This is a genomic window from Bradyrhizobium sp. HKCCYLS2038 (assembly GCF_051167655.1).
Lineage (GTDB): Bacteria > Pseudomonadota > Alphaproteobacteria > Rhizobiales > Xanthobacteraceae > Bradyrhizobium.
The window spans coordinates 227,276-284,946 of sequence record NZ_JBNPTM010000005.1 but is presented as its reverse complement, the minus strand read 5'-3'; the positions used below and the strand labels follow the sequence as shown (position 1 = coordinate 284,946).

Annotated in this window: 47 protein-coding genes (1 of these 47 cut by a window edge); 23 read left to right on the top strand and 24 right to left on the bottom strand. The window is 65.3% G+C overall.

What is annotated here, in order from left to right; genetic code table 11:
* A protein-coding gene (locus tag ACQR1I_RS23195; protein WP_434868294.1) for an amidase crosses the window boundary here: on the top strand, positions 1-937 show its 3' portion. 416 nt of this gene lie to the left of the window's left edge; the window shows 937 of its 1,353 coding nt (coding positions 417-1,353); its start codon lies beyond the left edge, outside the window; its stop codon occupies positions 935-937.
* 15 nt (positions 938-952) lie between these two features.
* Here ACQR1I_RS23195 and ACQR1I_RS23190 read toward each other — a convergent pair whose 3' ends face one another.
* A complete protein-coding gene (locus ACQR1I_RS23190; RefSeq protein ID WP_434868295.1) occupies positions 953-1,642 on the bottom strand; it encodes a transglycosylase domain-containing protein in 690 nt (229 codons plus the stop codon).
* A 303-nt stretch (positions 1,643-1,945) separates the two neighbouring features.
* On the opposite strand from ACQR1I_RS23190, the gene ACQR1I_RS23185 reads away from it, so the two are divergent.
* The 3 genes from ACQR1I_RS23185 to ACQR1I_RS23175 all read left to right on the top strand — a co-directional run bounded on the left by ACQR1I_RS23185 (position 1,946) and on the right by ACQR1I_RS23175 (position 4,652).
* On the top strand, positions 1,946-2,689 hold the full coding sequence (locus ACQR1I_RS23185) for a 2OG-Fe(II) oxygenase (RefSeq protein WP_434868296.1): 744 nt from the start codon (positions 1,946-1,948) through the stop codon (positions 2,687-2,689).
* A 5-nt stretch (positions 2,690-2,694) separates the two neighbouring features.
* Positions 2,695-3,348, top strand: coding sequence for a DNA oxidative demethylase AlkB (gene alkB, locus ACQR1I_RS23180; RefSeq protein ID WP_434868297.1), 654 nt, complete (start codon positions 2,695-2,697; stop codon positions 3,346-3,348).
* Positions 3,349-3,422: 74 nt separating this feature from the next.
* Positions 3,423-4,652, top strand: coding sequence for an MFS transporter (locus tag ACQR1I_RS23175; protein WP_434868298.1), 1,230 nt, complete (start codon positions 3,423-3,425; stop codon positions 4,650-4,652).
* A 24-nt stretch (positions 4,653-4,676) separates the two neighbouring features.
* On the opposite strand, the gene ACQR1I_RS23170 is transcribed toward ACQR1I_RS23175, so the two are convergent.
* The 5 genes from ACQR1I_RS23170 to hpaH are packed head-to-tail and all read right to left on the bottom strand — an operon-like array spanning position 4,677 to position 9,976.
* A complete protein-coding gene (locus tag ACQR1I_RS23170; RefSeq protein ID WP_434868299.1) occupies positions 4,677-6,302 on the bottom strand; it encodes a thiamine pyrophosphate-dependent enzyme in 1,626 nt (541 codons plus the stop codon).
* A 17-nt stretch (positions 6,303-6,319) separates the two neighbouring features.
* Positions 6,320-7,189, bottom strand: coding sequence for a fumarylacetoacetate hydrolase family protein (locus ACQR1I_RS23165; protein WP_434868300.1), 870 nt, complete (start codon positions 7,187-7,189; stop codon positions 6,320-6,322).
* Positions 7,190-7,201: 12 nt separating this feature from the next.
* Positions 7,202-8,740 (bottom strand): 5-carboxymethyl-2-hydroxymuconate semialdehyde dehydrogenase, encoded by a 1,539-nt coding sequence (hpaE, locus tag ACQR1I_RS23160; protein WP_434868301.1) that lies wholly within the window; start codon positions 8,738-8,740, stop codon positions 7,202-7,204.
* A gap of 15 nt (positions 8,741-8,755) precedes the next feature.
* On the bottom strand, positions 8,756-9,148 hold the full coding sequence (locus ACQR1I_RS23155) for a 5-carboxymethyl-2-hydroxymuconate Delta-isomerase (protein ID WP_434868302.1): 393 nt from the start codon (positions 9,146-9,148) through the stop codon (positions 8,756-8,758).
* 21 nt (positions 9,149-9,169) lie between these two features.
* Complete coding sequence (gene hpaH, locus ACQR1I_RS23150) at positions 9,170-9,976, bottom strand: 2-oxo-hept-4-ene-1,7-dioate hydratase (RefSeq protein ID WP_434868303.1); 807 nt, start codon at positions 9,974-9,976, stop codon at positions 9,170-9,172.
* A gap of 120 nt (positions 9,977-10,096) precedes the next feature.
* On the opposite strand from hpaH, the gene hpaR reads away from it, so the two are divergent.
* The 4 genes from hpaR to ACQR1I_RS23130 all read left to right on the top strand — a co-directional run bounded on the left by hpaR (position 10,097) and on the right by ACQR1I_RS23130 (position 14,416).
* Positions 10,097-10,612 (top strand): homoprotocatechuate degradation operon regulator HpaR, encoded by a 516-nt coding sequence (gene hpaR, locus ACQR1I_RS23145; RefSeq protein ID WP_434868304.1) that lies wholly within the window; start codon positions 10,097-10,099, stop codon positions 10,610-10,612.
* A gap of 168 nt (positions 10,613-10,780) precedes the next feature.
* Complete coding sequence (locus tag ACQR1I_RS23140; protein ID WP_434868305.1) at positions 10,781-11,866, top strand: malate/lactate/ureidoglycolate dehydrogenase; 1,086 nt, start codon at positions 10,781-10,783, stop codon at positions 11,864-11,866.
* 133 nt (positions 11,867-11,999) lie between these two features.
* On the top strand, positions 12,000-12,779 hold the full coding sequence (locus tag ACQR1I_RS23135) for an HpcH/HpaI aldolase family protein (protein ID WP_434868306.1): 780 nt from the start codon (positions 12,000-12,002) through the stop codon (positions 12,777-12,779).
* Between the two features lie 113 nt (positions 12,780-12,892).
* Complete coding sequence (locus ACQR1I_RS23130) at positions 12,893-14,416, top strand: UxaA family hydrolase (protein WP_434868307.1); 1,524 nt, start codon at positions 12,893-12,895, stop codon at positions 14,414-14,416.
* A 181-nt stretch (positions 14,417-14,597) separates the two neighbouring features.
* Here ACQR1I_RS23130 and ACQR1I_RS23125 read toward each other — a convergent pair whose 3' ends face one another.
* Positions 14,598-14,795, bottom strand: coding sequence for a hypothetical protein (locus ACQR1I_RS23125; RefSeq protein ID WP_008964013.1), 198 nt, complete (start codon positions 14,793-14,795; stop codon positions 14,598-14,600).
* 433 nt (positions 14,796-15,228) lie between these two features.
* Between ACQR1I_RS23125 and ACQR1I_RS23120 the strand changes: the two genes are divergently transcribed.
* The 5 genes from ACQR1I_RS23120 to ACQR1I_RS23100 all read left to right on the top strand — a co-directional run bounded on the left by ACQR1I_RS23120 (position 15,229) and on the right by ACQR1I_RS23100 (position 24,056).
* Entirely contained in the window at positions 15,229-18,543 is a 3,315-nt protein-coding gene (locus ACQR1I_RS23120) for a DUF2126 domain-containing protein (protein WP_434868308.1), read from the top strand.
* A 30-nt stretch (positions 18,544-18,573) separates the two neighbouring features.
* Positions 18,574-21,108: a circularly permuted type 2 ATP-grasp protein gene (locus tag ACQR1I_RS23115; protein WP_434868309.1), complete on the top strand. Its 2,535-nt coding sequence runs from the start codon at positions 18,574-18,576 to the stop codon at positions 21,106-21,108.
* On the top strand, positions 21,105-21,983 hold the full coding sequence (locus tag ACQR1I_RS23110; RefSeq protein ID WP_434868310.1) for a transglutaminase family protein: 879 nt from the start codon (positions 21,105-21,107) through the stop codon (positions 21,981-21,983). Before ACQR1I_RS23115 ends, ACQR1I_RS23110 begins: the two co-directional genes overlap by 4 nt.
* Before the next feature lie 102 nt (positions 21,984-22,085).
* Entirely contained in the window at positions 22,086-22,466 is a 381-nt protein-coding gene (locus tag ACQR1I_RS23105) for a hypothetical protein (protein ID WP_434868311.1), read from the top strand.
* Between the two features lie 1,047 nt (positions 22,467-23,513).
* On the top strand, positions 23,514-24,056 hold the full coding sequence (locus tag ACQR1I_RS23100; RefSeq protein ID WP_434868312.1) for a DUF2867 domain-containing protein: 543 nt from the start codon (positions 23,514-23,516) through the stop codon (positions 24,054-24,056).
* 31 nt (positions 24,057-24,087) lie between these two features.
* Here the strand turns inward: ACQR1I_RS23100 and ACQR1I_RS23095 are convergent, their stop codons facing one another.
* From ACQR1I_RS23095 to ACQR1I_RS23055, 9 genes are all read right to left on the bottom strand, one after another.
* Complete coding sequence (locus ACQR1I_RS23095) at positions 24,088-25,017, bottom strand: SMP-30/gluconolactonase/LRE family protein (protein WP_434868313.1); 930 nt, start codon at positions 25,015-25,017, stop codon at positions 24,088-24,090.
* 142 nt (positions 25,018-25,159) lie between these two features.
* Positions 25,160-27,208, bottom strand: a complete 2,049-nt coding sequence (locus ACQR1I_RS23090) for a PQQ-dependent sugar dehydrogenase (RefSeq protein WP_434868314.1) — start codon at positions 27,206-27,208, stop codon at positions 25,160-25,162.
* A 13-nt stretch (positions 27,209-27,221) separates the two neighbouring features.
* Positions 27,222-28,505, bottom strand: a complete 1,284-nt coding sequence (gene nhaD, locus ACQR1I_RS23085; RefSeq protein WP_434868315.1) for a sodium:proton antiporter NhaD — start codon at positions 28,503-28,505, stop codon at positions 27,222-27,224.
* A gap of 109 nt (positions 28,506-28,614) precedes the next feature.
* The gene (locus ACQR1I_RS23080) at positions 28,615-30,141 is read right to left on the bottom strand and encodes a cryptochrome/photolyase family protein (RefSeq protein ID WP_434868316.1); all 1,527 of its coding nucleotides are present in this window, start codon (positions 30,139-30,141) and stop codon (positions 28,615-28,617) included.
* Positions 30,142-30,163: 22 nt separating this feature from the next.
* On the bottom strand, positions 30,164-30,757 hold the full coding sequence (locus ACQR1I_RS23075; protein ID WP_434868317.1) for an RNA polymerase sigma factor: 594 nt from the start codon (positions 30,755-30,757) through the stop codon (positions 30,164-30,166).
* Between the two features lie 141 nt (positions 30,758-30,898).
* Positions 30,899-31,549 carry a ChrR family anti-sigma-E factor gene (locus ACQR1I_RS23070; protein WP_434868318.1) on the bottom strand — a complete coding sequence of 217 codons (651 nt, stop codon included), beginning with the start codon at positions 31,547-31,549 and terminating at the stop codon, positions 30,899-30,901.
* Entirely contained in the window at positions 31,546-32,091 is a 546-nt protein-coding gene (locus ACQR1I_RS23065; protein ID WP_434868454.1) for a sigma-70 family RNA polymerase sigma factor, read from the bottom strand. The genes ACQR1I_RS23070 and ACQR1I_RS23065 overlap by 4 nt, the downstream gene beginning before the upstream one ends.
* Positions 32,092-32,354: 263 nt before the next feature.
* Entirely contained in the window at positions 32,355-32,972 is a 618-nt protein-coding gene (gene folE, locus ACQR1I_RS23060) for a GTP cyclohydrolase I FolE (protein ID WP_434868319.1), read from the bottom strand.
* 115 nt (positions 32,973-33,087) lie between these two features.
* Complete coding sequence (locus ACQR1I_RS23055) at positions 33,088-34,824, bottom strand: methyl-accepting chemotaxis protein (protein WP_434868320.1); 1,737 nt, start codon at positions 34,822-34,824, stop codon at positions 33,088-33,090.
* A gap of 598 nt (positions 34,825-35,422) precedes the next feature.
* On the opposite strand from ACQR1I_RS23055, the gene ACQR1I_RS23050 reads away from it, so the two are divergent.
* Positions 35,423-37,009, top strand: a complete 1,587-nt coding sequence (locus ACQR1I_RS23050; protein WP_434868321.1) for a B12-binding domain-containing radical SAM protein — start codon at positions 35,423-35,425, stop codon at positions 37,007-37,009.
* A 406-nt stretch (positions 37,010-37,415) separates the two neighbouring features.
* Positions 37,416-39,773 carry an efflux RND transporter permease subunit gene (locus ACQR1I_RS23045; RefSeq protein WP_434868322.1) on the top strand — a complete coding sequence of 786 codons (2,358 nt, stop codon included), beginning with the start codon at positions 37,416-37,418 and terminating at the stop codon, positions 39,771-39,773.
* 242 nt (positions 39,774-40,015) lie between these two features.
* On the opposite strand, the gene ACQR1I_RS23040 is transcribed toward ACQR1I_RS23045, so the two are convergent.
* A complete protein-coding gene (locus ACQR1I_RS23040) occupies positions 40,016-40,510 on the bottom strand; it encodes a hypothetical protein (RefSeq protein ID WP_434868323.1) in 495 nt (164 codons plus the stop codon).
* A gap of 499 nt (positions 40,511-41,009) precedes the next feature.
* Here ACQR1I_RS23040 and ACQR1I_RS23035 point away from each other — a divergent pair, with 499 nt between their 5' ends.
* The 5 genes from ACQR1I_RS23035 (at position 41,010) to ACQR1I_RS23015 (ending at position 45,499) form a co-directional block, all read left to right on the top strand.
* Positions 41,010-41,243: a hypothetical protein gene (locus ACQR1I_RS23035; protein WP_015668062.1), complete on the top strand. Its 234-nt coding sequence runs from the start codon at positions 41,010-41,012 to the stop codon at positions 41,241-41,243.
* Between the two features lie 221 nt (positions 41,244-41,464).
* Positions 41,465-42,343, top strand: a complete 879-nt coding sequence (gene hpnC, locus ACQR1I_RS23030; protein WP_434868324.1) for a squalene synthase HpnC — start codon at positions 41,465-41,467, stop codon at positions 42,341-42,343.
* Complete coding sequence (gene hpnD, locus ACQR1I_RS23025; protein ID WP_434868325.1) at positions 42,340-43,179, top strand: presqualene diphosphate synthase HpnD; 840 nt, start codon at positions 42,340-42,342, stop codon at positions 43,177-43,179. The genes hpnC and hpnD overlap by 4 nt, the downstream gene beginning before the upstream one ends.
* Positions 43,179-44,426: a hydroxysqualene dehydroxylase HpnE gene (hpnE, locus tag ACQR1I_RS23020; RefSeq protein WP_434868326.1), complete on the top strand. Its 1,248-nt coding sequence runs from the start codon at positions 43,179-43,181 to the stop codon at positions 44,424-44,426. The genes hpnD and hpnE overlap by 1 nt, the downstream gene beginning before the upstream one ends.
* A 308-nt stretch (positions 44,427-44,734) precedes the next feature.
* Positions 44,735-45,499 (top strand): phosphorylase, encoded by a 765-nt coding sequence (locus tag ACQR1I_RS23015; protein ID WP_434868327.1) that lies wholly within the window; start codon positions 44,735-44,737, stop codon positions 45,497-45,499.
* 244 nt (positions 45,500-45,743) lie between these two features.
* Here ACQR1I_RS23015 and hpnH read toward each other — a convergent pair whose 3' ends face one another.
* Together hpnH and ispH are read right to left on the bottom strand one after the other, a co-directional pair.
* Positions 45,744-46,892 carry an adenosyl-hopene transferase HpnH gene (gene hpnH, locus ACQR1I_RS23010; RefSeq protein WP_434868328.1) on the bottom strand — a complete coding sequence of 383 codons (1,149 nt, stop codon included), beginning with the start codon at positions 46,890-46,892 and terminating at the stop codon, positions 45,744-45,746.
* Between the two features lie 34 nt (positions 46,893-46,926).
* A complete protein-coding gene (ispH, locus tag ACQR1I_RS23005) occupies positions 46,927-47,853 on the bottom strand; it encodes a 4-hydroxy-3-methylbut-2-enyl diphosphate reductase (RefSeq protein ID WP_434868329.1) in 927 nt (308 codons plus the stop codon).
* 493 nt (positions 47,854-48,346) lie between these two features.
* Here ispH and ACQR1I_RS23000 point away from each other — a divergent pair, with 493 nt between their 5' ends.
* Complete coding sequence (locus tag ACQR1I_RS23000; RefSeq protein ID WP_434868330.1) at positions 48,347-50,935, top strand: MMPL family transporter; 2,589 nt, start codon at positions 48,347-48,349, stop codon at positions 50,933-50,935.
* 73 nt (positions 50,936-51,008) lie between these two features.
* Here the strand turns inward: ACQR1I_RS23000 and ACQR1I_RS22995 are convergent, their stop codons facing one another.
* Positions 51,009-51,650, bottom strand: a complete 642-nt coding sequence (locus ACQR1I_RS22995; RefSeq protein WP_434868331.1) for a DUF2147 domain-containing protein — start codon at positions 51,648-51,650, stop codon at positions 51,009-51,011.
* A 101-nt stretch (positions 51,651-51,751) separates the two neighbouring features.
* Between ACQR1I_RS22995 and hpnO the strand changes: the two genes are divergently transcribed.
* Positions 51,752-53,143, top strand: coding sequence for an aminobacteriohopanetriol synthase HpnO (gene hpnO, locus ACQR1I_RS22990; RefSeq protein WP_434868332.1), 1,392 nt, complete (start codon positions 51,752-51,754; stop codon positions 53,141-53,143).
* A gap of 398 nt (positions 53,144-53,541) precedes the next feature.
* Here hpnO and ACQR1I_RS22985 read toward each other — a convergent pair whose 3' ends face one another.
* The 4 genes from ACQR1I_RS22985 to ACQR1I_RS22970 all read right to left on the bottom strand — a co-directional run bounded on the left by ACQR1I_RS22985 (position 53,542) and on the right by ACQR1I_RS22970 (position 56,270).
* A complete protein-coding gene (locus ACQR1I_RS22985; protein ID WP_434868333.1) occupies positions 53,542-54,330 on the bottom strand; it encodes an anti-sigma factor family protein in 789 nt (262 codons plus the stop codon).
* A complete protein-coding gene (locus ACQR1I_RS22980) occupies positions 54,327-54,881 on the bottom strand; it encodes a sigma-70 family RNA polymerase sigma factor (RefSeq protein ID WP_434868455.1) in 555 nt (184 codons plus the stop codon). The genes ACQR1I_RS22985 and ACQR1I_RS22980 overlap by 4 nt, the downstream gene beginning before the upstream one ends.
* Before the next feature lie 97 nt (positions 54,882-54,978).
* On the bottom strand, positions 54,979-55,314 hold the full coding sequence (locus ACQR1I_RS22975) for a cupredoxin domain-containing protein (protein WP_434868334.1): 336 nt from the start codon (positions 55,312-55,314) through the stop codon (positions 54,979-54,981).
* A gap of 11 nt (positions 55,315-55,325) precedes the next feature.
* Positions 55,326-56,270 (bottom strand): metallophosphoesterase family protein, encoded by a 945-nt coding sequence (locus ACQR1I_RS22970; RefSeq protein WP_434868335.1) that lies wholly within the window; start codon positions 56,268-56,270, stop codon positions 55,326-55,328.
* 219 nt (positions 56,271-56,489) lie between these two features.
* On the opposite strand from ACQR1I_RS22970, the gene ACQR1I_RS22965 reads away from it, so the two are divergent.
* Positions 56,490-57,662 carry an acyltransferase family protein gene (locus tag ACQR1I_RS22965; protein WP_434868336.1) on the top strand — a complete coding sequence of 391 codons (1,173 nt, stop codon included), beginning with the start codon at positions 56,490-56,492 and terminating at the stop codon, positions 57,660-57,662.
* Positions 57,663-57,671 lie beyond the last annotated feature (9 nt).

The window sequence follows — 57,671 nt, the reverse complement described above, 5'->3', positions numbered from 1 at the left end:
TTACGGCACGCCGAAGAGCGCGTGGAAGCGCGACGTCGGACATGTGCCCGGCGGCTCGTCGTCGGGCGCCGCGGTGTCCGTCGTCGATCGCATGGCCTATGGTGCGCTCGGCACCGACACCGGCGGCTCCTGCCGCATCCCCGCGGCGTTCAACGGCATCACGGGCTACAAGCCGACGCAGGCGCGCGTGCCGCTCGACGGCGGCGTGCCGCTGTCGTCGACGCTCGACAGTTTTGGCCCGCTCGCCAACACGGTGGCGTGCTGCGCGGTGCTGGATTCCGTGCTCGCTGATGAGCCGATCCGGCCGCTGGCAGCGCGCCCGGTGAAGGGCCTGCGGCTCGCGGTGCCGACGACGATCGTGCTCGACGAGCTCGATGCCGAGGTCGCCGCAACGTTTGAGCGTGCGCTGGAGACGTTGGCGAAGCAGGGCGCGCTGATCGAGCGCATCGAATTTCCGGAATTTCTCGACGTCGGCGTCATCGGCATGAAAGGCGGTTTCGCCGCCGCCGAGAGCTACGCCTGGCACCGCTTCCTGCTGACGGCCAAGGGCGACGTCTACGATCCGCGCGTCTCCGTCCGCATCCTGCGCGGCGAGGCGATCACGGTGCCCGACTACATCGAGATGCTCAATGCCCGCCGCTCGCTGGTGACGCGCGCCGCCGCGCGGATCGCGCCCTACGACGCGCTGGTGATGCCGACCACGGCGAACACGCCGCCTGTCATTGCCGATCTCGCCGATGACGCAGCCTTCGCGCGCGAAAACATCCGGGCGCTGCGCAACTGCACCTTCATCAACATGATCGACGGCTGCGCGATCTCGCTGCCGGCGCACCGCCACGGCGAAGTCCCGGTCGGCCTGATGCTGGCGCAGTCCGGCGGCCACGACCGCAAGCTGCTGGAGATCGCGGCGGGCGTCGAGGGCGTCGTGCGGGGGTGAGGTGCGGCCGGGCGGTCAGGGATTGCGGGGCTGGCCGGCGAGGGCGGGCACGGGCGTGGCCTTGGCGGCGGTCGCCTGGGCCTCGTCGATGAGACCGGCGGACAGCATCTTGTCGATGATGCGATTGCGCCACTCGCTGTCGCGCTCAGAGGGCCTCGGCAATTGGAAACGCGCGATCAGCAGGGCGATTTCGTTGACGTCGAGGCTTGCGAGGGATTTGCCGAAATAGGCATTGGCCGCGTCTGCAATGCCGTAGCTTTTGCGGCCGAGATAGGCGTTGTTCAGATAAGCCTCCAGGATGCGATCGCGCGTGAACATGCGCTCGATACGGCCCATGAACACCTCAGTGCCGAACTGCCATTCGAGCTGCGGCCCGCAGCAGTTCGGAACCAGTGTAAGGAGACAACCGCGGCTGACCGCGAGGATGATGCTCGAATCGCCCGGCCTGCGACCGGCCACAATGTTGGATGCGAGCCGCGCCAGCGGGCCGGTCGACGTTCTCTCGTAGAAATCGCGATCTTCGGACGCCACGACGGCCTTGCGGACCAAGGGCGGAATCTCGGAGAGCGGTACGTAGGAACTTCCCCGGTTCGCCGCACAGAGCGGGCCCGTGGTCGGGAGAGCCGCAAGCTGGCTCTCGGTGGGCAGGCCGAGGCCGTATTCGAAGTACCAGATCACATAACCTTCGGCGTAGAGCAGCAGCATGACGGCGAGCGAGAGCACGGCCAGGATCGACTTGCCGAGGAGAATGAAGACGCGTCTGGTGCTGGGACGTTGCATCGTCAGAACATTGGTTCCTTGGGATGCGTCCTGGTTCATCGGGTCTTTTCTGCTTTATGACGCCAATACATTCAGGAAACGGGTGGCTGCTGCGCCCATTCTGTCGCACCATCGTCATTCCGGGATGCGCCGTCAGGCGCAGGCCCGGAATCCATCACCACCATCGTGAGTATGGATTCCGGGCTCGCCGCTGCGCGCCGCCCCGGAATGACAGCTGGGATGAATTGCATGGCCAGACTCAAGCGCGCAGTGTCCGAAATCGACTTTTCCGCCGGAACGGGGATCGACGCGACCGACTGGGCGATGGTTGAACGCGACCTCGACTCCAGCGGCTGCGCCGTGTTGTCGCAGCTTGTCGCGCCGGATGCCTGCGGCGCGCTGGCGTCGCTCTATCCGGATGACAGCCACTTCCGCAGCCGCGTGACCATGGCGCGGCACGGGTTTGGGCGCGGCGAATACAAGTATTTCAGCTATCCGCTGCCGGAGCCGATTGCGCAGCTGCGGCCGCAATTGTATGCGCGCCTCGTTCCGGTCGCCAATCGCTGGAATGCGACCATGGGCATCGACGTGCAATATCCCGGCGATCACGCCGCATTCCTCGCCCGCTGCCACGACGCCGGCCAGGTCAGGCCGACGCCGCTGCTGCTGCAATATGTCGAGGGCGACTACAATTGTCTGCACCAGGATCTCTATGGCGAGCACGTGTTTCCGCTGCAGGTCGCGATCCTCTTGTCTGAGCCGGGACGCGATTTCGACGGCGGCGAGTTCGTGCTGACCGAGCAGCGGCCGCGGATGCAGTCGCGCGCCGAGGTGGTGCCGCTGCGGCAGGGCGATGCCGTGGTGTTCGCGGTCCACCATCGTCCGGTGCAGGGCACCCGCGGCAGCTACCGCGTCACCATGCGCCATGGCGTCAGCCGGCTGCGCTCCGGGCGGCGGCATACGCTCGGTGTGATCTTCCACGATGCGAAGTAGGGCGCATGACGGCTGATCTGTTCGATAGTCTCGAGACGACCGGACCTGCGCGTGAGTCGCTCGCGCCTGGCGCCGTGCTGCTGCGCGGCTTCGCGCGGCCGCACGAGGCGGAGCTGTTGGCCGCGATCGAGGCGATCATCGCGCAGGCGCCGTTCCGCCGCATGTTCACGCCGGGCGGCCATCAGATGTCGGTGGCGATGACCAATTGCGGTGCGGTCGGCTGGGTGACGGACCGCAGCGGCTATCGCTATGATCCGATCGATCCCGAGAGCGGGAAGCCATGGCCGGCGATGCCGTGCCTGTTCCGTCAACTCGCCGAACAGGCCGCAAGCGCGGCCGGTTTTGCCGGCTTCGCGCCTGACGCCTGCCTGATCAACTGCTACGAGCCGGGCGCAAAAATGTCGCTGCATCAGGATCGCGACGAGCGCGACTTGGGCGAGCCGATCGTCTCGGCGTCGCTCGGCCTGCCCGCGACTTTCCTGTTCGGCGGCCTGAAGCGCACCGACAAGACGCAACGCCATCGGCTCGTCCATGGCGACGTCGTCGTGTGGGGCGGCCCGGCGCGTCTCGCCTTCCACGGTGTCGCGCCGTTGGCCGACGGCGAGCACGCGCGGCTCGGTCGCCGGCGCATCAACCTGACGTTCCGCCGCGCGCGCTAGCCCTGGCCGCTGTGTGACCTTCCGCATTTTGCAATGGCGATCCCGCGCTCTATGCTGCGCCCGGGAGAGGGGCCATGACGACTGTCGAACTCACTGAGGAGCGCGCCCCGGCGGCGACGCGGCTCGGACTATACCTTGCGTTGCTGCAGTTGGTGTTCAGCCTACTGTGGACGACCTACGTGATCTATCTGCCGAAGCTCGCCGCTCAAGCCGGCATCGCGCCATCGGCGGTGATCCTGATCCTGATGTTGGATCAGGCGATCTTCACGCTGTCCGATACGGCGATGGGACTGGCCGCCGACCGCATCGGGCGCGTGGCGGCGCGATTCGGTGTCTTCATCGCGCTCGTGACCGCGGTATCCTGCTGCGCGTTCGTGGCGCTGCCATTCGTCGCGGCATCGGCCGGGCCGGCCGTGTTCGTCGGGCTGATCGTGGTGTGGGCGCTGACGTCCTCGGTGCTGCGCGCGCCGCCTCTCACGCTGCTCGGGCGCCACGCGGCGCGGCCGACCGTCCCGTTCCTGATGGCCCTGGTGATGCTCGGCTACGGCGTCGCCGGCGCGGTGTCGCCGTATCTCGGCGTGGTCTTGCGCGACTACGATCCGCGGCTGCCGTTCATCATCTCCTCGGCCGTGCTGCTGCTGACCGCGCTGGGACTCTCGCGCGCCGGGCAAGGCGGCACTGCGCCGGCCGCACCGGTGGCGGCGAAGCCGGAGCCCAAACCCATGTCCTTGCGCGGCTGGCCGCTGCTGTTCATCGGTGCGATGGTGATCCTCGCGCTCGGCTATCAGCTGCATTTCAGCATCAACAGCTCGGCTTTCTACCTCCGTTTCGCCAAGCAGGAAGATCTGCAATGGCTGATGCCGGTGTTCTGGATCGGCTTCAATCTCGTGCTGTTTCCGGCGAGCGTGGTGGTCAAGCACCGCGGCGGCCTGATCGTCATGGGCGTCGCGGGATTGCTCGGTGCGCTCGCGATCGTGATGGCCGAGCTGGCGGGCGCGCTCACGGTGCTGATCGTGGCGCAGTTCATCGCCGGTGCGGCCTGGGGCTGCATGATGATGAGCGCGATGTCGGCGGCGCTGGCGATCGGCACGACCGGCGCCGAGGGCAAGGTGACCGGGCTGGTGTTCTCGGCGCTGGCGCTGGCCACCTTTGCGCGCATCGCCGCCGTTGCCGGCGGCCTGCAGAAGCTGCCCGACTACGCGCCGCTGGTGCAATGGGCGCCGGTCGCCTGCTGGTTCGTGGCCGGCGCAGGTCTCCTGGTGATGGCTGCGGCGGCGCTGCAAGGACGGCAGGCGTCTGCCTGACGTCCCTCTGTCGACGCGATCGGCCTACGGCTTGGCCGGATGGATGAAGGCCCAGGGCGACACCTCGCTGTCGCGCGGCACCTCGATGTCGATCAGATACGGCCCGCCATGGGCGAGCGCCTTCTCCAGCGCCGCCTTGAACTGATCCGGCGCGGTGACGCGGCTCGCTGCCACGCCGAAGGATTCGGCCAGCTTGACGAAATCCGGATTGACGAGATCCGAGGCGACGACGCGGCCGTCGAAGCGCTCGCGCTGGTCGCGCCGGACGTTGCCATACGAATTGTTGTTGAACACCATGGTGACGACACCAATGTTGTACTGCACGGCCGTCGCCAGCTCCTGCACGGCGAACATGAAGCCGCCATCGCCGGTGATCGCGACCACGGGCTTGTCGGGATGTGCGACCTTGGCGCCGAGCGCGGTCGGGAAGCCGGCGCCGAGCGTGCCCTGATAGCCCGAGGTGATGAAGGTGCGCGGCTCGTAGACCGGGAAACCGTACCAGGAGGCGAAGCCGACCTGCGACAGTTCATCGGTGACGATGGCCTCTGGCGGCAGCACCTCGCGCAGCACGTTCAGATAGGCCATCTGCGGCTGCACCTTCTGGATCTCCTGCAAGGTCGCCGCGGTGGCCTCGCGGATCGCGGCCCGGCGTCCGGAGGTCTTGCGATAGCCCGCCTTGCTGACGGCCGCCGCCAAGGCCGCGGTGCCGGCTTTGGCATCGGCGACGATCCCGGCATCGACGATCAGGCGCCGCATCTCGACCGGGTCGATGTCGATGCGGATCGACTTCAGCCCCTCCGGCTTGAACGGCCAGCGGAACGTCGCCGGCAACTCCATGCGGGTGCCGATGCCGATCATCAGGTCCGTCGTCGGCCACAGCTTGTAGGCCGCCGCCATGGTCAGCCCGAGCTCGTGCGCATTGGAGACGATGCCGCGTCCGGAGCGGAAGGCGACGACCGGCGCGTCGAGCATCTCGGCCAGCTCGAGGATTTCCTCGCGCGCATCGATCGCGCCTGAGCCGACGAAGATCATCGGCGTCTTGGCGCCGGCGATCAGTGCAGCCGCCTTGGCGACGCGGTCGGGATCAGGCTGTGGCGGCGTGAACTGAGCCAGCGGCGTCGCGGCCGCCGTGGCCGCCTTCTGCGTGAATACGTCCCACGGCATTTCCAGCGCGGCAGGTCCGCGCCGCCCCGATAGCATCTCTTGGAAGGCGCGGGATACGAGCGTCGGCGCGCTGTCGGGATATTCGATGCGCTCGGCCCATTTGACGAAGCTGCGCAAGGTGGCGAGCTGATCCGGCATCTCGTGCAGATGGCCGCGGCCGCGGCCGAGATAGTCGGTCGGCACCTGGCCCGTGAGGCACAGCACCGGCTCGTTGCAGCCGAAGGCGGTCAGCAGCGCAGCACCCGCATTGAGCACGCCGGGGCCGGGCACGACACTGAACACGCCGGGCTTGCCGCTGGCGCGGGCATAGCCGAACGCCATGTAGCCGCAGGCCTGCTCGTGGCGGGCGCCGACGACCTTGAGCTGCGCCTGGTGGAAGGCATCGAACAGGCCGTAGACCTGCGCGCCGGGTAGGCCGAACACGGTCTCGACGCCGTGGGCGACGAGCCCGCTGACGATGGCTTCGCCGCCGGTCATGGTGGTCATGCTGATCTTCCGTTCTACTAGGCTTCGTCGACGACGCCGTTGCGCAAGATGCCGACGCCTTCGGCCTCGATCTCGATGACGTCGCCGGGCTTGAGATAGCGCGGCGGATCGAACCGCGCACCGGCGCCGGTCGGCGTGCCCGTCACGATCACGTCACCGGGGACGAGCGTCGTGAACGTCGAGATGTAGTTGATGAGGTAGCGGAAGCCGAAGATCAGCCGCGACGTGCGGTCGTCCTGGCGCAGCTCGCCATTGACGCGCGTCGTCAGGCGGATGTCGGCGATCTGGCTCTCGTCGGTGTAGGGCACGATCCACGGCCCGAGGCTGCCGGTGGAATCGAAGTTCTTGCCTTGCGTGACGTTGAACTTGGCGTGCCGCACCCAGTCGCGGATGGTGCCTTCGTTGCACAGCGTCAGCGCCGCGACGTGATCCAGCGCGGTGGCTTCCGGAATGTGCCGGCCGGCCTTGCCGATGATCAGCACCAGCTCGCCTTCATAGTCGAGCTGCGGCGAGGCGTGCGGGCGGACCAGCGGCGTGTCGTGGCCGACGAAGGAGCGCGGCGTGCGCATGAACATCGACGGATATTTCGGCGCGTCCTGACCATCCTTGTACTCGGCATTGCGGTCGGGATAGTTGACGCCGATGCAGATGATCTTTTCCGGCGAGGGGATCGGCGGCTGCCAGGTGATCGTGTCCAGGGCGTGATCAGGCGACAGCGCCGCGCCGGCATCGATCAGCCGCGACAGCGCACCGGCTGCGATGACCTCGCGCAGAGTTGGATACTCCTTGGCGTAGCGCGCCGAGAGATCGACGAGACCCTTGTCGGTCACGAGCCCGTAGCGGACCGAGCCGTTGACAGAGTAGGTCGCGAGGCGAGGGGAGGTCATGGGCTGTTTCTCCTAGGCGCCGAGCCGCTGGATCTTGTGGGTGCCGCGCGCGAGCGAGACGTGCTTGGTCTCCATGTAGAAGTCGAACGAATAGTCGCCGCCGTCGCGGCCGATGCCCGACGCCTTCATGCCGCCGAACGGCGTCGGCAGGTGCCGCACGTTCTCCGAGTTCAACCAGATCATGCCGGCCTCCAGCGCGTCCGCGACGCGCAGCGCGCGGCCCATGTCGCCCGTCCAGACATAGCCGGTCAGGCCATATTGCACGTCGTTGGCGATCGCGACCGCGTCGGCCTCGTCGCGGAACGGGATTACCGTAAGGAACGGCCCGAACACCTCTTCCTGTGCGACGCGCATGGTCTGGGACGCGCCGGTGACCAGTGTTGGCTCCACATAATGGCCACCGCCAGGGCCATCGAACCGCTTGCCGCCAACGGCGACGATCGCGCCGTCCTGGCGTGCGATGTCGGCATAGGAGCAGACCTTGGCGAGATGCCGTTCGTGGATCAGCGGTCCGATCTCGGTCGCCGGATCCAGTGGATGGCCGACCTTCAGCGCGCGCACGCGCGCGGCGAGCTTGGCCGTGAACGTCTCGGCGATGCTCTGCTGCACCAGCAGCCGGCTGGATGACGTGCAGCGCTCGCCGTTGAGCGAGTAGATCATGAACACGACCGCATCGAGCGCACGGTCGAGATCGGCATCGTCGAACACGATCACCGGGTTCTTGCCGCCGAGCTCGAAATGCACGCGTTTCAACGTTGGCGCGCCCTGCGCCATGATCGCAGATCCCGTGGAGCTCTCGCCGACGAAGCCGATCGCCTTGATCGCGGGATGCTCGGTCAGCGCCTTGCCGGCGTCTTCGCCGAACCCATGCACGGTGTTGAGCACGCCGTCGGGAATGCCGGCGTCCTTGGCGAGCTTCGCCAGCCATAGCGCCGTGATCGGCGACCATTCCGCGGGCTTGTGCACGACCGTGCAGCCGGCCGCGAGCGCGGGGGCGATCTTCCAGGTCGACAACATGAACGGCGTGTTCCATGGCGTGATCACGCCGACCGGGCCAATCGGCACGCGGGTCGAGATGTTCCAGTGCTCGTCGCTCGGCGTGCTCTGGCCGTCGCGGGCCTCGGTGCATTTGTCGGCGAAGAAGCGGAAATTCTCGGCGGCGCGGATCGCAGCCTTCGCCATGAAACGATAGGCCTGGCCGGTGTCGATGCATTCGAGCACGGCGATGTCGTCGGCATGAGCCTCGATCGCGTCGGCGACACGATGCAAGAGCTTGCGCCGCATCGTCGGCGCCATGTCGCGCCATGACTTGAACGCGAGGGCCGCCGAGGTCGCGGCGCGATCGATATCCTCGGCATTCCCGCGGGCAACATTGGCGAGCACGGCGCCGTCGACCGGCGATCTGGTCTCGAACGTGGCGCCCGAGATCGCCTGCACCACCTTGCCGTCGATGAAATGGCCGATGCCCTCGTCCTTCAGCTTGGCGAGCAAGGGGGCGGCGCGGTCGAGATTGGCCTCGTAGACGTCGGTCTTGGGAGTGGCCTTATCCATGGGATGCCTCCGCTTTCAGGGCGTTGTGGCTTTCAGGGCGTCGTGGATGTTGTTGCGTTTCCAACTGGTCGCGGCGTCGTTGATCTGCATGTCGAACGACAGCGCGAATTTGCTGCCGGCGAACACCGGCTCAAGATAGGCGGAGAGCGCCTTGAACACGTGCTCGCCGGCCTTCTGGCGGGCCGGGAGATCGCGGCCTTCGCCGAGCCGCAGCAGCATCGCGAGAAAGCCGTAGTCGGTCTTGCCGTCGGCGATCGCATAGTGCTCGCAGCGGATGGCGCGGACGCGGATGCCGCCGATCGGAAAGATTCCGGTCTCGCTGGCGGCCTTGCGTACGACCTCGCAGAGCGCGGCCATGTCGACGCTGCTGTCGAGATTGGCCGAGTATTCGATGCTGAAATGCGGCATGTCGTTCGCTCCAATCCGTCGTCAGGCGAAGTAGCAGCTGACCGTCCCATAGGGACCGTAGTCGGCCTGAATGGTGTCGCCCGAACGGGCCTCGATCGGCCGGATGAAGGAGCCTGCGAGAACCACCTGGCCGGGCTCCAGGGCAAGCCCCTGCGCCGCGATCTTGTTGGCGAGCCAAGCGACCGCCACGGCGGGGTTGTTCAACACGCCGGCCGCCAGTCCCGTCTCCTCCAATTGGCCGTTCTTATAACAGAGAGCGCCGATCCAGCGCAGGTCGGCATCAACAGGCCGCAGCGGCCGGCCGCCGAGGACGATGCCGGCGTTGGCCGCATTGTCGGCAATCGTGTCGAAGATCTTGCGGGTGGCCTTGGTCTCGGGATCGACGCGCTCGATCCTGGTATCCAGGATCTCCAGCGCCGGCACGACGAAGTCGGTCGCGTTGAGCACGTCGAACAATGTGCAATCCGGTCCGGAGAGCCGGTGCTTCATCACGAACGCCAGCTCAGCCTCGATCCGTGTCGCGATGAAGCGGCCGGGCGGGACGATGCCGCCATCGTTGAAGAACATGTCGTCGAGCAGCACGCCCGAATCCGGCTCGTCGATGTTGAGCGCGCTCTGCATCGCCTTCGACGTCAGCCCGATCTTGTGGCCTTTGATGCTCCGCCCCGCGGCGACCTTGATGTCGATCCATGCCTTCTGGATCGCATAGGCGTCGGCTATCGTGATCTCCGGATAGTCCTGGGAGAGCTGCCGAATCTGACGGCGGGTCTTCTCGGCCTGATCCAGGCGCAGGGCACAGCTGTGAATCTGCTCGGTCGACAGGGGCATGGGCAAACCCTCGGGAAAAACCAGATGGCGGCCGATAATTAACATGTTAAGTTTTCGCGGGCAAACCGAAATGCGACTTGTTGCAGTGCAAATATTCGATGCCGGCCGGGGAGTGACGAAATGAGCGAGACCAGGGCCAGGAGCGCCAGATCGATCGCCAAGGATACGCGCAAGCTGCCGATGCGCGACTTTTCGCAGTCGCTGCCGATGGCGCTGTTGCGGGCGCGCGAGGCGGTCATGCGGCAGTTCCGCCCGAGTTTGCGCCAGCACGGATTGACCGAGCAGCAATGGCGTATCCTGCGCGCGCTCTCTGCGGTCGAAATGATCGAGGTGACGGAGCTGGCGCGGGTCGCGTTCCTGCTCGGTCCAAGCCTGTCCCGTATCCTGCGCGATCTCGAGGCGCGCGGCCTGATCCAGCGCGAGGTGGACGCGCGCGACATGCGCCGCGGCGTGTTGTCGATCTCCCCCCGCGGCCTGAGGCTGATCGCGCAGGTCGCGCCGAGCTCGGAGGCGATCTACGCATCCATCGCCACACGTTATGGTGCACGTAAGCTTGCCGCGCTGCACAAAATGTTAGGGGAGCTCGAGGACAGCATGGGTGACGATTTCGAGCCGGGCGAGGGCGGCGATGACTGACAACGTGCAAACTGTGCGCAAATTCAGCCCGGCGGCGGCGCTCGTGCTTGGCAGCGTCTTCAACAGTTTGATATGAAGCGATGCGTTGGAGCGGAGATGGCGTGCGTCGCAGGCATGGCAATCCATGCTAACTCTGTTTTCGCATGCTGATCGAACCCGCGAGTTGTCATGGTCACTATCAAGGTTGCGCGCCTCATCGATTTCGTTGCCGACGTCTTCGAGCATGCCCAGTCGTCTCCGGAAGAGGCGCGCCGGATTGCCACCTACCTGACGACCGCTAACCTGACCGGGCACGACAGCCACGGTGTGATCCGGGTGCCGGTCTACATCCGCTGGCAGAAGATGGGCTCGGTCGTACCCAACCAGACGGCGGAGATCGTCGTCGATACGCCGTCGCTCGTGGTGGTTGATGGCAAGTTCGGGTATGGACAGACCGTCACGCCGCAGGCTGTGAAGATCGGCATCGAGCGGTGCAAGGCCAGCGGTCTGGCCGCGCTGGCACTGCGCAATTCCGGTCATCTCGGGCGCGTGGGCGACTGGGCCGAGATGGCCGCCGCCGAGGGGCTCGTTTCGGTTCATTTCGTCAACGCCGCAGGCTCATTGCTGGTGGCGCCGTTTGGTGGTGTGGAAAAGCGGTTCTCCACGGCGCCTTATTGTGTCGGTATTCCGCGCCAGGGGCAGGATCCGATCGTGCTCGATTTCGCGACCTCGATCGTCGCCGAAGGCAAGGTGCTGGTAGCGAGCCGAGGCGGCAAGAAGCTGCCCAAGGGCGCTCTTGTCGACGCCGACGGCACGCTCAGCGAGGATCCCGCGGTGCTTTATGGGCCTTACGAGACAGAAGGACCGCGTGATCATACCAAGGGAACGGGAGCGATCCGCGCGTTCGGCGAGCACAAGGGCTCAGGTCTCGCCTTCATTTGCGAGCTGCTCGGCGGTGCTTTGACCGGCACCGGCGCGACATCAGCCAATCGCCGCTTCGCCAACGGCATGCTGGCGATCTACATCGACCCCAAGGTTGTCGACCCTGCCGATGTGTTCGATGGCGAGATCACCCGCTACACCGATTTCATCCGGGCGACGAAACCAGGGGCCGGCGTCGAGCAGGTGCTGGTGCCCGGCGACCCCGAACGCAAGATGCGGGCCGAGCGCACCGCCAACGGCGTTCCCTTGCCCGACGACACCTGGGCAGCCATCGTGAACACGGCACGTGAAGTCGGCGTGAGCGAAGCGAGCATCCAGCGGGCGACATCGTGATCACAGTGTGATGGCCGGCGGCGTGGAGCCTTCCGGACATCAGTCGAGAAGGATTGCATGGCGTCACGCCATCGGTCACAACGAACTCCAACAAGTCAGATCGATCTGAACAACCAGGGAAGGAAACGAAGTCGTGGCGAACAACAAGGTCAAGCAGCTCTGGGCCGAAGGCAAGACGGTGGTCAATGCCTGGCTCGCGATCCCCTCGGGCTTCTCCGCGGAGGTCGTCGCACAGTGCGGCTTCGACAGCGTCACCGTCGACATGCAGCACGGTGTGCAGGACTATCTGTCCATGGTGCAATGTTTCCAGGCGATGCACGGCCATCCGGTGACCCCGATGGTGCGCGTGCCGTGGAACGAGCCGGGGATCATCGGCAAGGTGCTCGATGGCGGCGCCTATGGCGTCATCTGCCCGATGGTCAACACGCCGCAGGAAGCGCGCAACCTCGTTTCCTACTCCAAATATCCGCCGAAGGGCGTCCGCTCGAACGGCCCGATCCGCTCTGGCATGTATGGCAGCGCGGGCGAGTACCAGAAGACGGCCAATGACGAGATCGTGCTGCTGCCGATGATGGAGACCAGGACGGCGGTCGAGAACATGGAAGCCATCCTCGACGTCGAGGGCATCGACGGCGTCTATATCGGCCCGTCCGATCTCGGCTTCTCCTATGGTCTGGTGCCGAAGCTCGACCGTGACGAGCCGGAGATCCTCAAGATCTACGAGAAGATCGTGAAGGAATGCGGCAAGCGCGGCCTCAATCCGGGCATCCATTGCAGTGGCGCCGAGGGCGCGGCTCGTGCCATCAACATGGGCTTCAAGCTGGTGACGCTGTCGAACGAGGTCGGCCTGATGCAGGTCTACCTCCGTCAGCAGGTTGCCCAGACCCGGAAGGATTCCGGCGGCAAGGCGTAAGAGAAAGTCGCGAATGGCGAATAGGGAGTAGCGAATAGGGTTCTGCTCTATTGGCTACTCCCATTCGCTGTTCGCCCAATTTCGACCGATTGATCCCAACGAAAGAGACTGCCATGGCTCCCGCTCCCGTCATCCGGCTTCATCCCGAGGACAGCGTGCTGATCGCGCGGGCGAGCCTGCCGCCCGGGCTCGCGGTCGCCGATGGCGTCACCACGGTCGACCGTATTCCCGCGGGGCATAAGGTCGCAGTGCGCCCGATCGCGCAGGGCGAGCCGATCCGTCGCTACGGTCAGATCATCGGCTTCGCCACCGTGCCGATCGCGCCGGGCCAGCATGTTCATACGCAGAACTGCGAGATGGGCGATTTCACCAAGGACTACGCCTATGGCGCCGACGTCAAGCCGACCCCCAATTTTGATCTCCCCGCAACTTTCGAGGGCATTCGCCGCCCCGACGGTCGCGTTGCGACCCGCAACTACATCGGTATTCTGACCTCGGTGAACTGCAGCGCTCATGTCGCGAGCGTGGTTGCCGACGTCTTCAAGAAGAATCCGTTTACCGGCGACAACCCGCTCGCCGACTATGCCAATGTCGACGGCGTCGTCGCGCTCACGCACAAGACCGGCTGCGGCATGACGATGGACGAGCCGCTCAAGCTGCTGCGGCGAACTCTCGGCGGCTACGCGCGGCACGCGAACTTCTCTGCGGTGATCGTCCTCGGACTCGGCTGCGAGGTCAATCAGATCGGCGGGCTGATGGAGGAGCAGAAGCTCGCCGGCCGGTTGCGTGCGTTGGACATCCAGGAGGCCGGCGGCAGCCGCAAGACGGTCGAAGCCGGAATTGCGTTCGTCAAGGAGGCGCTCGCCGACGCCAACAAGGTGAAGCGCGAGACGGTGCCGGCCAGCGAACTGACTGTGGCTCTGCAATGCGGCGGTTCCGACGGTTATTCCGGCATTTCGGCCAATCCGGCGCTCGGTGCCGCCAGCGATCTCCTGGTGCGGCATGGTGGCACGGTCATTCTGTCCGAAACGCCTGAGACCTATGGCGCCGAGCATCTGCTGACGCGGCGGGCGGTCAGTCGCGAGGTCGGCGAAAAGCTGGTCTCCCTGATGCGCTGGTGGGAGGAGTATACCGCGCGCGAGGGCGCGGAGATGAATGCCAATCCCAGCCCGGGCAACAAGGCCGGCGGCCTCACCACCATTCTCGAGAAGTCGCTGGGCGCGATGGCCAAGGCCGGCAGCACCAATCTGGTCGATGTGCTGCATTATGCCGAAGCGGTCACCAGGAAGGGCTTCGTGTTCATGGACACGCCTGGCTACGACCCGGTCGCGGCGACCGGGCAGGTGGCCGGCGGCGCTAATCTCGTCTGCTTCACCACGGGCCGTGGCAGCGTATTCGGCTGCAAGCCGGCGCCTTCCATCAAGCTCGCGACCAACACGCCCATGTACAAGCGGATGGAAGACGACATGGACGTCAACTGCGGCACCATCCTCGATGGCGAGGAGACGGTGCAGGAGTGCGGTCAGCGGATCTTCGAACTGATTCTGAAGACCGCCTCGGGGCAGCCGACCAAGAGCGAGAGCTTCGATTTCGGCGGGGCGGAGTTCGCGCCGTGGGTGATCGGGGCGACGATGTAGCTCGCCCAACTCGGCTGTTCGGCTGTTGAATAGTGTTGCCGGCTGTTTCTACGCCGGCATCTGATCGCAGCTGAGACCGTGATGTAGCTGAGACTGGATCGCAACTGAGATCAGATGTCAGGTGATGAGCGCCGCCGTGGCCGGCCGTGCTGACGCGCGCGCGACAGCGGCGCAGAGCAATTTACCGCTGGTGGCCCAGGCCGATGCCGAGCGCCAGAGCCTTCTGGCGGAGCGAGCCTTCGGTCCGCTTCATCGCCTTGGCGATCTTGGCAACCGGGGTCTTGGACTTCGAGTGCTGCTTCAGCAGCTTGATGTCGGCCGGGGTGTAGGGTTTCCGCGCCAACTTCTTGGTAGCTGCCTTCTTAGCTGTCTTCGCCACTTGATTCTCCTTTGGGCAATGCGGGCTCTAAATAGCACGTGTAGTCGAGCTATCAAGCGATTGCGGCAAATGCAACGCTATTAGTTCGTGTTAGTTCATTAGCAGGGGTTAATCACTGCTTTGCCAACTTGGTCAATCTTCCGTGAGCATCTGCGGCATGGCCTGTGGACAACTATCCGAAGTAGGGCGCCACGGCTTGTTTGTTCTGCTCTCGTTCTTCCTGCGAGCCCGGATTGGGGCGGGCGCCCGCCGGAAAGACGACCACTGCGTGCAGTCCGTGACACATGATCGAGGCCTGATAGACGTAAACCTGGACGGAATGCCGCGTTGCGGGCTTAGGATTGTTCAATAGGCAGCTCTGCCCTTTGTTAGTGCTTGATCCCTGAGCATGGCAATGTTCTGCTCAAAAAAGTTGCTGGAGCGCTGAACCCACGTGTCAATCTACGTCGCATTACATCACGTCACTCATTACAAGTATGATCGTCCGGTCGCCCTGGGCCCGCAGACCATCCGCCTGCGTCCTGCACCACATACCAGGACGCCCGTGCTGAGCTATTCGCTCAAGGTCACGCCGCCTAATCATTTCGTGAATTGGCAGCAGGACCCGCAGGGAAACTGGCTGGCGCGCTATGTTTTCCCTGAGACGGTGAACGAACTCAAAATCGAGGTCGATTTCACCGCCCAGATGACCGTGATCAACCCGTTCGACTTCTTTATCGAGCCGTATGCCGACAGTTTTCCGTTCGCCTATCCCGACGTTCTCAAGGTGGAACTCGCGCCCTATCTGGAAACGATCGCGCCCGGACCATTGTTCGCGGAATACTTGAAGTCGATTCCCCGCGAGGCCGACAACACGGTCAACTATCTCGTTGATCTCAATGCACAGTTGCAGAAAAAGATTCGTTATATCATTCGGATGGAGCCGGGTGTTCAGACGCCTGAGGAAACACTGTCGTCGGCCGCAGGCTCCTGTCGCGACTCGGCGTGGCTGTTGATCCAGACGCTGCGGCATCTCGGCCTCGCCGCCCGTTTCGTCTCCGGCTACTTGATTCAACTGCGTCCTGATATCGATCCGGTGGAAGGTCCGGTCGAGGTCGAGAGTGACTTCACTGATCTGCATGCCTGGGCCGAGGTCTATCTGCCCGGTGCTGGATGGATCGGCTTCGACGTCACCTCGGGCATGCTCGCGGGCGAGGGGCATATCCCGGTCGCAGCGACGCCACATTATCACTCGGCCGCGCCGATCAGCGGCAGTGCCGGATTTGCCGAGGTCGAGTTCGCCTTCGAGATGAATGTGAGGCGCATCCGCGAAGCGCCGCGGATCACGCGACCTTTTTCTGATGAGTCCTGGGACAAGCTCGACCGGCTCGGCGAGGCCGTCGATGCCGATCTCGCGGCCAATGACGTTCGCCTGACGATGGGCGGTGAGCCGACCTTCGTGTCGATCGACGACATGGAATCGGCGGAGTGGAACACCGCCGCCGTCGGCCCGGCCAAGCGCGGACTGGCGGACGAACTGATCAGACGTCTGCGGTCGCGCTTCGCGCCCGGCGGTCTGCTGCATTATGGTCAGGGCAAATGGTATCCGGGCGAGAGCCTGCCGCGCTGGGCGTTCGGACTGTACTGGCGCAAGGACGGCGAGCCGATCTGGCGCAATCCGGATCTGATCGCGAGCGTCGATGGCCCCCGTGTCGCCACGATCGTGGACGCACAGCGTTTTCTCGACACAACGGCGGAAACGCTCGGGCTCGAGCCGGACTACGTGCTACCGGCGTTCGAAGATCCCGCGCATTGGCTGCAGAAGGAAGCGGCACTCCCGGAAAACGTCGACGCGCTCGATTCCAAGCTGGACGACCCGGAAGAGCGCGCGCGGATGGCGCGGGTATTCGACGAAGGACTGCATATCCCGCGCGGCTTCGTGCTGCCGATCCAGCGTTGGAACGCAAGGCCAAGCCGCTGGCGCAGCGAGCGCTGGGGTCTCCGGCGCAAGCGATTGTTCCTGATTCCCGGCGATTCGCCGCTCGGCCTGCGGCTGCCGATCAATTCGCTGGCCTACATTCCGCCGGAAGATTTCCCGTATATTCACGAGCAGGATCCGATGGAGGCGCGCGGGCCGCTGCCGCTCTACACCCAGGGGCGTCCGGTCATCGTGCCGCAGGTGCCGCCGTTGAAGGCGCTCGAGCGCGCGCCGCAGCCGCAGCAGGACGTGCAGTATCAGTACTGGGGTGGGTTCGGCGTGCGCACCGCGCTGTCGGTCGAGATCCGCGACGGCATTCTCTGCGTGTTCATGCCGCCGGTGGAAAACATCGAGGATTACCTGGAGTTGGTCGCAACGGTTGAAGCGACCGCCGAGGCGATGCAGCTCAAGGTGCATGTCGAAGGTTATGCGCCGCCGTTCGATCCGCGCATCGAGGTCATCAAGGTGACGCCGGATCCGGGCGTGATCGAAGTCAACATCCAGCCTGCCCAGAGCTGGCGGCAGGCTGTCGACATCACCTTCGGCCTTTATGAGGATGCCGCGAAGGTGCGGCTCGGCGCCAATCGCTTCCTGATCGACGGCCGCCACACCGGCACCGGCGGCGGCAATCACGTCGTCGTCGGCGGCTCGTCGCCACCGGACTCGCCCTTCCTGCGCCGCCCGGATCTCCTGAAGAGCCTGGTGCTGTACTGGCAGCGGCATCCGGCGCTGTCTTATTTGTTCTCCGGCATGTTCATCGGGCCGACCAGCCAGGCGCCGCGCATCGACGAGGCCCGGCACGACAGCCTGTATGAGCTCGAAATCGCGCTCGCCAACGTGCCGTTCCCAGGACAAAGCGTGCCGCTGTGGCTGGTCGATCGTCTCTTCAGGCATCTCCTGGTCGACATCACCGGCAACACCCATCGCTCGGAGATCTGCATCGACAAGCTGTATTCGCCGGAGGGGCCGACCGGTCGTCTCGGCCTGGTCGAATTCCGCGCGCTCGAAATGCCGCCCGATCCGCGCATGTCGCTGGCGCAGCAGCTGCTGATCCGCGCGCTGATCGCCAAGCTGTGGCGCGAGCCGCAGGACGGCAAGTTCGTACGCTGGGGCACGGCGCTGCATGACCGCTTCATGCTGCCGCACTTCATCTGGGAAGACTTTCTTGATGTGCTGGATGAGCTCCGCTCGTCCGGCTACGACTTCTCGCCGGAATGGTACCAGGCCCAGCTCGAGTTCCGTTTTCCGACCTTCGGCCGGGTGCAGCATGGCGGCGTGACGCTGGAGCTGCGCCAAGCGCTGGAGCCCTGGCACGTGCTGGGCGAGGAGGGTGCGGCGGGCGGCACCGTGCGCTATGTCGACAGCTCGGTCGAGCGGCTGCAAGTGAAGGCTGAAGGCTTCGTCGAGGGCCGTCATCTCATCACCTGCAATGGTAGGAGAATGCCGATGACCTTGACGGGGCGCTCGGCAGAGGCGGTGGCGGCGGTGCGCTTCAAGGCCTGGCAGCCTGCGTCCGGCCTGCACCCGACCATTCCCGTGCATTCGCCGCTGACGTTCGACCTGATCGACACCTGGAACGGCCGCTCGCTCGGCGGCTGCGTCTATCACGTGGCGCATCCCGGCGGACGCAACTACGACACCAAGCCGATCAACTCCTACGAGGCGGAGGCGCGCCGGCTGGCCCGCTTCCAGGATCACGGCCACACTCCCGGACGAATCGCGCTGCCGCCGGAGGAACGCACAAATGAATTCCCGATGACGCTCGACTTGCGCAGGCCGCTCCTGCATTGATGGGGACGCGTTGGTGCGGAGGATGAGGGAATGGACGGCCCGAGCGGCAAGGACCAGGGAGCAAGACCCGCCGGTCAGCCCGTGACGGCCCGCCCAGCGTTGCGCCGTGTCGCGCAATGGGCGCGTGACTATGCCCGGCTGCCGGGAATCCCCGACGAGTTCATCGCCGCGGATGGCGAGCCGCGCCCGGTCTGGACCCGGTTTGCCGACACCTTTGCCGCGCTGGCGCCGACCGACATCGACCGTCGTTTCGCCTCGGCCGATCGTCATCTGCGCGAGGCCGGCGTCACCTATCGCTCGCCCGGCGACAATGCCGAGCGTTCCTGGCCGCTCAGCCACCTGCCGCTGCTGATCGACGAGGCCGAGTGGGCGCAGCTGTCGCAAGGCATCGCTCAACGCGCCGAGTTGCTCGAACACGTCCTTCAGGACATTTACGGCGATGGGCGTCTGATCGCGAGCGGCGCGCTGCCGGCGGCCGCGGTGGCCGGATCCAGCGAATATCTGCGCCCGGTCTGCGGCGTCAAACCGCCGGGCGGACGCTTTCTCAGCCTCTACGCCGCCGACATCGGCCGCGGTCCCGACGGCCGCTGGTGGGTGCTCAGCGATCGAACGCAGGCACCCTCGGGCATGGGCTACGCGCTGGAAAACCGGCTGGTGCTGTCGCGCGCGTTCTCGTCGATCTACAAGTCGATGAATGTCGAGCGTCTCGCGCCGTTCTTCGAATCGTTTCGCGACGCGCTGCGCGCCAGCGCCGATCGCGACGAGCCGCGCATCGGCGTGCTCACTCCGGGCACCTTCAGCGAGACCTATTTCGAGCACGCGACCTTGGCGCGCTATCTCGGCTTCCTGCTGGTCGAGGGCGACGACCTCGCGGTCAGCGGCGACCGCGTGCACATCCGCACCGTCGCCGGCCTCAAGCGCCTCGACGTGCTCCTGCGCCGGCTCGATTCCAACTCGCTCGATCCGCTCGAGCTCGATGCCGCCTCGCGGCTCGGCGTCGCCGGGCTGATGGACGTCGTTCGCAAGGGCGGCGTCGTGCTCGCCAACATGCCAGGCTCCGGCGTGCTCGAAGCGCGCGCGCTGCTCGGCTTCCTGCCGAGCCTGTGCCGCCGCGTGCTCGGCGAGGATCTCAAGATCCCGCATATCGCGACCTGGTGGTGCGGACAGAAATCGGCGCGCGACGAGGTGCTGTCGCGGTTCGACGAGTTCGCCATCGAAGGCGCCTATGGTCGCGCCGTGCCGGGCTTTGCCGAGACCGGTCCGGTGCTGACGAGCGAGCTTTCGGCCGCCGAGCGCGAGCGGCTGCGCAATGCGGTCGCCCAGCGCGGCATCGACTATGTCGGGCAGGAGGTGGTGCGGCTGTCGACCACGCCGGTGTGGCAGGACGGACGGATCAAGCCGCGACCGTTCGTGCTGCGGGTGTTCGCGGCGGCCACGCCGGACGGCTGGACCGTGATGCCCGGCGGCTTCTGTCGCATCGCCGACGAGCCCGACGCGCGTGCGGTGTCGATGGGCGACGGCGTGCGGGCGGCGGATGTCTGGGTCGTCGCCGACAAGGCGGTGGCGGCCCGCAGCCTGCTGCCGGGCTCCGACAACGTCCGCATCCGCCGCATCGCCGGCGTGCTGCCGAGCCGCGCGGCCGACAATCTGTTCTGGCTCGGCCGCTACCTGGAGCGCGCCGAGGCGACCGTTCGGCTGATCCGCGCGCTCGCGGCTCAGCATCGTGATCCCGGCAAGGGCTCGCCGGCGCAGCTCAACACCGCCGAGCGCATCCAGCGGCTGCTGCTGGCGTGGGGCGCGATCGAACAGACCTCGCGGACCAAGGGGCCGCAGGTCGCGGCCGAGGCCTTGCAGTCCGAGGAGCAGTTCGGCTCCGCCGTGTCGTTGCTGCGATCGGCCCAGCGCACCGCAACCTCGCTGCGCGAGCGGCTGTCGCCGGACGCCTGGCAGGTCATCACCGAGATGCCGGGCCGGCTCGCGCAGGAGGCCGAGGACGAGGATGCCATTCTCAGCATCGCCGAGCTGACGCTCGAGAAGCTCGCGACCTTCGCGGGCCTCGCCCAGGAGAACATGAATCGCGCCGCCGGCTGGCGCTTCCTCGACATGGGACGCCGTGCCGAGCGCGCCATCAACACCGCGCGCTTCGCCCGCCAGTTCGGCTATGACGAGGCGACGCCCGAGGATCTCGACGTCCTGCTCACGCTGGTCGACTGCCAGATCACCTATCGCTCGCGCTATCTGATCGGGCCGTCGCTGGCGCCGATCCGCGATCTCGTGGTGCTCGACCTGTATAATCCGCGCTCGATCGCGTTCCAGATCGAAACGCTGAACGAGCACATCGCCGGTCTGCCGGTGCTGAAGGAGAACGGATTGATCGAGCGGCCGCAGCGGCTGTCGGTGTCGCTCGGGGCGCGGCTGACCGCAGCGGAGGCGGCGCATCTCGACGGCCGTACGCTGTTTGCGCTGGAGCAGGATCTGCTCAATCTGTCGGAGGCGATCGGCCAGCATTACTTCCCGCATGGTCCGAACGCGACGCGGCCGGAAAAGCTGACGGGCCTCGCGTGATCTACGACATCCGCCATGTCACGACCTACGAGTATGAGAGCGCGGTCAGCTTCGCGCGCTGCTCGCTGCGGCTGGAGCCGCTGAGCGGCGACGGCCAGGAGCTGATCTCCCACAGCGTCGACATCCGGCCGCGCCCGTCGGAGCGCACCGCGCGGCGCGACTTCTTCGGCACCCTGACCGAGAGCGTCGTCATCGACACGCAGCATCGGCATCTGCGCATCGACTCGCGCTCGCGCGTGAAGCTGTCGCGCAAGCCGCCGGAGCGCACCGCCGCGAGCGCCGCCTGGGAGAGCGTGCGCGATGCGGCGTTCGAGGCGACCAGCCTCGGCCCGTCGTCGCCGATCGGCTATGTCTTTGCCAGCGCGCTGGTGCCGGTGCTGCAGCCGCTGACCGACTACGCAGCCGCCAGCTTCCCACCCGACACGGGCGTCCTGGCGGGCGCGGCCGACCTGATGCAGCGCATCCGTAAGGAGTTTCGCTACGACCCGAAGGCGACGGTGATCTCGACGCCGCTGCGCGAGGTGTTCGACAATCGTCACGGCGTCTGCCAGGACTTTGCCCATGTGATGATCGCGGGCCTGCGCGGTCTCGGTCTGCCGGCGGCCTATGTCAGCGGCTATCTGCGCACCATTCCGCCCGAGGGACAGCCGCGGCTGCAGGGCGCCGACGCGACGCACGCCTGGGTGTCGCTGTGGTGCGGCGAGGCGCTCGGCTGGATCGGCTTCGATCCGACCAATGATCTCTTGGTCGGCAATGATCACATCATTCTCGGCATCGGCCGTGATTTCTCCGACGTCTCGCCGGTCGACGGCATCATCGTCGGTTCGCGCAAGCAGAAGCTCGGGGTCGCCGTCGACGTCGTGATGGTCGAGTAGCGCGGTTCCCGTGACCGGAACTGCCGGAACAATTTTCCCGCATCTCACTTGATCCGCCCGAGGGGCCCGGCTGGGGGCTTGCTGTCCCAATCGAGCAATGGAGTGATCGACATGAAGCGTGTTGCAATCGTGATTGGTCTCGTCGGTGCCTGCGTCGCCGGCGCTGCGTCGGCCCAGCCGAGTGCGAACCTCACCGGCACCTACCGCTGCATCCAGATGTGCCGCGACGGCATGATCGGCGCGCCCGCATTCGTGACCCAGAACGGCGATTCGGTGAATCTGACCACCGAGACCGGCGAGTCCCTCCAGGCCTGGCCGGACTGGAATGCGCCCAACAGCCGGCTCTGGATCGATGCCCGTGACGAAAGCGCGGTCTATTCGCCCGACGGCATGCGCATCCAGTTCGACGACGGCCGCGTCTGGCAGCGCGATCTGCCGCCGCCGATCATCGTCCGCCGCGCGCCGGTGGTGTACGGGCGGTAAAGGCACTTTGCGCGCCTTCTGCGCAACTTGCGGCCGGGCGCACACGCGATGTTGTGATGCGAGCTGTCGCCTAACAAATAGTGTCGTCCCGGCGAACGCCGGGACCCATAACCCCGATTGGTTGTTAGGCGGCACGCTGGTCGCCACAGCTCGCACATAATTCCCGCCGCAGCGTATGGGTCCCGGATCGGCGCCGCACCAACGCTGTCGCGTTGGCGCAGCTTGTCCGGGACGACAGCTGTGTTTGTTGCTGGATGTCTGCATAACCTCAGCATCTGATTTTTCTCTCACTGTCATCGTCCGCGAAGGCGGACGATCCAGTATCCACCTGCAGTGGTTATGAACGGAAAGGCCGCGGCGTACTGGATGCCCGCCTGCGCGGGCATGACGCCGAGTATGACGTGGCGGTCTCGCGACACCATGTGCCCGAGTCATGATCGATCGCTCGACCCTCCGGTGAAAGAGGGCGCAGGGAATGCCGGGTGAGGGCCTCACCCATGGCCCGCCTGCGAAAAAATGCAGGCGGCAGGAACCACAGGCAAAGCCGGTCAACCGGCATTCCCTGCGCGATGGCTTTACGACTTATACGTGGTCTCCCTGGTGCGCCGGGCTTTCTGGCCACCATCCCCAGCGCGATCGTATGCGCCAGGTTGACACCAGCGTCGGGGTGTCAGGACATCACGACTTCACCGTGCGCATGATGCTGTTCGTCGGCGCGACTGAACACGCTGCAGCACCACACGCCCACCGCTCCCCAGGCTCCACGTTCGTGACGATCGCGATCCGCCCCTCTCACGAGCCCGGGATGTGCTGATAGATCGATCTGATTTGCCCGACGGGGCAAGTGAAGAGGTGTGCGACAAACTGGCACGACGGGCAGTTTGAGCATGACGGATCTGCTGAAATAGCCGAGCCGTCATGTCGGAGGTTCGCGCCTCGCGACGTGGCGGCGCGTCAAATCGCCATGGGCGGCGGTTCGGCATGCTTGTATCAGCATGACGGGATTGCCTGTATGACTCTGCCGGCAAACGTCGGGGAACGAGACCGATGCGATATGGACGATCCTCGACCGCGATCCAGGAAACGTCGTTTCCGATCGTATCGCTGATCGATCAGGCGTTGCTGCTGCGATGTGATTATCGCGAGTCGATTGCTATCGATCTCAGTCGTCCTGATGTGTGTCCCGTCGACGCCTTCTTCGCCATTTTCGGTCACCGGCCCGGATGGTTGAAGGCGATCCTCATCGTCCGCAACGCGCTCGTGGCCCCGTTCGGGTTGGAGGTGACCAGCCGCCGCGATCTTCTCTCGGTTGCACGGAAGTCCGACTACGCGGAAGGCGAAAGCCTGGTCGGGTGGACGATCTTCGCCCACACCCCGGATGAGCTCATTGTCGGGCGCAACAACGCGCATCTCGACTTTCGGGTGTCCCTCTTGCGCGACGATCCCAAGCGGCAAGCCCGCATGGTCATCTCCACGGTATGTGATGCCCACAACGCCTTTGGCGTCGCCTATCTGAAAGCCGTGCTGCCGTTTCACAAACGCGGATTTCGGTGGCTGATATCACGCGCTCGCGCTGGCGGGCGGCTCTGATCGAGGGGAGTCTCTCGTTGGCTTGCAAGATTTAGCATGCTCGTCGCTGCAGGCAGTGCTCGCGTCCTTCGACATCGGTGCGGAACGACTCGACGAATCCGCCCTGGCGCTGCGTCACGTACACGGTCTTGCCGTCGCTGCCGCCGAAGGCGAGGTTGGTCGGCTCCTTCGCCTTGAGCGCGATCTCCCGGATGACGCGGCCGTCGGAGGCGAGCACGGCGATGCTGCCTTTCAGGATGCGCGCGACGAACAGCCGGCCGCTGGCATCGGTGCGCAGGCCGTCGATCGTGTTCGGCTCGAATTTCGCGATCTGCTTCGGCCGTGTCAGCGCGTCGCCCTCGATCGTGTAGGACCAGACCTCGCCGCTGTTGGACTCGCCGACATAGAGCGTGCGCCCATCGGGGCTGAGGTCGATGCCATTGGCGGTGCCCATGGCGCGCGGCGCGGTCATCGCCGCGCCCTGCATCGTGCCGTCCGTGCTCTTCGCGATGCGCCAGATGCGGCCGCTGCGCGCCTTCCAGTTGGGATCGCTCGCGTAAATCGCGCCGTCGCGCGCCAGCGTAATGTCGTTGGGCTGGCTCATGTCGTCGGCATGGAAGACGACGTTCGGCGCGGTCGTGCCGGGCGCAATGGCGAAGACGTTGTGCTTCTTGTAGTCGGCAACGTACATGGTGCCGCCGGCGTCGATCCGGATCGCATTGCCGATGCTGCCCTCGGGCAGCTCGGTGAATTTCTCCGACGCCGCCGCTTCAGGTGCCAGCCGGCCGATGGTGCCGGGCTTGCCGAAATTAACGACATAGAGATTGCCGTTGCGATCGACCGCGGGACCCTCGATGCCGAAGGTGTATTCGCCTGGGGGTGTGAGCTGCGTGCTTTCGAACAGCTTTGGTGCGGCGAGGGCAGGCGAGCTCGCCAGCAGGAGCGCAACTGCCGCAAGGCGCGAGATGCGTAGGGTGGGCAAAGGCGCAAGGCAATGCTGCCTGCGTCGAAATGCGGTCGCGTGCGCGCCGTGCCCACCATCACGGGCACCGGCGCTTGTGGCCGGTGGGCACGCATCGCCTTCGGCGATTGCTTTGCCTACCCTACGGGTCACGACCGCGTGGTCAGAGCGGCACCAGGAACTGCTGTTGGATGTAATAGCCATTGTCGTCCGTGCAGGCGCCGTTGAGATAGGTGTCGGCTGGCCGGAAGAAACGGCTGAAGCCGGGCTTATTGACGGCAGACCTTTCGGTCACCACGACGACCTTGCCGAACGGAATGTCGCCGCATTCGCGGCCGTCGGCGGCGAAGAACTTGCGATGTGGCGGGCCGCCCGGTTTGACGCGCATGCGGGTTCCCGGGACCATGCGCGCGACGAGGGCGTCGGCCAAGTCAAGCAGCTTGGCGTAGCCTGGTTCCGTCTTGATGAGATTGCCGCCTGGGGGCATCGGCCGTTCGGCGCCAAGGCCGCGCAAACGCTGCCGCAGTCGGCCGGAGTCGGGATCGCCCGGAGTGACCCAGCCATCCTGCGCCAGCACGAAGCGCAGCACGGCGCGGTCCTTGTCGAATTCCGACTGTCCTGCCTTGAGACCGAAATCGGAATGGCAGCCCATGCAGTGCTTCTCGATCAGGTTCTTGCGCACGGTGGTCAGCCGCGTGCGGCTCGCGCCGTCGCTCTCGACGAAAGCCGCCAGGCGCTCGATGAGCGCGTTGCTCCTGGTGTCGCAGGGCAGGGGGTCGGAGGCGGCAGTGTCGGTGCGGTCGATGCGGATGATCGTCTGGTTCTTGTCCTCGACCAGCCAGATCGCGCCATCGTCGGCGATGGTCATGCCGACCGGAGCGCCTTGCGGCCGGATGCCGTTGACACGATGCCATCCCGAAATGAGCTCGTCGAAGGCGGCGGCTGGAACCTGACCGGTCGCGGTCTGAAAGGCGCGCGTAGGTTCGGCAGCGCAGCTGACGTGATAGCGGACCGGCGCGGAGTTCAATTTCGGAAAGCCATGCTCGTCGACCTCGTAGGCGAGCAGTCGGCTGCCGGTCGGCCGATAGCCGTGCAGTCCGACCAGCAGCCGGCCCTTCAGATCCGGGAAGCGATCGCCGGTGTAGTAGAGCATGCCGAGCGGCGCGCCATGCGGCGGCAGCAGCGACCAGGGTTGCCTGTATTGCGCGGACGTGTTGCAGAAGTTCTTGTAGGCGCCCGACTGCAGCACGCGCTTGAACTCGGGACTGGGTGTCGTGAGATCGTAGCAATACGGCCAGCCATAGTGGCCGCCTTGCGCGACCGCATTGAGCTCTTCGTTGGGGGCGAAGACGTCCTGCAGGTCGCGCGCATTCTCGCCTTGCAGAAAGGCGCTGCCGGGATCGGGAAACTGCGGATGCAGCGCCAGCGCCATCGAGTTGCGCAGGCCGCGCGCGAACACCTCGTGCGGCGGATTGGCGTCGCTGGTCTTCAGCGCCGGAAAGACACCGCTCGCGGGCGGCGTGAACAGCCAGATCGCCCCGAGCGGCGAGGGGCCCTCGGCGACGGCACAGGGTTTTGTGATCGGCCCCGGCGACAGGCAGTTGTCGCTGTGCGAGCCGATGTTGACGAACAATCGCCCGGTGCGGTCGAACGCGAAGGCCTTCAGCGGATGCGCGCTCTCGGTGATACGCGTGCCATCGGGCAGGGTGAGCTTGCGTCCGGGCAGGTCGCGAATGATGGTCTCGATCGTCGCGCGTGGATTGGCGGCCAGCGGATCGAAGCGGAAGATCGACGTATCAGTCGAGGCGTAGATCCTGCCGTCGGGACCGACCGCAAGTCCGAACGGATAGGAAAGCCGGGTCACGGCTTCACGGATGCGCTGGCCCGCGGGCGCTGCTGGGTCGAGGATCAGCAGGCGGCCGTCCTCGTGGCCCCAACCGCCCATGTCGGCGACGACGAACAGCGGCTTGCCCGGAATCTGCACGATGCTGCGGGGAAATTTCAGCCCATCGTCGCGGCTCGCGACCAACCCGGCGCAGTAACCGGCCTTCATGTCGATCTGCAGCCGCGGAAAGGCGAACTGAGCATCGCCGCAGTCTGCCGGGCCTAGCGCGTAGCCGCTCCGGGTCGTGGCGTCCTCGGCGCGGCTTCCGCCGGCACCTGCCAGAATGGTCGCCGCCACAAGTGCAAGACTGCGCCACGACCATCGCATGTGATGACCCTGTTCAGTGCAGCAGATTGTACTGGATGATGTAGGCCGCCGCGCCGGCGAAATAGCCGAGCAGGGCGATGCCGCTGATGCGGCGCACGTACCAGAAGAAGTGGATGTTCTCGAGCCCCATCGCAGCGACGCCCGCGGCCGAGCCGATGATCAGGATCGAGCCGCCGGTGCCGGCGCAATAGGCGACGAACTCCCAAAGGAAGCTGTCTGGCGGATATTGGCTGAGGCTGTACATGCCCATGGATGCTGCGACCAGCGGCACATTGTCGATCACGGCGCTGGCGAGGCCGAGCACGATGACGATGAGATCGAGCCGGCCGACCGTGCGGTCGAGCCATTGGGCCAGCGCCTGCAGGATATGGGTGTGTTCGAGGGCTGCCACGGCCAGCAGGATGCCGATGAAGAACACGATGGAGGGCATGTCGATGCGGGTCAGCGCATGCACCAGAGTGAGGCGCTGCTTCTGCTCGGAGGCCTTCTCGCGATGGATGATCTCGCCGACCATCCAGAGCAGGCCGAGGCCGAACAGGATGCCCATGAACGGCGGTAAGCCTGTTGCGGCCTTGAACAGCGGCACCGCGACCAGAATGCCAAGCCCCATGAAGAACATCAGGTTGCGCTCGAACGGCAGGATCGGGCTGATGGATGCGAGTCCCGCGCTCGCCGGCGGCACGAGCTGCTTGCCGCGCAGGGTGAAGCTGACGACGGCGAGCGGCACCAGCAAATTCAACAGCGAGGGGATGAACACCGACTTCATGATCGAAAGCGGCGTGATCTGGCCGCCGATCCACAGCATCGTGGTGGTGACGTCGCCGATCGCCGACCAGGCGCCGCCGGCATTGGCCGCGATGACGATGATCGCGGCGAACACCAGCCGGTCCTCGTCGCGGCCGGACAGCTTCTTCATCAGCGACACCATCACGATCGCGGTCGTGAGGTTGTCCAGCATGGCGCTGAGGAAGAAGGTGACGAAGCCGACCAGCCAGACCAGCGTCACCTGGCTGCGGGTGCCGATCAGCGAGGTCACGACCTCGAAACCGTTATGGGCGTCGATCACCTCGACGATGGTCATGGCGCCGATCAGGAAGAAGATGATCTGCGCCGTCGACGCCACGGATTCGTTGAGCTCGCCGGCCACGGCAGCGGGTATGCCGCCCATGACAGCATAGATCGTCCACATCAGCCCGGCGCCGACCAGCGCGGTGGCAGCCTTGTTGATCCGGAACGGATTTTCCAGCGCTACCGCGGCATAGGCGAGCGCAAACACGGCAACGATGGCAGCGGTCATGGGCGGGGCATTCCGGACTGGGGATCGGCGGGCAGGAAGGAACTGCCCAAGATATGACCGATCGGCCGCTTGCCAGCAAGCCGTGAGCGCCGTTCAGGAAGCCGAGCGATCAGACCATCGCTGCGGTGATCGTCTCGGCGTGGCTGCGGATGGCGCGGATCTCCGCCGCGCTGCGCCGCTCCAGGTTGACGTACTGGTTGCGCATCCGGCCGTTGTTGGCGAAGCGGCGGCGATGCTTGGCGAGGAAGCTCCAATACAGCGTCGTGAACGGGCAGGCCTTGTCACCGGTCGCCTGCTTCGGGTCGTAGCGGCAGTTGCGGCAATGGTCGCTCATGCGGTCGATGTAGTGGCCCGAGGCCGCATAGGGCTTGGTGCCGACCACGCCGCCATCACCATGCTGGCTCATGCCGAGCGTGTTGGGCAGCGACACCCAGTCGACGGCGTCGTGGAACATCGACATATGCCACAGATGCACGTCGTAGGGCTTCACGCCGAGCAGCATCGCGAACAGGCCCAGCACCATCAGCCGCTCGATGTGATGCGCATAGGCGTGGTCGATGGTGTGGCCGATCGCCTGCGACAGGCAGCGCATCTCGGTCTCGCCGGTCCAGTAGAAGCGCGGCATCGGCAGATTGGCTTCGAGCGCGTTCTCCTCGGCGTAGTGCGGCATGCGCTGCCAATAGATGCCGCGGACGAATTCGCGCCAGCCGATGATCTGGCGCACGAAGCCCTCCAGCGCGTTCAGTGGCGCGTTGCGGCTCTCGAGCGCGGCGTCGACGACTTCGCGCGGATTGAGCATGTGCAGGTTGAGCGCGCCCGACAGCCGCGAGTGATACAGGAACGGCTCGTCGGTCAGCATCGCATCCTGATAGGTGCCGAACAGCGACAGCCGCCAGGCGACGAAGTCCGACAGCTCGGTCAGCGCATCGACCCGCGACACCGGCAGGTCGAAACGGTCGAGCTTGCCGGGGCTGTTGGCAAACCGCGCCGCCACCAGCTTGAGCACGTCGCGCGTGATCGCGTCGGGCGCGTAGGATCGGGGGACGGGGATCGGCGGGCGCGACTTGCCGAACCCCTTGCGGTTCTCGGCGTCGAAATTCCAGCTGCCGCCGATCGGCCGGCCGCTTTCGTCGATCAAGAGCCCGGTCTTGCGGCGCATCGCGCGGTAGAACGTCTCCATGATCGGCCGCGGATGGCGCTCGGTGAAGGCGTCGAACTCGTCGGCGGTGCAGAGGAAGTGGCGGTCGGCGCGGAATTCGATCCGCTGCGGCAGCTGCTGAAGCTTCTGGCGCACGCGCCAGTCGCCGGGCTCCAGCACGATCGTTGCCTGCGGCTGCAGCGCCGCCTGATGACGCGCGATCTCGCTCTCGAGGCTTCCGGTGTTGGCGGGATCGTCGAGCCGGACATAATGGCCGCGGCGGCCGCGGCCGGCGAGGTCGGCGTGGAAGTGGCGCATGGACGCAAGGAAGAAGGCGATGCGCATCTTGTGCTGCGGCACGTAAGTCGCCTCGTCGTCGACCTCCATCTGCAGCACGGCATCCTGCTCCGGATCGAAGCCGTCGAAGGCAGCCGAATCGGCGTCGAGCTGGTCGCCCAGCACGACAACGAGATGTCTCACGGCACGTATGCTGGTCATCGTATCCAGATCATGCGGCAGGTCACGCCACGGCGGCGGTGACGTTGTGGGCGTGCCCGAGACAATCCTTGCGCACGGCGATCAGGCTGCGGTGCAGCCAGGTCTTGATGGTCCCGACCGGCACGCCGAACCGCTCCGACAGCCGCGTCCGGCTCTCACCCTCCAGATAGGCCAGCGCCAGCAGCCGCCGGCGCTCGGCCGGTAGCCGCTTAAGCGCCTCGCGGGCGATCGGTTCCGCTTGCGCGTAGTCGAATTCATCATCCTGCTCGGCCGCGGGATCGGCGATGGCGAACGCCTCGTCGAGCTCCGAGGTCGGCACGCCGGTGGCGCGCAGCGCGTCGATCGCGGTGTTGCGCATGATCGTGCACATCCAGGTGATGGGTGAGGCGCGCGCAGGATCGAACGACGCTGCGTTGCGCCAGATCTTCAGGTAGCCGTCCTGCAGGATGTCATCGAGGTCGGCGGAGGAGGGCAGCAGGGCACGCACGGTCTTGCGCATCTTCAAGATGGTTGCGGCATGAAGCTCGGCAAAGGCTAGCTCGTCGCGGCGTCCGGCACGTTCCAGCAAGGCAACGAGACGCGCGCCGTACCTCTTTTCCGCGCTTGCTGACCGCATCTCGCTCCTCCATCCGTTTCACTTGGTCGGAAACGGGTCAGAGTCCGAGGCGGATCACCGCCAGCGTGCAGTCCTGGTCGCAAAGCGGCAAGTGGCGGATCGTCCAGACGATCACGCCCCTGGCAGAGGATCGTTGGCGCGTCAGAGACGGACGAACGGGCTGATGATGCGGCCGAGCAGGCCATGCATGCGCAGGTCACCGGTCATGGCGACCAGGCAAAGGCAGGGGCCCTCGTCGCCGACCACCGGACGATGGTCGACCTCGTCGTCGCCATAGTCGAAGTCGCCGGGACCGTATTGGCCGCCGAGATGGCTGAAGCTGCCCTTCAGCACACAGGTGAGCTCATTGCCGGAATGGGAGTGCTCCAGCATCCGCGCGCCGGGCTCCGAGCGCAGCAGGAAGGCGCGCGACTTGCCGGTGCCGGACAGCATGATCGGACGCATGCTGATGCCCGGCGCGACGCGCCGCCGCTTGCCGATCTTGCAGCGCTTGATCATCTCGGGCAGGTCGGCGAGCTCCGGATCGACCTTGGCCACGTCGCTCACGCGCGGGGCAGGCTGCGGGCGGCGGTCGATCCGGGCCATAACGGCGTCGAAGGCGTCAGCGGCCATGGCGACCGGCTCGGCTGCATCCAGCGAGGCACCGGCGAGCCGCTCGATCGCGCGCACGAAGCGGCGGCACCGCGCGCATTCCGCGACATGAACGCCGACGACCAGTTGCTCGGCCTCGTCGAGCGCACCAGTGGCGTAGTCGGCCAGCAGGTCTTCCGGCGGGTGATGGCTGATCGTCATGTCGCGTCGTCCAAAAGCTCTCTCAGGCGGTTCATCGCCAGTCTGATTCGTGATTTGACGGTACCGAGCGGCAGTTTGAGAACCGCCGCAATTTCCGAATGGGGTCGTTCCTCGATGAACGACAAGCGGATCACGGTGGATTGCTCCACCGACAATCTTTCGATCGCGGCCGCCACCCGTGTGGCATCCTCGACACGCGAGACGATCTGGTCCGCCGCGAGCGTCGGGTCAGCCTCCTCGTCGAGGACGATCTCCTGGTTGAGCCGGCCCTCGCGCGACGACTTGCGAACGGCGTCGATCCGCTGATTGCGCGCAATCGTGAAGATCCAGGCGGCCGCACCGGCGGTCGACGGATCGAACTGGGCCGCCTTGGTCCAGACTGCGACCATCGTCGATTGGGCGATCTCCTCGGCCTCGTCGGGCTGACAGCCTGACTTGATCAGGAAACCCTTGATGCGCGGAGCGAAGTGGTCGAACAGGGCCCTGAACGCCTCACGATCGCCACGAGCTGCGACGCGTCCAATCAATTCAGCCCAGTCCACAGTCGCCTTCGGCCCTCTGCTCGCGTTGATCCGGATCGCGGCACCCGGTGCACGTACGATCCTCGGCCGCGACGATGCCACGTTCGACCGCGCGAATCCAGCAGCTCTCATTCGTGTGGTCATGGTCCCCGACGCGCATACCCGATGTTGCAGAACGCGCGCCGAACCCGGCCGGATCACCGGCCCGGCGATTTTTGACGGTTCGGTATCTTGGTCCGAAGCGGCCATGCCAGTCACCCGTCCGGGCTCACCCGCCATCGACCTCAGTCGTTGTCCGAATTGACCATGGCAAGGAACTCCTGGCGGCTCATCGGGTCGGTGCGGAAGCAGCCGAGCATGCGGCTGGTGGTCAGGTCGACGCCATGCTTCTTGACGCCGCGGGAGCTGATGCAGTGATGGGCGGCCTTGATCACGACGGCGACGCCCTGCGGCTGCAGCACCTCGTCGATGATGTTGGCGATCTCGGCGGTCATGCGCTCCTGGATCTGCAGCCGGGCGGCATAGGCCTCGACCACCCGGGCGAGCTTGGAAATGCCGACGACGCGATTGCGCGGGACATAGCCGACCCAGGCGCGGCCGATGATCGGCGCCATGTGGTGCTCGCAGTGGCTCTGGAACGGGATGTTCCGGAGCAGCACCATCTCGTCGTAGCCGGCGGTCTCCTCGAAGGTCTTGCGGAGATAATCTTCGGGGTTCTGGTCGTAGCCGGCGAAATAGCTCTTATAGGCGCGGGCGACGCGGGCCGGCGTCTCGGAGAGGCCCTCGCGCGACGGATCCTCGCCGATCCAGGTCAGGATGGTGCGGATGGCGTCTTCGACGTCGTTCTGGGTGACGGGGACGGGATCGCAGGCGAACGGGAGTTTCTTGGCTGTGTTGCGCACGGGGGCTCTCCGAAAGCAGGGAAACGGAACCCCCGGCGCCATGGATCACTCGCCCGCTTGCGAATGGCGCGATCGGCGGCAGGGCCTGGCCGCCGCCGAAGCGTCCGCCTGCCGCTCAGCTCGCCTTGCGCAGCTGCGTCTCCGCCGTCGGGCCCGAGCGCAGGTTCTGGAAGAACTTCTCGACTTCGCTGGCCAGCGTCTGCGCCATCGAACTGAGGTCGCCGGAGGCCGAGAGAACGGAGGCGGCAGCCGTCGAGGTCTCGCCGATGGCGTCGCGCAGCGAGCCGATGTTCATGACCAGCGTCTGGTTGCCCTGGGCCGTCGACTGCGCATTGACCGAGATTTCGCGCGTCGCCTGATCCTGCTGCTGGATGGCGTTGGAGATGTTCGAGGTGATCTCGTTGATGCCGCGCACGGCATCGCCGATCTCGCGGACGGCATCGACCGCGGTCTTGGTCGAGGCCTGGATCAAGTTGACGTTCTGGCTGATCTCCTCGGTCGCCTTGGCGGTCTGTCCAGCCAGCGCCTTGACCTCGTGGGCGACCACGGCAAAGCCGCGTCCGGCGTCACCGGCCCGGGCTGCCTCGATCGTGGCGTTCAGCGCCAGCAGGTTGGTCTGCTCGGCGATGGTCTGGATCAAGGTCAGCACACCGTCGATGCGCTGGGTGGCGGCGGCGAGGCCCTCGATCTCGGTGATCGACTTCTCGGTGCGCTGCCCGGTCTGCTCCACGGCGCCGGCCGATTGCTGAATCTGGCGGCCGATCTCCTCGACCGATGCAGACAGCTCCTCGGCCGCGCTCGCGACGGCCGAGACGTTGCTCGACGCCTGCGAGGTGGCGCCGGCCGCCGTGACTGCGCGCTCGGTGGCATCGGTCGTCAGCCGCGTGATCGCCTCGGCCGTGGAGCGCATCGCCGCAGCGTTGGCGGTGACCGTCTGCATCACGCCGCCAATGGCGATGCGAAACTGCTCGACGGCGGTTTCGATGTGGCGGGCACGGGCCTCGCGGACGACGGAATCCTGCGACACCTGGTCGTTGAGATCGCGGTTGTGCGCCATCGCCTGCTGAAAGATGCCGATGGCGCGGGCGAGCTCGCCGATCTCGTCGGCGCGTCCGGCATGCGGCACCTCGACGTTCTCGGTGCCGGTTGCGACCTTGCGGATGGTCTCGGTGATCTGTGACAGCGGGCCGGCGACCGAGCGGGCAATGATCACGACGCCAGCAACGACCAGCAGCAGCATCACGCCGCCGAGGCCGGTCAGCACCAGCGACAGCCTGCGGTTCGACTCGGTGTCCTCGCCGATCCTGCGGCCGCGCTCGAGATAGACCTTGGAGAGCTCGTCGAGGTCCTTGTTCAGGGCGGAGCGGACCGAGCGGTTGGCGTCGTTGTCGCCCCATTCGCGCCCGGCGGCGGGGCTGATCTCGTTGGCGCGGCGGACCAGCTCCTTGCGGAAATCCACGAACTGCTCGATGCGCTTCTTGAACGTCGCGAATTGCTGGGCGTCGTCGACCTGAACGATCGACTGCCACTTGTCCACCACGCCCAGGATGTCGGCGTTGAACTTCAGAAGACCCTCGCCGTACTTCTTCACGACAGCCGGATCGGTCGACATGTAGACGCCGCGTGACTCCATCACGACCGCGTAGACGAGACCGTTTACGCGCTGCACGTTGAGAGCTGCGAGGTTGGCCGTTTCGATCGCCCTCGTGAGTTCGGCTGCGCGGCGCGAGTTGTAGTCCGACAGCCAGGTGATCGCAGCGGTGAACGCCGCAAACAGCGCGAAGATCGCGTAGAGCTTGGCCGCGATGGAGTGGCGCGTTGTCGTCTTCGTTGACGTCGGACGTGAGGTCATGAGGGGGATTACCGCGAGGTTTGGCTGCTACGCAGACGCATGTGTTCATTAATACTTATGCAAAAGCTTCATGGAGAAAGCGTTAAATGGACGACATAAGTACTATGCAACCCTTGCGTACTTTGCTTTGTAGTTCAATCCCTTAGACGGGGTCCGGAACACAGCGCGGGGCTGCGGCATCCGCAGGACTACGGACATCGGTGGCATTGTTCCCTGCAATTGCGTTGCAACTGGTCTCGGCGTGTGACGCCCGCAGATCGTATGCCGATGCTGACCCGACGTCTCCGATGTCGCACGCAAGCATGCTGGCATCGATCGGCAGCAATGACGCCCGCAGTTTTGGATCTGCCCAGCGCTTGCTGATCTCCAGGAACTTCACAGGGCCGAGCGAGTTTGCGCTCTTCGGCGTTCGATGATGGCTGATCCATGAACGCGCGGCGGCGGCGGATCGTGGCGACGCCGCGGACGAGTGGCCAGAGCGTCGCGTGCGCATGCAAGGACCACGGGGGATGCGGCTCAACTTTTCCGGAAGGGGTAGCGAAGCCGAAATCATGCTCCTATTGTGGTGCCCAGGTGCAGGTGATCGCGAGGGTAGTCGATGAGATTCGAAGGCATCGAGACCGTACGGCGAATTCTTTGCGTGTTCCCGCGCTACACCTCGTCGTTCGGCACGTTCGAGCACGCCTATCCGCTCACTGCCGGCGTTCAGGCGTTCATGCCGCCGCAGGGGCTGTTGCTGATCGCGGCCTATCTGCCGCGCGCATGGCAGGTCCGCTTCATCGACGAGAACATCGGCCCGGCGCGCGAGGAGGACTTCGCCTGGGCCGAGGCCGTGTTCGTCAGCGGCATGCACATCCAGCGCCAGCAGATGAACGACATCTGTCGCCGTGCGCATGAGTTCGATCTGCCGGTCGCGCTCGGCGGCCCCTCCGTGAGCGCGTGTCCGGACTACTATCCCGACTTCGACTATCTCCATGTCGGCGAACTCGGCGATGCGACCGACTTGCTGATCGAGCGGCTGTCCGCGGACGTCTCGCGCCCTGCAAGCCAGATCGTGCTGCGCACGGGCGAGCGCGTGCCGATGACCGACTTTCCGGTTCCCGCCTATGAGCTGGCCGAGGTCAGGAAATACTTTCTCGGCAGCATCCAATATTCCAGCGGCTGTCCATATCAGTGCGAATTCTGCGACATTCCCGGCCTCTACGGCCGCAATCCGCGCATCAAGACGCCGCAGCAGATCATTGCCGAGCTCGACAAACTCAGGGAATGCGGCGTCACCGGCTCGGTCTACTTCGTCGACGACAATTTCATTGGCAACCGCAAGGCCGCGCTGGATCTGCTGCCGCATCTGATCGAATGGCAGAAGCGCACCGGCTATGTGATGCGGCTCGCCTGCGAGGCCACGCTCAACATCGCCAAGCGTCCCGAGATCCTGGAGAAGATGCGGGAGGCCTATTTCATCACCATCTTCTGCGGCATCGAGACGCCCGATCCGGATGCGCTGACCGCGATGCAGAAGGATCACAACATGATGGTGCCGATCCTGGAGGGGATCAGGACCATCAACAGCTATGGCATGGAGGTCGTGTCCGGCATCATCATGGGGCTCGACACCGATACGCCGCAGACCTCGGATGCGCTGCTGAAATTCGTCGAGGAGAGCCGGATCCCGCTGCTGACCATCAACCTGCTGCAGGCGCTGCCGAAGACGCCATTGTGGGACCGGCTCGAACGCGAGGGCCGGCTGGTCCAGGACGACAGCCGCGATTCGAACGTCAAATTCCTGATGCCCTATGACGAGGTGGTGACGGCGTGGCGGCGCTGCATGGAGGTGGCCTACGAGCCCGAGCGGCTCTACGCCCGCTATCAGCATCAATGCGACCACACCTATTCCAATCGCATCAAGGTGCCGGTCAGCGACGAGATGAAGAGCTGGCCGAACATCAGGCGCGGCCTGGTGATGATGGGCAAGATCTTCTGGAAGGTCGGCGTGCTCGGCGACTACAAGCGGCCGTTCTGGCGCTTCGCCTGGGGCCAGCTGCGGCGCGGCGAGATCGAGAACTTCATCGCCGTGGCGATGATCGCGCACCACCTGATCATGTTCGCCCGGGCTGCCTCCCGCGGCCACCAGAACGCGTCGAACTATTCGCTCCGCCTGCGTGAGGCCGCGGTCCCCGCGGCTTGACGGCTGCTCTCCCGAGGCGGGGAACTCGGCGTCGGTCGACGTCAACGGTGCGGATGTAGGGCAACGGATGCCACATGCCGCTCAGCCGCTTGTGTGTGAGGCTTCGCGATCGTGGAGAGGCGGGCGCGCGCAACCGCAGCGGCCGCTCAAACCCTTTTCAAGAATGACAGAATCGTGGCGTGATCCTCCTCGATACTGCTTGGCCGTGTTGTGTGGCCGGGCGCGGTTGCGGCTGGGGAGTGAACCCTGCTAGACCCTTGCCCGACGAATTTTGACGTGTTTTCAAGGATTAGCTCTGGCTGCGGGGCCACAATGCGGTCATCCCGGCTTCGCTGAGCGGCCTTATTTCTGCCCTATGCGCTCGAGCCTTCACTACCGGGCTGCGCCCCAACCACTGGACCCCCGAATGCTGGATGTCAGGCACGACAACGAAGTTCATGTCGAGAAGGTCGAACAGCGGCCGGTCGACAGCATCGCTTTCGGATTGGAGCGCCTGGGCCTGTTCGCCGTGAAGGTGCCGATCCTGTCCTGCATCGTCCTGCTTCTGCTGATCGTCGCCGCCGTGTTCGGCATCAAGCGCATCCAGATCGACGACTCGCTGAGCCAGCTGTTCCGTTCCGACAGCAAGGAGTTCCACCAATACGAGGAGGTCACGAAGAAGTTCCCGGCGGAGGAATTCGACGTCCTGGTGGTCGTCGAGGGCAAGACGCTGCTCGCCCGCCCGAACCTCGAGAAGCTCCGCGACTTCGTCACCGACCTGCAGCTGGTCGAGGGCACCCGAGGGCTGGTGTCGCTGTTCTCGGCCCGCCAGGCCCCCGCGCCGGGCAAGCTGCCCGCGGCGCTGTTTCCCTCCGATCTGCCGGAGGGCGAGGCCTACGACAAGTTCATCGAGACGGTGAAGTCCAACGAGATCATCCGCGGCAAGCTGTTGTCCGAGGATGGGACGCTGGCGCTGATCGTGCTGTCGCTCGAGCCGAAGGTGGTCGCCTCCAACGACCTCGGCAAGGTGATCGGCGAGATCCGAAAGCTGATGACCGACGACCTCGCCGGGACGGGACTGAACGTGCAGCTCTCCGGCGTACCGGTCATGCAGCTCGAGATCCGCAATGCGGTCGAGCGCGACGGGCTGACCTACAACGTGCTCGGCATTCTCGCCGGCTGCATCATCGCCATCATCTTCTTCCGCAAGGTCTCCTTCATGGTCGCGGCGGCGTTCCCGCCGCTGATTGCGATCCTGCTCGCGCTCGGTGCGCTCGGCTGGGCCAATTTCAACCTCAACATGTTCCTGAACGTGATGACGCCGCTCATCATGGTCATCAGCTTCTCGGATTCGATGCAGCTGACCTTCGCCGCGCGCGATCGCCTGATCGCGGGGCAGGACAAGGTGACGGCGTTCAAGAACGCGGTGCTGGTGGTTGGCCCCGCCTGCGTGCTGACCCACGCCACCGCCGGAATTTCCTTCATTGCCCTGCAGTTCTCCGACAGCGATCTGATCCGCAAATTCGGCGAGGCGGGGCTCGCCGCCACGGTCATCGCGCTGGTCGCGGTGCTGTCGCTGGTGCCGGTGTTCGGCGTGCTGCTGGTACGCAACGAAAGGACCTTCGCGGTCAAATTCCAGGGCGCCGATGCCGGCGTGCAGGCGCTTCGTAATTTCTGCTACTGGATCGCGGTACGCATGGTCGGCCGTCCCGGCCTGTTCAGCCTGATCGCAGTGGTGTTCGTCGGCTCGCTCGCGGTGGTGTATTCGACCCTGGAGCCGCGCTATCGCCTCGCCGATCAGGTACCGGACAAGCAGCAGGCGGTTGCGGCGAGCAACCGGCTCGATGCCAAGCTGACCGGCGCCAATCCGGTCAACGTGCTCATCCAGTTTCCGAAGGGCGCTTCGCTCTATGCGCCGGAGACCCTGCAGACGATCGCCGACGTCCATGCCACCGTCGAGAAGACTGCCGGCGTCGGCAACGTCTGGTCGGTCGAGACGCTGCGGCGCTGGCTGGCCGAGAAGGCCGGCTCATCTGATACGGCCACCCTGCAGGAGTATGTCAGCCTGATCCCCGAGCACCTGGTGCGCCGCTTCATCGACAAGGAGCAGGATGCCGTGGTGGTCGCGGGGCGGGTACCGGATCTCGATTCCAGCCAACTGCTGCCGGTGGTCGACAAGCTCGACCGCGAACTGGAAGCGGTGAGAAAAAAGCACCCGGGCTATGAAGTCGCCGTCACAGGTCTTGCGGCGATCGCCGCCCGCAACTCCGCTGGCATGATCGAAAAGCTCAACCATGGGCTGACGATCGAGTTCGCGCTGGTGGCGATGTTCATCGGGCTGGCCTTCCGCTCCTGGGTGGTGATGCTCGCCTGTATCCTGCCCGGAATTTTCCCGGTCGTGATGTCCGGCACCGTGCTGTGGGCGATGGGGGAGGGGCTGCAATTCGCCAGCGTGGTCGCGCTGACGGTGTCGTTCGGCCTTGGCCTGTCCGCCACCATCCACTTCCTCAACCGTCTCAGGATGGAGAGCGCACCCGGGGTCAGCGCCGCGGTCGCCGTCGAGCGCGCGACGGTGCTGGTCGGTCCTGCGCTCATCCTGACCACCGTGGTGCTGGCCTGCGGCCTGGTCGTGACGGTGTTCTCGGACCTGCCGTCGCTGCGGCTGTTCGGCTGGCTCAGTGCGTTCTCGATGGTGGCCGCGCTGTTCGCCGACCTCTTCATCCTGCGGCCGACAGCGATGTTCCTGATCAACCTCGCCCTGAAGCTGAAGCGCAAGCCGATGTGAGGTGAGGGTTTTGGTCTAGGCCCAACCCACAACTCTCATCGCCCGGCTTGACCGGGCGAACCAGTACGCCGCGGCCTATCGGTTCTATTTCAACTGCCTCTGGAATACTGGATCGCCCGGTCAAGGCCGGGCGATGACAGCGAGGCTCGAAGGCTCAGCTTCTCGTGTAGCCGCAGTGAAAAAACAAAAACGGCCCTGACATCGTCAGGGCCGTTTGCGCATTCAGATGCTGATCGACCTGCTCAGGTCTTCGACATCGTGATGTTGACGCCGCGGATCTCGCCCTTCGAGGAGATCTGCACGACCTGCTTGTTGCCGTTGGTTTTCAGCGTGATGTTGGCGGCGAAGCCGGCGGCCTGCACGAACACGTCGATCGTGCCGTTACCGGCGGTGCCCTGCAGGTCGCCATTCACGTTGCGGCTGGCCTCGCTCCAGTAGCCGGCGATACGATCGCCCTGGCTGGTCACGTCGCTCGTCAGCTCGAACTTATAGCTGTCGCTGGCGCATTGCAGGTTCAGCTTGAGATTGGCGGTGGCGACCTTGTAGCTGGCCTTGCAGCGGATGCGCTCGGTGGTGCCGTCGGACAGCGCGACGGTGCCGTTGCCCGACCACGAGCCGTCAAAGCCGGCGAACGGGCCCGACTGCGCATGAACCGCCGACGCCGAGATGATCAGTGCAACGCCGAGGCCCGCGGCCTTGGCGACGCGTCCGGAGAAGAGTGAGCCGAACAGTTGCATATCGAGTTTCCCATCCAAAATGACACCGTTATGCCGGCGTGTGTCGCCGCTTCGAACACTTGGTGTTCTCGCCGAACGTTAGGTTCAAATGACGGCCGCTCCGGTGCTGCGACCGGATGACATCCGTACCCGACACGGACCCCTTAACGAGTCGGCGGGCCATTCTCGCGAAAACGGCTGTAGAGCCTGTCCCTTCAGCTCCGGTTGCATCTAACGGTCCGCGCTGCATGCTTGCAACAGCCAATTGCGAAATTCGTGTTCCGAAAATAACGCCCTAGTATCAACGCCTTGTTTATGCCAAAGCTTTGATGCCCGAGGTTGATCTGCTCGGCATCACGGGCGCGAATTTGGCCACATTTGGCAGCGTACTTCCGGCGCTGGGGGGCTTGCGGTCCTTGCCGAATCAAACAGTCGTTTCCCGGACAGCATCGGCGATCCGGGCGAACTTCGCTGCCGTCAACTGCCGTCAAAATGTCTGCTGTCAAAATGAAGGAACACGATGCGTAAGATTTTCCTGGCACTTTCCCTGCTGTCGCTGACGGCGTCCACGGGTGCGTTCGCGCAAGGTGCGCGCGGCACTGCCGAGGAACAGGCGGCTTGCACGCGTGACGTTCAGAAGTTCTGCCGGGCCGTCATCGATCAGGGTGACTTCACCATCCTGGCGTGCCTGAAGGAGAACCGCCCCAAGATCAGCCCGGCCTGCGATCAGGTGCTGAAGACCCACAACCAGTAAGCGGTTGCCGTCCGGAACGCTGGTTTCGGACTGTTTTGGTTAACGGCTGCCCGCCCGCCCATCAGGCGCGGCCGGCAGCCGCATTGCTTTGGCTGCCCCACATCGATTGCATTGGTTTTGGCGGGATATTCGCCTATATGGGGCTGGCAATCCGTTCGCATGAGCGAAGCGGCGGGCATTGTTTTCGGTAGCGCCCTTTCAACCTGACAGCTGTTTCGTCCATGACCACCGCGAGCGATTTGCGATCCGGCAAGACACACCGGGACGAGAACTTTCCGGTGGCCTCGTGGATCATCCGTCCCGAGCATCGGGCGCTGATTCTCGCCTTCTACAATTTCGTGCGCACTGCCGATGACATCGCCGATCATCCGAGCCTGCCCGGCGACGAGAAGCTGCGGCTGCTCGATCTGCTCGAGGCCGAGCTGACCGGGACGGGCGAGACCCAGGACGTGGCGGTCAGTCTGCGCCGGGCGCTGGCCGAGCGCGGCATGCCGCCGCGCCACGCGCTCGATCTGCTGGTCGCCTTCCGCATGGACGTGACCAAGCTGCGCTACGAGAATTGGGACGAGGTCATCCACTACTGCCGCTACTCGGCGATGCCGGTCGGACGCTTCATGCTCGACGTGCACGGCGAGTCGACCGCGACCTGGCCGGCCTCGGACGCGATCTGCGCCGGCCTGCAGATCAACAACCACCTGCAGGATTGCGGCAAGGACTACAACGCGCTCAACCGCGTGTATCTGCCGCGCGACGCGCTGGCCGAGGCCGGCGCGTCAGTCGAGATGCTCGGCGCGGCCAAGTCGTCGCCGCAGCTGCTGACCTGCCTGCAGAAGCTCGCAGTCCGCAACGCGGCGCTGCTCGAGGAGGGCAGGGACCTGAACAGTGGCGTCAAGGATTTCCGCTTCGGACTGGAGATCGCGGTGATCCAGGCTTTCGCCGACCGCATCGTCGCGCTGCTAAGGGTGCGCGATCCGCTCAGCGAGCGCGTGCACCTGACGCCGACCGGGATGCTCGGCCTGACCTTCGCGTCCGTCGCGGGCGAGATCGGCCGGCGCGTGGCCGGGCGTCATCCCGCAACCAAATCGGCGGCCGGCGCATGACCCTCGAAGCAACCGCTGACAACGTCGATCACGGCACGGCCGCCTCCGGCAGCTCGTTCTATGCCGCCATGCGCATCCTGCCGCGCGCGCAGCGCGATGCGATGTTCCAGGTCTACAGCTTCTGCCGCGAGGTCGACGACATCGCCGATTCCGACGGCCCGCGTCCCGAGCGGCTGGCGGCGCTGCAGAAATGGCGCGACGACATCGATGCGCTGTATCAGGGCCATCCGCCGCCACGGCTGCGCGACTACGTCGCCTCGGTGAAGACGTTCGGCCTCAAGCGCGAGGACTTCCTCGCCATCGTCGATGGCATGGAGATGGACGTGCCGGCGGAGATCCGCGCGCCGGATCTGGCCACGCTCGACCTGTATTGCGATCGGGTGGCGAGCGCGGTCGGCCGGCTCTCGGTGCGCATCTTCGGCATGCCCGAGGAGGACGGCATCCTGCTCGCCCATCATCTCGGCCGGGCGCTGCAGCTCACCAACATCCTGCGCGACATCGATGAGGACGCCGGCATCGGCCGGCTCTATCTGCCGCGTGAGGCGCTGCTGTTCGCCGGCATCACCAGCGACGACCCGGTCAAGGTGACCCAGGAGCGCGCGCTGCCCAAAGTCTGCAACTCGGTGGCCGTCCGCGCGAAGACGCATTTCGAGAAGGCCGACGAGATCATGCGGCGCAATCGCCGCCGCGCGGTGCGCGCGCCGCGCATCATGTCGAAATACTACCGCGCCGTCTTCGAGCTGCTGCTCGAGCGCGGCTTCACGCTGCCGCGCGAGCCTGTGCGCGTGAGCAAGCTCACGAAGATCGGCATCATCCTCCGTTACGCAATCATCTGATGCAGAAGACCGCTCACATCATCGGCGCCGGCGTGTCCGGCCTTTCCGCCGGCGTGCAGCTCGCCAATGCGGGCTACGTCGTGCACGTCCACGAGGCCACCCAGCAGCTCGGCGGCCGTTGCCGCTCCTATTACGATGCTGCGACCGATCTGGTGATCGACAACGGCAACCATCTGCTGCTGTCGGCCAATCACCACGTGCTGGATTATGCCCGCACGATCGGCTCCGAGGCGGGGTTGGTCGGCCCGAAGGATGCGCAATTCGCCTTCGTCGACATCAGGACGGGGCAGCGCTGGCTGCTCGACCTCGGCAGCGGCCGGCTGCCCCTGTGGGTGTTCGACGACAAGCGCCGGGTGCCCGACACCAGCCTCGGCGATTACCTCGCGCTGTCGCCGCTGATCTGGGCTGCGACCTCCAAGACGATCGGCGACACCATTCCGTGCAAGGGCACGCTGTATGACCGGCTGGTGCAGCCGCTGCTGCTGGCGGCGCTGAACTGCGATCCGCCGGAAGGCTCGGCCGGCCTCGCCGGTGCGATCGTGCGCGAGACGCTGCTGGCCGGCGGCCAAGCCTGCCGGCCGCTGATCGCGCGCGACGGCCTGTCGGGCGTGCTGATCGACCCGGCCGTCAAATTCCTCGAAGGCAAGGGCGGCAGCGTCCGGATCGGCCGCGAGCTGCGCAGCCTCGACAGCGCAGGCGGTCGTGTCACGGGCCTGAAGTTCGGCGACGAGATGGTCGCGCTCGGGCCGGCCGACGTCGTCGTGCTGGCGGTGCCGCCGCGGCCGGCGATGGCGCTGCTGCCGGGCCTGACGGGGCCGACCAAGTATCGCGCCATCGTCAATGCCCACTTCCGCATCGCCCCGCCGAAGGATGCGCCGGCGCTGCTCGGCGTGGTCGGCGGTCTGGTCGAATGGCTATTCGCGTTTCCGCAGCGGCTGTCCGTGACCATCAGCAATGGCGATCGCCTGGTCGATACACCGCGCGAGGAGCTGGCCCAGGCGATCTGGGCCGATGTCTGCAAGGCGGCAGGCATCTCGGCCGAGCTGCCGCCGTGGCAGATCGTGCGCGAGCGCCGGGCCACCTTCGAGGCGACGCCGGAGCAGAACGCGCTCCGTCCTGGCGTGAAGACGGCGTTCGGCAATCTCGCGCTGGCCGGCGACTGGACCGATACCGGCCTGCCGGCGACGATCGAAGGATCGGTCCGCTCCGGCGATCGCGCCGCGGAGCACCTGCTCGGGCGCGGCTGAACGCGCGCGGCCATCGCCGATTCGTCCGTTTTATGGCGCAGTTCTTGCTTAAGGTTCCACTGTCAGTGGTGCTGATGCGGGGACGTTCCAGACTGGAACAGCGGCAGCGGGACCAAATGGCAACACAGTTAAAGATTCGTGTCGTGTGCGGGTGCAGTGCGGCGCAAACGGGGTTTCCTCGCGGATTTTTTCTGCGTAATCCTCGGTTTGCTAAGGTCTTTCCGCTCTGGCGCCGCCGCGGTTGAGGCTTGGAACATGAGACGGAGACGTCGGCACACGGCGTCCCGATAGGTGTCAGGGGTCGGATTGTGAAGTTGGGGATGGGGGACGAAATGTCCGCGGATCGCCCCATTGATCCGCGGCCGGTCTTGGTCGTGACTGGTCTGGTGCAGGAAGCCCGCATTGCTGCTGGGCCCGGCATGATGGTCATTTGCAGCTCGAGCGATCCGAAACAGTTGCGCTCGCTGCTCACCGTGTTCGATCCCACCTCGATCCGTGGTGTCGTCAGCTTCGGCGTCGCCGGTGGCCTCGATCCCAGCCTCAAGGCGGGCGACATCGTCGTAGCCACGGAGGTCACTGCGGGCGATGCCCGCTGGCTGTCGGGATTGTCTCTTCGCGAAGAGCACATTGCCCGCGCCGCCCTGAAGAAGCGCCGCGTGGTGCGTGGCGTGCTCGCCGGCGCCGAGGAAGTGGTGGTGGCGAAGGCCCGCAAGGCGGCGCTGCGGATGAAGACGGGCGCTGCCGCGGTCGACATGGAGAGCCACATCGCCGCCGCTTACGCCGCCGAATACGGACTGCCATTCGCCGCGCTGCGCGTGATCTCCGATCCGGCCCACCGCACCCTGCCGTCGCTCGCCAAGGACGCGATCAAGCCGAACGGCGACATCGACCTGCCGATGATCCTGCGCGGCGTCGCCCGCAATCCGGCCGTGCTGGGTGGCCTGGTGTCGACCGGCATCGAGTTCAACCGCGCTCTGCGCTCGCTCCGCGGCGCCCGCGATCTGCTGCTGAGCGGCCTGCTGGCGGCGGAGCATTTCCTCGAGCGAGAGACGCTGGCTGCGGCCGAGGCGTGAGGAACCTGACGTTCCGCGAGCGACGGGCACCGGTCAATTGATGTGCACGGCGTTCGCAACCAACGACGCTATTGATTAGTTGCGCCGTCATGCCCGGGCTTGTCCCGGGCATCCACGTCGTTCTGATGATGTCGAGCGACGTGGATGGCCGGGACAGGCCCGGCCATGACGACGTGGGGACAATCGAAAACAAAAAAGGCCGCCGATTGCTCGGCGGCCTTTTTGCTGTTTGTTGATCGTCCGATCAGGCCGCCGTCGAGGCCTTCTGCTGCGCCTCGACAGCTTCGTCGCGGCGGATCTCGGAGAGGCGCTTCTGCACCTCGGAGGAGAACACGTACTGCGCCGGGCGCTGCTTGGAGAGGTCGATCTCCGGGGCCATCGGGCCTTCGGTCTTGATCCCGCGCATCGAGACCATCATCGCCTTGATCGGGTTGCTCAGCGCCGCGTTGGCGGCGGTGGCCTCGTAGCCGCAATGCGCCATGCAGTCGGCGCACTTCTCGTACTTGCCGGTGCCGTAGGAGTCCCACTCGGTGGTCTCCATCAGCTCCTTGAAGGTCTTGGTGTAGCCTTCGCCGAGCAGATAGCAGGGCTTCTGCCAGCCGAAGATGTTGCGCGCGGGCATGCCCCACGGCGTGCACTCGAACTCCTGGTTGCCGGCGAGGAAGTCGAGGAAGAGGCCGGAATGCATGAAGTTCCACTTCTTGCCCTTGCCGAGCGCAAAGACGTCGCGGAACAGCTGCTTGGTCTTGGTGCGGTTCAGGAAGTGCTCCTGGTCCGGCGCGCGCTCATAGGCATAGCCGGGCGACATCGTCACGCCGACGCCGAGCTCGGTCGTGAAGTCTAGGAACTTGGCGATCTCTTCCGCCGGATGGCCGTCGAACACGGTGGCGTTGACGTTGACGGTGAAGCCGCGGGCCTTGGCGGCCTTGATCGCGGAGACGGCGCGGTCGAACACGCCCTTCTGCGACACTGCCTTGTCGTGGTGATCGCGCAGGCCGTCGAGATGCACCGAGAAGAACAGATAGGGCGACGGCTCGAACAGATCGAGCTTCTTCTCGAGGAGCAGTGCGTTGGTGCAGAGCGAGACGAACTTCTTGCGCGCGACCAGGCCGCGCACGATCTCGCCGATCTCCTTGTGGATCAGCGGCTCGCCGCCGGGGATCGCGACCATCGGCGCGCCGCACTCGTCGGCGGCGTCCCAGCATTCCTGCGCGCTCATGCGGCGGTTGAGGATCGCATCGGGATAGTCGATCTTGCCGCAGCCGGCGCACGCCAGGTTGCAGCGGAACAGCGGTTCGAGCATCAGCACGAGCGGATAGCGTTTCCGGCCGAGAAGCTTCTGCTTCATCAGATAGGCCCCGATACGCAGTTCCTTATGGAAGGGGATTGCCATTACGTCTCTTCTTTCTGGACCAAACGAGGAGCGATCAACCCGCGACCAATTCGGCCGGCAGGCGGAATTCGATGTTTTCTTCCCGCCCCGGGACCACCGCGACCTCGACCGGTCCGATGCGCCGCAGGGCCTTGATGACGTCGTCGACGAGCACTTCCGGAGCCGAGGCGCCGGCCGTGATGCCGACGGCCTTGGCCTGCTTCAGCCAATCCGGGTTGAGCTCGCTGCCATCTGCGATCAGATAGCTGTCGACGCCGGCCTCGGTGCCGATCTCGCGCAGCCTGTTCGAGTTGGAGCTGTTGGCGGCGCCCACCACCAGGATGACGTCCACCAGCTTGCTTAAGTCCCTTACCGCAGATTGCCGGTTTTGTGTCGCATAGCAGATATCCCGGATATCGGGACCTTGAAGGTCTGTAAAGCGGGCCTGAAGGGCCGAAATGATGTCCTTGGTGTCGTCCACGCTCAGAGTGGTCTGGGTGATATAGGCCATCGGGGTATCGAATGGCAGGGGCAGGGCGGCCACCTCGGCCACGTTCTGCACGAGGTACACCGGTCCGGGAACCTGGCCCATGGTTCCCTCGACCTCGGGATGGCCGGCATGGCCGATCAGGACCAGGGTACGGCCCTTGGACATGTAACGCTTGCCCTGGTTGTGGACCTTGGTCACCAGCGGGCAGGTTGCATTGAGCACCGGGAGGCCGCGGGCGGCTGCCTCTTCCTCGACCGTCCGGGCCACGCCATGGGCGCTGAACACGGTGACGGCGCGCGGCGGCACGTCCGAAAGGTTCTCGACGAAAACGGCGCCCTTGGCCTTCAGGCTCTCTACGACGTGCTTGTTGTGAACGATCTCGTGACGCACATAGACCGGCGGACCGTGCTTCTCCAGCGCGCGCTCGACGATCTCGATCGCACGCACGACACCTGCACAAAAGCCGCGCGGTTGCGCGAGATACACCTGCATTGGACGACGATCAGCCACGTTGCCTCACTTTCGACCTGCCGCCTCCTTGCGCGAGCGGTGCAATATCCGCACCAGGGTCAGTGCCCCAATTCGCCCGCTCATACGCATGGAAACGCAGGGCTTTGTGTCAAAAATCGAGCAGGGAGGAAAGCCGGTTTGCAAGTCGCTCGCATGTGATCGACGGCACATAAGCGAGAATTGGCTGGGGGTAATTTGGTAATTGTAATTTAGATTAATTAATTGAGGAGGTTAGGCTCTCACTCGTTCGTCACTTTACCGCCGAGAACAGCCGCTATATCAGGCCGCTTCGATGGTTCCGTCCATCATTCGACCTGATTTGCTGTTCACGGACCAGCCGCGTTCTCACGCGAAACGGTTCACGGGCGGGTCGGACCTCGCCTAGGACTTGCGCCCCGAGCTCGGCTCTGGCCAGGGAACTCCGTCATGGCGCGGACGTTTCCGCCCAGCTCACTGAAAATTAGAAAGACAAGAAGTGCTGACAACGATTGTCGTCTCCATCGTCAAGGCCTGCACACGATTTGCGTGGCCGACGTTGATTGCGGGCCTCCTTCTGTCGGTTGCCGCCGGGGTCTACACGGCCGGCCATTTCGCCATCAATACTGACATCAACAAGCTGATCTCCCCCGAGCTCGATTGGCGCAAGCGCGACCAGCAATATGAGCAGGCGTTCGATCGGGACCGCATGATCCTCGGCGTGGTCGAGGCGGCGACGCCGGAGCTGACCGGGGTTGCGGCAGACGCGCTCGCCAAGAAGCTCAAGGACGACACCAAGAACTTCTCCTCGGTCGAGTTGCTCGGCGGCGGCGAGTTCTTCGCCAAGAACGGCCTGCTGTTTCTGCCGACCGACGAGGTGAAGCAGCTCACCGGCCAGTTCGCAGCGGCGGCGCCGCTGATCGAGATCATGGCCGGCGATCCCTCGATCCGCGGCCTGACCGGCGCGCTCGAAACCGGCCTCTCAGGCGTCAAGCGCGGCCAGGTCGAGCTCGACAGCACCGCGCGCCCGTTCGACTACATCTCGCAGACCGTCGAGACCGTGCTCGACAAGGGCGATGCGACCTTCTCCTGGCGCCAGCTGATCTCGGACAAGCCGCTCACCGACAGCGACAAGCGCGCCTTCATCCAGTTCAAGCCGATCCTCGACTACCAGGCGCTGGAGCCCGGCAAGGCGGCGACCGATGCGATCCGCCAGGCCGCAGCCGACCTGGATTTCCCGAACCGCTTCCACGCTCGCGTCAGGCTGACCGGTCCGGTGCCGATCGCCAACGAGGAATACGCCACCGTGCAGGAGGGCGCCGTCGTCAACGGCATCGGCACGGTCGTCGTGGTGCTGATCATCCTGTGGCTGGCGCTGCATTCGGCCAAGATCATTTCGGCCGTGTTCATCAACCTGTTCATCGGCCTTGCCATCACCACCGCGGTCGGCCTGATGATGGTCGGCTCGCTCAACCTGCTGTCGGTCGCGTTCGCCGTGCTGTTCATCGGCCTCGGCGTCGATTTCGGCATCCAGTTCAGCGTCCGCTACCGCTCCGAGCGGTTCAAGAACGACAACCTGCCGGAGGCGCTCGCCGAAGCCGCCAGCCGCTCGGCGGTGCCGCTGTCGCTCGCGGCGATGGCAACGGCTGCCGGTTTCCTGTGCTTCCTGCCGACCGACTACAAGGGCATCTCCGAGCTCGGCGCCATCGCCGGCGCCGGCATGATGATCGCCTTCCTGTCGTCGATCACGGTGCTGCCGGCGCTGTTGAAGATCCTCAATCCGCCCGGCGAGAAGGAGCCGGTCGGCTACGCCTTTCTGGCGCCGGTCGATGACTTCCTCGAGAAGCACCGCGTGCCGATCATCGTCGGCACGCTCGGCCTGGTCATCGCCGGCCTGCCGCTGCTGTATTACATGAAGTTCGACTTCAACCCGATGAACCTGCGCAATCCGCACGCCGAGTCGATCGCCACCTATCTCGACCTGCGCAAGGATCCGAACACCGGCGCCAACGCCATCGACGTGTTGACCCGGTCGGAGACCGACGCCAAGGCGATCGAGGCCAAGCTGGAGAAGCTGCCGGAAGTGGCGCGCGTGATGTCACTCGACAGCTTCGTGCCCGAGGATCAGCCGACCAAACTCAAGCTGATCGCGCAGGGCGCGAAGGTTTTGGGTCCTGCGCTCAATCCGGATCAGGTCGATGCCGCGCCGACCGACAAGGAGAATGTCGAGGCGCTGAACTCGACCGTCGACAATCTCCGGCGCACGGCGGGCGACGCCAAGGGCCCGGGCGCGGTGGCGTCACGGCGCCTGGCCGACGCGCTCGCCAAGCTCGCCGGCGCCAGCGAGGCGGTCCGCAACAAGGCGCAGGACGTGTTCGTCGAGCCGTGGAAGATTACGCTGACTCAGCTCAGCGCCACCCTGCAGGCGCAGCCGGTGACGCTGGCCAATTTGCCACCGGAGCTGGTGTCGCAGTGGAAGAGCAAGGACGGCCTGATTCGCGTCGAGGCGCAGCCGAAGGGCGACCCGAACGACAACGACAATCTCAGGCGGTTCGCCAATGCCGTGCTGACGGCCGAGCCCAATGCGATCGGTGGTCCGGTCTCGATCCTCAAATCCGGTGATACGATCGTGAAGGCGTTCATTCACGCCGGCATCTATTCGCTGGTCGTGATCAGCCTGCTTCTGTGGGTGACGCTGCGCCGCTTCTCCGACGTGCTGATGACGCTGGTGCCGCTGCTGGTTGCCGGCGCCGTCACGCTCGAGATCTGCGTGCTGATCAAGCTGCCGCTGAACTTCGCCAACATCGTCGCGCTGCCGCTGCTGCTCGGCATCGGTGTGGCGTTCAAGATCTACTACGTGGTGGCGTGGCGCGGCGGCCGCACCAACCTGCTGCAGACCAGCCTGACCCGGGCGATCTTCTTCAGCGCGCTGACGACGGCGACGGCGTTCGGCAGCCTGTGGCTGTCGAGCCATCCGGGCACATCCAGCATGGGCAAGCTGCTGGCGCTGTCGCTGGTGACGACGCTCGCCGCCGTGCTGCTGTTCCAGCCGGCGCTGATGGGCAAGCCGCGCGAGGTCAAGGAGTAGGGCGTTCCCCGCAGGGATCATCGACTACAAAAAAGCGGCCGAGCGATCGGCCGCTTTTGTTTTGTGCATCCGGTCAGCGGATGGTTGCGCCGTCTCGTTGAGCGCGGGCGATCTCGGGAATCAGGCAGATATCGCCGATCTGATCAGCCGGCTTCTGGCCAGGCTTCGCAGCGGCCGTGGCCGCGCCGGTCGTCGTTTTCGCGCCGGAAGCAGGGGCGGGCGTGATTGGTTTCTGCGTACCTTTAGCCATGCTGTTCACGGGGCTCGACGGGATCGGCGGGCCGACCCGCGTCCAGGTCTCGCCGCCGCACAGGAAGCCGAGCACGCAACCTTTGATCTCCAGATGGTCGGCATCCATCGGGGTAATCGTGGAGCTGTAGAGCTGACCGTCCTTGGCGTTGTAGACTTGACCTTCCCACGCCTCGGCATCCGCCTTCTTCTTCATGTCGATCAGGATCGGCATGCCGAGCGTCGGCCGGCTCTGCTTGGCGGCATCCGGGTTATTGCTGTCACGCCCGCCGGGGGTCTTTTCCCAGGCCACGACGCCCCACATGCTGCCATTGCATTGTGCGACTCGGATGTTTGCGACACCGTCTGCCACCCGCCACTCACCGGTCGGGTCGGCTGCGAGCGCAGAAGAAATTCCTGCTGCGAACAAAACGCCCGAATATGCTATCATTGTCGTCAGCGTGAGGTATTTGGAGCGATGCAACATTGGCTGAAACCCGTGCTTGCTTTGATGGTGCGAATGAGGGCAAAACGCCGCATTGCGCGTTTTCAGTTGACGAAACGTCTCTCAACCGAAGTATGTAGCTGATGCTAAAACCAAATCTAGACGTTTCCGAGATGTTTGTGGAGCGCCAATCGCAGCGCAGCACGATGCACTCTCGGCATCTGAACGAGCAGTTGGTTCGCGTTCTCAAGACGATCGGATATGACGTCGGGTTCCAAAAGGGACAAGGGCAGTATCTCTACGATCGCGACGGGGCCCGCTATCTCGACCTGCTGAGCGGTTTTGGTGTCTTCGCAATCGGCCGCAACCATCCGACGCTTCGTGACGCACTGAAGAGTGTCCTCGACAGCGATCTTCCAAATCTCGTCCAGCTCGACGTGTCCACCCTGGCGGGAGTTCTTGCCGAACGTCTGCTGGAATATGTCCCATACCTGGACAAGGTGTTCTTTGCCAATTCGGGCGCCGAGACCGTGGAAGCCGCGATCAAATTCGCGCGCGGTGCGACCGGCCGTCCCGGCATCGTCTATTGCGGGCACTCCTATCACGGCCTGACCTACGGCGCGTTGTCGCTGACCGAGGATCCCAACTTCCGCAGCGGCTTCGAGCCGCTGCTGCCGGGTTGCACTGCTGTCCCGTTCAACGATCTTGCGGCGCTCGAGCAGGCGCTGTCCTCGCGTGAGATCGCCGCCTTCATCGTTGAGCCTATCCAGGGCAAGGGCGTCAACATGCCCTCCGACGAGTTCCTGCCGGGCGCCGCCGCGCTGTGCAAGAAGTACGGCTCCATCTTCATCGCCGACGAGATCCAGACCGGGATGGGCCGCACGGGGCGGTTCCTCGCGGTAGAACATTGGAACGTCGAGCCCGACATGGTGCTGCTGTCGAAGGCGCTGTCGGGTGGCCACGTGCCGGTCGGCGCGCTGCTGACGCGCAAGGCGATCTTCGACAAGATCTTCAACCGCATGGATCGCGCGGTCGTGCACGGCTCGACCTTCGCCAAGAACGATCTCGCGATGGCCGCAGGCATCGCGACGCTCGAGGTGATGAAGGCCGAGAAGCTGGTCGAGGCCGCCGCCAAGCGCGGCGCCGAATTGCGCCTGGCGTTGACGCGGATGGTGCCGGGCTATGAGCTGCTCAAGGAAGTGCGTGGCAAGGGCCTGATGATCGGCGTCGAGTTCGGGCCACCGAAGTCGCTCCGGTTGAAGGCCTCCTGGAACGTGCTGGAGAGCGCCAACAAGGGCCTGTTCTGCCAGCTGATCACGGTGCCGCTGTTCAAGGATCACAAGATCCTGACCCAGGTCGCCGGCCACGGCCTGCACACCATCAAGCTGCTGCCGCCTCTGACCATCACGGAAGAGGACTGCGCCTGGATCGAGCGCGCCTTCGACGACGTGATCGCCCAGAGCCACAAGGTCCCCGGAGCGATCTGGTCGCTCGGCAAGACCCTGGTCGACAACGCGATCAGGAAGTCGGCCTAGCCGGATCAGCGGGATCGGCGGCCCATGATGGGCGTTACGTACGGTAGTGTTATTAGTTGTCGTACTAGGCCGATAATGTCCAAGCTGAACCGCGTGCTGGTTGTCGGGATCGCGCTGACGGCGCCTGCGTCCCCGCTGGCCGCCGATCCAAGAGATGATTGCAGCGGTCGCTGCGAACGGAACGCAGCCGCAGACCGCCAGTCCTGTGCGGAGCTCCCTCTCAATCCATCGTGCAGGGTCGTCGTTGAGAAGAACAGGCTGCGCTGTCTCGACTATTGCGAGCGGACCTATCCCGGCACGCCCGGTCAGCCCTCTGCTCCGCCGAGCGGCGACAAGATCTGAGGCCGGACCGGCTCTGGGCTCCAAGATCCAAGCACGCGCGGCGAGCCATGTCAGCGCTACCCCTCCTTGTTGGCCCGCATCGCAGTTTCGAACCGCTCGCCGAACTCGCCGAGCTCGTCGGCGCCCAAATCGCTGATCGCCCAGTAGTTCAGGCCGCCGGCGCGCCAGCTGCGGATGTTGAAGCCCTGAAGCGTCCCGGTCGTTGCCGGCCGTTGATCGGTGCGCGATGTCTGCGCGACGAACAGATTGATCACGTGCTGGCGGCGGCGATAGACCACCGCGCCGATCGCGCGCGCATCGACGTAGTCGAGCCGGCCGCCAACCAGCGTGAAGCCCTGCGCCGTCAGATCGATCACCGGAGGCGCGACGTCGAGCTTGCCGTTGAACCACGGCTTGACGGTGTGCTGATCGGTCGAGATCACGTCGGTCAGGTGCCCGGCCTGCAGCGAGCGCAGATGCGCCGAGACGATCTCGGCCTCGATCCGCTGCTGATCGTCATTGCGCAGCACGATCGCGACCAGACCGGTGGCGGCCAGCGCCGACACGGCGGACCCGATGGCAAAACCCTTGAGCAGCGAGCGGCGGCTTGGCGCAGCGGTGAACGGCGCGACATTGGCCGGCTGGGCTGGCGGCAGCGCCGCGTCGATCGACTGGCGCAGCGTGGAAGGCGCCTTGAACGTCAGATCAGCGCGGGCGAGCATTTCTTTCATCTCGCGGATGCCGGCGAGCTCGGCGGCGCAACGGGTACAGCCGGCGATATGGGCCTCGACCTCTCGGGCATGGCCGGCGTCGAGCTCGCCATCGGCCAGCGCGTGGATGAGGATCTCGGCTTCGTCACAGGTCATGGCTTCGGCTCCTCCTGCGCGAGCCAGGCAGTGCGCAACATGGCGCGGGCGCGGGCCAGCCGCGACATCACGGTGCCGACCGGCACGCCGGCGGCTTCCGCGATCTCGCGATAGGACAGGTTGTTGATCTCGCGCAGCACGAACGTCTCGCGAAACGGCTCGGCCAGCGTCTCGATCATGTGCTGGATGGCGGAGGCATCGCGCTCGCGCAGCACGGCGCGCTCCGGCGTCTCAGTGCTCTCCTGCCACAGCGGCGGCTGCTCGGCTGCCTCGGGCGCATCGTCGAGCGCCTTGACCGGCGCGTGGGCGCGCCGTGCGAATTCGGCATGGCAGACGTTGCGCAGGATCGCGAACAGCCACGGCTTCATGGCGGGACCGCGATACGTGTCGAAATGCTTGAACGCGCGCAGATAGCAATCCTGCACGGCGTCCTCGGCGTCGGCCGGATTGCGCAGCAAATAGCGCGCCAGCGTATAGACGTCGTCGAGATGGGGCAGCGCCGCCTCGCGGAAGCGCCGCGCCCTCTCCGGATCGTCAGGCGATGGTGTCACCGGGGTTCCTTCCGGATCGGTTCGCGGCATCACGGCCGGGCTGGCGGCGCGATGCCGGCCCGGCCACGACGCTGTTCTCATGCCCTGGTTCACGGCGCTACTCAACCTTCACCATCCCCGTCATGTGCGGATGCAGTGAACAAAAGTACTTGTAGTCGCCACTCGCAGCGAAGGTGAACGAGAAGCTGTCGTCGGTGTCGAGCGCTTTCGACCTGTATTTTCCGGCTGACACCACCGTGTGCGGAATGTCGTCATGGTTGGTCCAGGTCACGGTGTCGCCGACCTTCACGGTCACTTCCGCCGGCGTGAAGGTGAAGTTGTCGATGGTGACCTTGATGGTCTCAGCGCGCAGCGGCGTCGTGCCGAGCATCAGCAGGGTGGCCATGAGGGCGAGGCGGACGCCTCGACCCGGCAATACGATCTTCGTCGTCATATGGCAGTCCTTCAACCGGCGAGCGGCGTGTCGATGATCGCGAGCCGCTCCGCTCCGACCTTGAAGTCGATGCTGGCGATGCCAAGCAGGCTGCGCAGCCTCGTATCCTCGACCTTCATCGGGCCGGGCGAGGGCGCGGTTCCCGGTGCCGGCTGCGGGAAGGCGGTGGAGCGTGCGGTGTGGAAGGTGACGTTGCCTTCGACCTTCTGCATCACCTGATGGATGTGGCCGTTCAACACCGTCACCGAGCCGAAGCCTTTGAGATAATCCAGCGCTCGGCCGCCATCCTCGGTGCCCCAGCCCCATTCCGGATACACCGTCCACAGCGGGATGTGCGCGAACACCACGATCGGCGTCGACCGCGAGCGGCCCTTGAGGTCCTGCTCGAGCCAGGCGAGCTGCTCGGCGCCGAGATTGCCGAGGCCGCCGGCCTTGAGGTCGACGACGTTGACGAGCCCGATGAAGTGCACGCCGTTGGCGTCGAACGAATACCAGCCGGCGCCGCGCGTGCCCTTGCCGTAGCGCTCCTTGTAGAGCTTGACGTCCTCGTCGAGGAAATCGTGCTCGCCCGGCACGTAGTGCACGTCGAGCCGCGACTGCGAGATGATGCGGTCGGCATCGTCGAACTCGGCCGCCTTCGACAGATGCGAGATGTCGCCGGTGTGGATCATGAAGGCCGGCTTCATCGGCATCGCCTTGATCCGGTTGATGGCTTCTTCGAGGGTGCCGATCGCATTGGGATTGGCCGGCTTGTCGAAGCCGACATGGCTGTCACTGATCTGCAGGAAGGTCAGGCCGGAGGCGGCCTGCTCGGCGGCCTTGGCCGCATCGACCAGGCCCAGCGAGCGCGGCACGCCGCCAGTGAGGGTCCAGAGCACACCGGTGCCGGCCCATGTCATGCATTCCAACACCTTGCGGCGGCTGACGCCGTTCTCGTCATGATCGTCCAGGCTCATCGTCCTCTCCCATGGCCCGTGGTCGGGCGTGCAGAGGAGAGCGGCGATGGCGACGTTTTATTCCCGGCTTCTGACGATGAAGAAGCGATGACGTGTTCGTGATCGTGTCGGCAATGGCCGGCGGCTGCGGTGTTCACGCAGGATGTGGGCGTAGTGGTACGCGAGGAATATAAGCGGCGCGCTGCGCTGGCAGCGGCGGATGACATGGATGCGACGTCGATGCATGAGCGTGTGAACCCAACGCAGCAACGCGTGGAGACGGCGGCCGATCGGATCGTACCGCTCGACCGCGCCAGGACCTTCATCACGCTCTCGGTCGTGCTCTACCACTCCGCGATCAACTACACCTATTTCGGCCAGGGCGGCGACCGCATGCACTGGCTCGGCTTCGACCTGGTCGCGCTGTTCAACGACAGCTACTTCATGTCGTGCATGTTCTTCATCTCCGGCCTGTTCGTGCCGGCGAGCCTCGAGCGGCGAGGGGCTCCTGATTATCTCTGGCGCCGCGTGCTGCGGCTGGGCATCCCCTATGTCGTCTCGATCTTCGCGATCATGCCGGTCGCCTATTATCGCTACTACGTGGCGGAGGACACTTTCACCGCGGTGTGGTGGCGCATGATCAGCGAGGGACCATGGCCGTCGGGCTCGGCCTGGTTTCTCGGCGTGCTGCTGATCTTCGACATCGTGGCCACGCTGGTTGGAGCGTGGGCGCCGCAGGCGATCGGCGCACTCGGGCGCTGGGCCGGCACCTTGCTGCGCTCGCCAGTCACGGGATTCCTGATCTTTCTCGCCATTGCCAACGTGGCCTATCTGCCGCCGCATCTCGGCTTCGGCGACGGCTTCTGGTTCATGCCCGGACATTTTCCGCTGCCGCTGCAGGCGAGCCGCGCGCTGCTCTATCCGACGTTCTTCGTGGCCGGATTGGCAATCGGCGCAGCTGATCTGCGGACCGGACCGTTCGCCGCCGATGGCGCGCTGGTGCAGCGCTGGGCGCTCTGGTTCGCTCTCTCCTATGGCTGCTACGCCATGATCCTGTTTCTCGCCTACGCCCATCACAACTGGATGGCCGACTTCGACTCGCCGCCGCTGTGGTGGCGCGCGGCCTATGGCAGCGCCGTGGCGAGCTTCTGCGCGGCGATGGCCTTCGGCGTCCCGACCTTCTTCCTGCGCTGGGCCAACGCGCCGCTTTCGCTGATGGACCGCATGCAGCCGTCAGCCTACGGCATCTACCTGCTGCACTTCCTGCCGCTGCTCTGGCTGCAATACCTGGTGTTCGATCCCGCGTGGCCGGCCGCGGTGAAGTTTTCGATCGTGCTGGTGGGAACGCTTTCTGTAAGCTGGCTGGCGGCCGTACTGCTGCGGCGAATTCCGCTGGTCAGGCGGATCGTTTGATCCGTTAAC

Coding starts and splice junctions, on each gene's coding strand:
- ACQR1I_RS23190 (WP_434868295.1), bottom strand. CDS start 1,642: ATGCTGCTGCTCTACGCCGAAGGTTATGTGATCTGGTACTTCGAATAC.
- ACQR1I_RS23185 (WP_434868296.1), top strand. CDS start 1,946: ATGGCCAGACTCAAGCGCGCAGTGTCCGAAATCGACTTTTCCGCCGGA.
- alkB (WP_434868297.1), top strand. CDS start 2,695: ATGACGGCTGATCTGTTCGATAGTCTCGAGACGACCGGACCTGCGCGT.
- ACQR1I_RS23175 (WP_434868298.1), top strand. CDS start 3,423: ATGACGACTGTCGAACTCACTGAGGAGCGCGCCCCGGCGGCGACGCGG.
- ACQR1I_RS23170 (WP_434868299.1), bottom strand. CDS start 6,302: ATGACCACCATGACCGGCGGCGAAGCCATCGTCAGCGGGCTCGTCGCC.
- ACQR1I_RS23165 (WP_434868300.1), bottom strand. CDS start 7,189: ATGACCTCCCCTCGCCTCGCGACCTACTCTGTCAACGGCTCGGTCCGC.
- hpaE (WP_434868301.1), bottom strand. CDS start 8,740: ATGGATAAGGCCACTCCCAAGACCGACGTCTACGAGGCCAATCTCGAC.
- ACQR1I_RS23155 (WP_434868302.1), bottom strand. CDS start 9,148: ATGCCGCATTTCAGCATCGAATACTCGGCCAATCTCGACAGCAGCGTC.
- hpaH (WP_434868303.1), bottom strand. CDS start 9,976: ATGCCCCTGTCGACCGAGCAGATTCACAGCTGTGCCCTGCGCCTGGAT.
- hpaR (WP_434868304.1), top strand. CDS start 10,097: ATGAGCGAGACCAGGGCCAGGAGCGCCAGATCGATCGCCAAGGATACG.
- ACQR1I_RS23140 (WP_434868305.1), top strand. CDS start 10,781: ATGGTCACTATCAAGGTTGCGCGCCTCATCGATTTCGTTGCCGACGTC.
- ACQR1I_RS23130 (WP_434868307.1), top strand. CDS start 12,893: ATGGCTCCCGCTCCCGTCATCCGGCTTCATCCCGAGGACAGCGTGCTG.
- ACQR1I_RS23115 (WP_434868309.1), top strand. CDS start 18,574: ATGGACGGCCCGAGCGGCAAGGACCAGGGAGCAAGACCCGCCGGTCAG.
- ACQR1I_RS23100 (WP_434868312.1), top strand. CDS start 23,514: ATGCGATATGGACGATCCTCGACCGCGATCCAGGAAACGTCGTTTCCG.
- ACQR1I_RS23090 (WP_434868314.1), bottom strand. CDS start 27,208: ATGCGATGGTCGTGGCGCAGTCTTGCACTTGTGGCGGCGACCATTCTG.
- nhaD (WP_434868315.1), bottom strand. CDS start 28,505: ATGACCGCTGCCATCGTTGCCGTGTTTGCGCTCGCCTATGCCGCGGTA.
- ACQR1I_RS23080 (WP_434868316.1), bottom strand. CDS start 30,141: ATGACCAGCATACGTGCCGTGAGACATCTCGTTGTCGTGCTGGGCGAC.
- ACQR1I_RS23075 (WP_434868317.1), bottom strand. CDS start 30,757: ATGCGGTCAGCAAGCGCGGAAAAGAGGTACGGCGCGCGTCTCGTTGCC.
- ACQR1I_RS23070 (WP_434868318.1), bottom strand. CDS start 31,549: ATGACGATCAGCCATCACCCGCCGGAAGACCTGCTGGCCGACTACGCC.
- ACQR1I_RS23055 (WP_434868320.1), bottom strand. CDS start 34,824: ATGACCTCACGTCCGACGTCAACGAAGACGACAACGCGCCACTCCATC.
- ACQR1I_RS23050 (WP_434868321.1), top strand. CDS start 35,423: ATGAGATTCGAAGGCATCGAGACCGTACGGCGAATTCTTTGCGTGTTC.
- ACQR1I_RS23045 (WP_434868322.1), top strand. CDS start 37,416: ATGCTGGATGTCAGGCACGACAACGAAGTTCATGTCGAGAAGGTCGAA.
- ACQR1I_RS23040 (WP_434868323.1), bottom strand. CDS start 40,510: ATGCAACTGTTCGGCTCACTCTTCTCCGGACGCGTCGCCAAGGCCGCG.
- ACQR1I_RS23035 (WP_015668062.1), top strand. CDS start 41,010: ATGCGTAAGATTTTCCTGGCACTTTCCCTGCTGTCGCTGACGGCGTCC.
- hpnC (WP_434868324.1), top strand. CDS start 41,465: ATGACCACCGCGAGCGATTTGCGATCCGGCAAGACACACCGGGACGAG.
- hpnD (WP_434868325.1), top strand. CDS start 42,340: ATGACCCTCGAAGCAACCGCTGACAACGTCGATCACGGCACGGCCGCC.
- hpnE (WP_434868326.1), top strand. CDS start 43,179: ATGCAGAAGACCGCTCACATCATCGGCGCCGGCGTGTCCGGCCTTTCC.
- hpnH (WP_434868328.1), bottom strand. CDS start 46,892: ATGGCAATCCCCTTCCATAAGGAACTGCGTATCGGGGCCTATCTGATG.
- ispH (WP_434868329.1), bottom strand. CDS start 47,853: ATGCAGGTGTATCTCGCGCAACCGCGCGGCTTTTGTGCAGGTGTCGTG.
- ACQR1I_RS22995 (WP_434868331.1), bottom strand. CDS start 51,650: ATGTTGCATCGCTCCAAATACCTCACGCTGACGACAATGATAGCATAT.
- hpnO (WP_434868332.1), top strand. CDS start 51,752: ATGCTAAAACCAAATCTAGACGTTTCCGAGATGTTTGTGGAGCGCCAA.
- ACQR1I_RS22985 (WP_434868333.1), bottom strand. CDS start 54,330: ATGACCTGTGACGAAGCCGAGATCCTCATCCACGCGCTGGCCGATGGC.
- ACQR1I_RS22975 (WP_434868334.1), bottom strand. CDS start 55,314: ATGACGACGAAGATCGTATTGCCGGGTCGAGGCGTCCGCCTCGCCCTC.
- ACQR1I_RS22970 (WP_434868335.1), bottom strand. CDS start 56,270: ATGAGCCTGGACGATCATGACGAGAACGGCGTCAGCCGCCGCAAGGTG.
- ACQR1I_RS22965 (WP_434868336.1), top strand. CDS start 56,490: ATGCATGAGCGTGTGAACCCAACGCAGCAACGCGTGGAGACGGCGGCC.